The sequence below is a fragment of the Acinetobacter sp. RUH 2624 genome (assembly GCF_000162375.2).
GTDB lineage: Bacteria > Pseudomonadota > Gammaproteobacteria > Pseudomonadales > Moraxellaceae > Acinetobacter > Acinetobacter nosocomialis.
This window is the reverse complement of sequence record NZ_KI391939.1, coordinates 3,210,907-3,268,577: the sequence shown is the minus strand read 5'-3', so window position 1 is coordinate 3,268,577 and position 57,671 is coordinate 3,210,907. Positions and strand designations below refer to the sequence as shown.

Here is a 57,671-nt window from a genome sequence, read left to right as displayed (position 1 = left end):
TGGCAACCTCAAATTCAAATTGCAATTGATCCGGACATTGCGATTAGCGAAGGTGTGAATGCGAAGTGGCAGCGTCTTATCTTCATGTTACTGCTAGCCTTATTTACAGTATTAGCTTTACGTGCAGTTGGTTCACTTTTAATGGGAGCACTACTGGTTATTCCAGCATTGAGCGCCCGATTACTCGCTCACTCACCAAAGCAAATGGTTATTTGGGCTTTTGTTTTAGCTCAACTCGGTGTCAGTGTTGGCCTATGGTCAAGCGCAGCACTTAATATCTCGACTGGCCTCAGTATTGTTTTATGTATGGCTTTAAGTTTTGCTCTTATTTTTATGGTTCAAAAAATCAAAAATCAAACTCAAGCGGCCTAAATCAGGCTGCTTGATGAACCGTACTTAACAATAATGCTGCGCAACTAAACATGACAGCAAAACCACGGTTCAAATATTTTTGCTGTTTAGGCGAACGAAGTAGTCTTAAAACTTTTGACGCCAGCCCTGTATATCCAGCCATTACAATCAAATCAATCGTAACCATAGTGGCTGCCATAATTAGATATTGTATCCATTGAGGTTTGTTTAAATCTAAGAACTGAGGCAAAACTGCCAATAAAAATACAATCGCTTTAGGGTTACTGATATTGACCACAAATCCATTTAATAGCAGAGCAGAAACAGATTTATCCTTTTTTTCATGTTGAATTTCTATGTCTTTTACTGGTGCAGTCCACTGCAAATAGGCTAAATATAATAAATACGCTACCCCAAACCACTTAACAGCCTGAAAAGCTAATGGTGTCGTTGCGAATAGAACACCTACACCCGCCGCCACAATCATGATTTGAATTAACAAGGCGATTTGCAAGCCAATTGCATTCCAGTAGCCATGTCTAAAGCCATAATTTAAGCCGCTCGACATAGAAGCAATCGCCCCTGCTCCCGGAGAAATACTAATGACCCAACAGGCCAACATATAAGCAAACCAAACTTGCAAAGACATAGCGAAATAGATGATAAAAGTGGAATTATACCGTTTTATAAAACTATCGTGGCGATAATTCAAACAATAAAATCAATAAATAGACTACTAACGTCTCTTCGCATCAGGCACAATAATTGAAGCTCATACTAAATTATAATTGAGGAGAGATCTTCTAATGACTGCTCAATCTGTCATTTTGCCATTACCATCTGATCATGCCCGTTTTATTGTTCTTCGTTTAAAAGATTTAACAATTGCTGAATTAAAAGAACAACTCGAAGCTTTATTCGAAACACGTGACCGTCTCATTACTCAACATTCAGACGCACAAATTAAGACAGCAGTCGCTTTTGGTCCAGAACTTTGGAAGCAACTTTACAGTCAATCTCCTGCTGGTTTTAAACAACTTGAACCAGAAAATGGCGCATTCAATATGCCAGTCGTACCAGCTGATGTGCTTATCCACATTGCCAGTATGCGTTCAGATATCTGTTTTGCATTAAGCCAAGCATTTTTTGAAGGTATTAAAGATAAAGTTGAGGTTCTGGATGAGCGTGTTTGCTTCCGTTATTTTGATGGTCGCGATATTACTGGCTTTATAGATGGTACTGAAAACCCTCAATTTCCAGACGACCGCGCAGAAACCGCCCTCCTCCCAGAAAGTGCTGGAGCATTTGCAGATGGTAGTTTCATCTTTGCGCAGCGCTATGCACACGACTTGGAAAAATGGAAAAAACTTAAAGTCGACGCACAAGAAAATGTCATGGGCCGTACCAAGCTTGAATCTATTGAATTAGATGATGACGTTAAACCAGAAAATGCCCATGTCGCTCGTACTGTCGTTGAAGATGAGGAGGGCGAAGAAATGGAAATCCTACGTCATAGCTTACCTTACGGTGACGGTCGAGGTGATCAAGGCTTATTCTTCATTGCCTACACCAAAGACCTGAACATTATTGATGCGATGTTAAAGCGTATGTTTGGTACAAGTGGCGATGGCATTCATGACCGCTTACTGCACTTCGTGACACCACTAGACGGCGCATATTACTTTGCACCAAGTGAAGAATTGCTAGAAGAAATTTTAGAGGATTAAAAGATAAAAAGAGGAGCTTAAGCTCCTCTTTTTATCTTCTCATTCTTAGAAAGGAATACGCTTATATTTACGGTATTCTGGTTTCCAGAACGATTGATCAATCTTCTGCTTAAGCAAATCATCACTAATGGTCACAGCCACACCATCTGCCATTGCAGCTTTTGCCACTTCAAATGCAATCACTTTAGACACTTGTTGAATCTCGCCTAAAGGTGGTAATAAATCCGCTTGTGGATCTTTGAGCAACGGTGAACAGTCTGCTAAAGCACTACTTGATGCCATAAGCATGTTTTCTGTAACGCGTTTAGCGCCTGATGCTACTACACCTAAACCAATACCAGGAAAGATGTATGAGTTATTGCACTGCGAAATATTGTAAAGCTTGCCGTGATGATTTACAGGTGCAAATGGACTACCCGTTGCAATTAATGCCTTTCCTTCAGTCCACTCCACAATATCAGCTGGTACAGCTTCCACACGTGAAGTCGGGTTAGATAACGGCATCACAATTGGTCGTTCACAATTGGCAGCCATGGTCTTAATAATTTCTTCAGTGAATAGGCCCGGCTGACCAGAAACACCGATTAATACTGTAGGCTTGGCATTTTTAACAACATCAAGTAGTGAAATCACTTCTTCAATGTTGCCCCATTGGTCTACTACTTCAGCTTTCTGAGCTAATTTACGCTGGAAGTCTAATAGGTTCGGCTGATTTTCAGTGATCAAACCAAAACGATCTACCATGTAAACACGAGCACGTGCTTCAGCATCGGTTAGACCTTCTGAAACCATTTGTGCAACGATTTGCTCCGCAATACCACAACCCGCTGAACCCGCACCTAAGAAAGCAATTTTCTGATCTTTTAATTGTTTACCTGCTGCACGGCTTGCAGCAATTAGACTACCAACAGAAACCGCTGCTGTTCCTTGAATGTCATCATTGAAACAACAAATTTTATCGCGATATTTTTCTAAAAGTGGCATCGCATTTTTTTGTGCGAAATCTTCAAACTGGATGAGTGCTTTTGGCCAACGACGTTTTACAGCTTCAATCACCATATCTACAAATTCATAATACTCATCACCACTAATACGTGGTTGACGCCATCCCATGTAGATCGGGTCATTTAATAATTGAGGGTTATTCGTCCCTACATCGATTGTGATTGGCAATGTGTACGCAGGGCTAATACCACCACATGCGGTATAAAGCGAAAGTTTCCCAATTGGAATACCCATGCCGCCAATGCCTTGATCACCAAGACCTAAAATACGTTCACCATCCGTAATCACGATGACTTTAACGTTATTTTTATTAACGTTCTGCAAAATATCATCAATCACATCGCGATCTGGATATGAAATAAAAACACCACGATGACGGCGATAGATATCAGAGAAACGTTGACATGCCTCACCTACGGTCGGCGTGTAAATAATTGGCATCATCTCTTCAAGATGATTTTCAATTAAATGGTAGAACAGAGTTTCGTTGGTATCTTGGATATTACGTAAATAGATGTGCTTATTAATATCATCATTGAAAGCGCAATATTGCTGATAAGAGCGTTGGCTTTGCTCTTCAATAGTTTCAATAATATGTGGAAGTAACCCGTGTAAGTTAAAGTTACTTCTTTCTTCTTGAGTGAAAGCGGACCCTTTATTTAAAAGGGGTAACTCTAAAAGTGTATAGCCTGCATAAGGGATATAAAGTGGGTGTTTACTTGGGTGTCCTGATATCATTGCCTATCTCATTTTCCAGCTTAGAACTCCGAAAAGTACAGTTTCAGCACTCTCTAAAGCTCGTTGTATGCGTAAGCTTAAGACTATTTAATACAAAATAGGTATTTTAAACCGTGATATTGAAATTGAATACTATTTAGAAAAAACATACAGCAAAATTAATATTAAAAATTAACTACTTACATTTTTCATCTTTTTTAAAATTATTCTTAATTAACTCTATATCTGACTTAAAATCTTATATTTTCTTACTAGCTTACATTTTCATAAAAAATACCAAGTGTTTTACTACCTTATAATTTAAAAAATATTGCCTACAAAGCCTGTATTTACGTATTTTCAGAATTGAATCACATTCATTTTTTAATATTTACAAAAAAAATAGTTATATGGAGCTTCAAGAAAGAAATTAAATGAAAGCGTTAAATGCACTCCCCTAACTCATAGGAAATTTGCTATATTTGACGTTTTTCTGCGACATCTATTTTCGATTGATATGAATACGGCAATACAAGCAGCTCTCGACCATGCAGTGCAAACCCTTCAGCAAGAAGGTGTGCTTCCTTCGGATTGGAATAATTCAAGCAATTTAACGCGCACCAAAGACCGAAGCCATGGCGACTTTGCTTCTAATATTGCCATGATCGGCTCTAAAGCTGCTGGTATGAAACCACGCGATTTAGCTGAGAAAATTCTAGCAGCATTACCAGAAGTTGCAGACATCAGCAAAGCTGAAATCGCAGGTCCTGGTTTTATCAATTTCTTTTTAAATGCAGACCAACGTTTTGCGATTCTTGACCAAATTCAAGCTCAAAAAGAAAGCTTTGGTCGTAGCCAATCAAATGCAGCTAAAAAGATTCAGGTTGAATTTGTTTCTGCAAACCCGACGTCTAGCCTACACGTAGGTCATGGTCGCGGTGCTGCTTATGGTATGACTGTTGCAAACTTACTTGAAGCAACAGGTGCTAAAGTTGATCGCGAATATTACGTAAATGATGCTGGCCGTCAAATGGATATTTTGGCGACTTCTACCTATTTACGTTATTTAGAATTATTGGGTCAAAATCTTGTATTCCCAAAAAATGCTTATCAAGGCGACTATGTTAAAGAGATCGCCCAAAGCATTATCGACAAAGATAACAATGCATATGTTCGTGATGTAGCAGACGTCTATAAAGATGTACCAGAAGATGTGCAATATGCTGAAGAGCTAGATAGCGAAGGCAACAAAGTCGTGTTATCTGGTGATAAAGAAAAGCATATTGATGGCCTTATTGCCAACTCACAGCAGTTATTAGGTGAAGGCTACCGTGTTTTCCATCAAGCAGCTCTTCATGCCATTTTAGATGACATTAAAGATGACCTTGCTGACTTCGGCGTAACCTTTAACCAATGGTTTAGCGAAGCGTCTCTTAGCGCAAAAATTGACGAAGCGTTGGAAACACTTGATCAACGTGGCTTCTTGTATGAAAAAGATGGCAACATCTGGTTTAAATCGACTGAATTTGGCGATGAAAAAGACCGTGTTGTTAAACGTCGTAATGGTCAAACGACTTACTTCGCATCTGACATTGCATACCACTTAAATAAACTACAACGTGGTTATACCGACCTTGTTGATATTTGGGGTTCTGACCACCACGGTTATATCTCTCGCGTAAAAGCTGCGATTGATGCAATGGGTTATGACTCGAAAAAATTAACTGTTCTTTTAGTTCAGTTCGTAAGTTTATGGCGCGGTGGTGAGATGGTCCAAATGTCATCTCGTTCGGGTCAGTTCGTGACTTTACGCGACTTACGTAAAGAAGTTGGTAACGATGCTGCACGTTTTTATTATGTAATGCGTAAGAGCGAACAACACATTGACTTTGACCTTGACCTTGCTGTGTCACAAAGTAAAGATAATGCGGTGTATTATATTCAATATGCTCATGCACGTATTTGCCGCATGTTAGAAAAAGCAACAAGCACTGGCTTACAATTTGAAGTAAGTGCAGCTCGTTCACATGCTGCGCGCTTGTCACTTGATGCAGAAACTGAAATTCTTGCTAAACTAGCTGCATATCCAGACGTTGTATTACGTGCTGCTAATGCGTATGAACCACATCAAGTAGGTAACTACTTAAAAGAATTAGCTGCGCTATTCCACGGTTGGTACAATGAGCATAAAGTTCTAAGTGATGATGCTGAACTTACACAAGCACGCTTATTACTTTCAATCAACGTACAACAAGTACTGCGCAATGGCTTAGAATTACTCGGTGTTTCTGCACCTGAAGCCATGTAAGTTCATGTTGGGGTATTTGGCAAAGTCATATACCCCTTCGTGTTGCAAGAAATAACGCTTTGTAAGGACTTCACCTATACAAAGCGATGTTTTAAAGTAAACGAGAACTAAACTCGAAATAAAACAATCAAAAGACAGAGGAATAATCCACGTGTTTGGCAAAACGCAACGCGGTGTATCTGAAAGACCTAATAAGCCTAAAAAGCCTTTAATTCCTAAATGGTTAGGGACACTTGTCGCTATTTTAGCGGTCTTATGTATCGCAGTAGTGCTCATGCTTTGGAAACCGTGGCAACCTGTTTCTTCAAAAAACCAGATTACTTCTGACCACTACAAAGAAGAAGAAACCAATAAAGATTACCGTTTTTACGATTTATTACCTCAACAGCAAGTTACCCCTATTCCGGAACAGGCTATTCCAGAAAGTAAAAACCAAGGTACTGCTATGATTGTTGAGGCACCTAGTACTGCTCAACCTGCTGCATCAGAATCTGTTGCTAATACTGATGACAATACTGACTCTACAGCTGCTGTATCTCAACAACCAAATTATATTTTACAAGTCCGTAGCTATGCTGACCCAGATCAAGCAGATGCTCGACGTGCAGAGATCATTTTAAATGGCTTATCAGCTGATGTAATTAAAAGCTCAGAAAATGGTAAGACGTGGTACCGTGTTATTTCTGGTCCATACGATACCCAAGAAGCTGCTCTTGCTGCTCAGCAAACCTTACAGCATAGCGGCATTGACTCTATCGTAATTAAACGCAAATAAAGATTAAGTAATAAAAAAGGAACAAATATTTGTTCCTTTTCTTTTATATATCAGCACAATTTCTTTCGTTTGATCCCAAACCTTTCTGTCTTGCTTTTTGAAATGCTGGTCTTTGCTGAATCCGATGCAAAAATGCTTGAATATGCGGATATTTGCCTTGAAGACGGGACTGTAGAGCCTCTAATGGAAAGCTCATTTGAATATCGGCAAATGAAAAATCCCCTGCAAAATACTCATGCTCAGACAAGTAGTGTTCTAAAAAACTAATATGATCTTTCATACGTGGACGAACAAAATTTGCTTTAACCCCTTCTGTAATTTTCTTTGCTACAGGTTGAATTAACCAAGGTACATGTTTATTCACGTTATTCATCACTAGAGTCATGACCAATAAGGGCATAAGTGAACCTTCGGCATAGTGCATCCAGTAAATATACTGCTGCAAATCCTGAGCTTGCTTAGGTTTAAACTGCTGATTTTGATCATAACGTTGCTGCAAATACTCTAAAATAACAGCTGATTCTGCAATAACTTGCTCATCGTCTGTCAAAATTGGCGCCTTGCCGAGCGGGTGGATACATTTCAAAGTTTCTGGTGCTGAATAGTTGGGAAGACGTTGATAATAATGAATATCATAATCTAAGCCTAACTCTTCTAAAGCCCATAAAATCCGAAACGATCGCGAACATTCCAGGTGGTGTACACTAATCATGATACTGCCTACTTTTATTTTTCTTTTTTACATAAAAAACAGCATGTGAACATGCTGTTTTATTCCATTTGTGGGATGGATATAAAATCATCCACCGCAACAAAATAGCATTTTTATGCTGCAACAAGCACAGTATGAATGTCTAAACTACGTAACAAAGTTTTAGTTACTGGCGTTTTACTACATACCGTTAAGATTTTTTGTTGAAGCTCTTCGTTCGGCAACTCTTTAAAAACAATACGACGCTCGATATGTTCTTCATGCTCACGATTGGTATGAAAATCAATTTCAACCGAAAACTCACCAAAGTCATAATCTTTATGCTTTGCATACATTCTTAAAGTAATGAGTGTACAAGCTGCCAGACTTCCAGTCAGCAAGTCATAAGGTGCTGGACCTTGATCATGACCTTCTAACTTTTCTGGCTCATCACAAAAGTATTGATGGCGGCCACTGGTAATCTCACCCTTCCACTGTTCAGCAAGTGGCTTTGCTTTACTGCTCGCGATTACTGCTGTCATTTTGATGCTCTCATTTGATCTGGAAGAACTGGGGCTTCTAAACGTGCGCCAACATAATCGGGAATTTCGCCAAAACGTACATCATGATTAATCCACTGCTCACGCGCTTCTTTTAAATCATCCATAGTACGTGCAACAAAGTTCCACCATAATAAGATTGGAGTTTCAAAAGGTTCACCACCAATTAATAACACACGGTTCCCTTTCTTTACTTCAATCTCAATTTCACTTAAACCCGTATCTAATACCACCATATTGTCAGCAGTAAGTTCATGCCCATTCACATGAGCAACTCCATCTAATGCCATAAAACCATATTCAAACTCAGGATTTAATGGAATACGTGTTTTAGTATCACGGGTAGCAATTAAATCAACACCTATTAATGGTGTATGCACCACGACTGGAGAAGTCGTCTCTAAATATTTACCCACAAGTACAGTAAATTCTAGACCATCTTTTTCAACAACAGGCAACTCAGGATAATGTTCAAATTTCGGATCCATATTGCGCTTATGATCAGGTAAAGCAATCCAGAGCTGCGCAGCATGCATTTGGGTTTCAGTATCAGGTGCAACTTCTGTATGAGAGATACCATGACCGGCTGTCATTAAATTAACTTGTTTAGGACGAATTAATTGTTTTGAACCTAAGCTATCGGTATGCATCATGGTGCCTTCAATCATCCACGTGAAGGTTTGCAAACCAATATGCGGGTGCGGACCCACATCTAAACCATTACCTGCAGGAAATGTTACTGGGCCTGCATGATCCAGAAAACACCACGCCCCAATCATTCGCTTTTGTCGACTAGGTAAAGCCCGCTTAATCACCGTCCCCTGTCCAATTTCAGCAGAGCGAATTGGAAATTCCTGAATGAATTGATTGGCAAATTTCTCGCAATCCTTTGAATCAGAAATATCGTAATCGTTATTATTGCTCATGATATTACTCTCTTTTACCTATGCTTTTGCAATGAGTTGTTATACTGATCTTAACAATACACTCATTATTCAATATAGTCTTTTAGTAATACACAGGGTCTTATGAATGAGACAATCGATTTTTAATTATAAAACAGAAAATAATTAAAGCTGCTTTAAGCAGCTTAAGATGATTGAGTTTTAACGAGCTGTTTTAGATTTTTCATAAATTGCCCGAACTGGGGAAAGAACTCTTGAAACAGTGGATGGTCCCGATTTTCCAACATGACTTCACTAAAAAGTTTTAGACCAACTCCAAAAGATTTCGTAGTTTGATCATCGAAAAATTCTGCGTTCTTTAACTTTTCAACAATCTCAAAAATGTCATCATGATTACCAGTATAGAACTCGAGCCTTTCCGTATAGTTAGAAACTTCGCCTTTGGCATCTTTTAAATGTTGTACAGTAACGTGATATTGATGCTGTTTCATATATAAATTCTCTATTAAAAATTAATGGTTTTGGATAATTTCAATCTGCTTCAAGTCAACTTGAAATTGAGTAAATACAGATTGCAAACTCGCTAGAAATTGTTCTTGTTTCGCTTGTGTCAACTCTGCACAATAAATTTGTAGAAGTTGATTATTGGCTAACTCTGATAAATTAAATTTCGCTTCACCACGCTGAAATTGAGTATTTGAGATTAGGCCTGCTCCTTCCAAATCACTGACCACCCGATAAACTGTTGCCAAGCTCAACTTCTGTTTTTGGATATAGAGCTTTTGATAAATCTGTTTAACCGTTAAATCTTCCGCTTGCTCCTGAATTAAAGATAAAATAACAAGTCTTGGATGAGTGACTTTTAGGCCCGCTTCTTTGATTTTTTGCTGTAGCTCTAGCATGGCTTATCTCAACTTATAGACGCCCGATTGCAACCGCAGCCTGATCAATTTTTTCGGCAATTTGATAGATCTGCTCTTGCTTCAAGTCAGTAGTATTCAATTTCAAACGTAAGGCTGTTTTCAAATTTTCCATGGCGCGGTGAATTTCAATTAATTGATCATTACTGTGAATTTCACGTCTTAAGCGTAATTTTTCTAACAGTGCATTTAACTTATCTTTTTGTTCAGTTAAATAAGCCTCACCAAACTCCGTAATTTGATATTGTTTACGCTCTATATCTAACAAGTTAATTAGGTTCATTTCTTCCAGACTGGTTAAAGTCGGATAAATTGTTCCCGCACTAGGCGTATAGCCATCTCCTACCAAATCACTGATTTCTTTAATAATTTCATAACCATGCTTAGGACTTTTCTGAATAAGATGAAGGACTAAAAGTTTCATTCGTCCGGCTTCAAAAAGTCTCCCACGACGCCCCGAACGGTGATAGTCGTGGTGATGTTCATTGTGCTCAGTATGATGAAGTTCTGATTGTTGTCTCATCTTTGAAGGTTCTCTAATATGTTTAATTTATAAATATTAAGATATATCTTAATATATCTTTTATCAAGTATAAGTAATATTATACGACCTATTGTATTGATAGTTATTAAGATTAATTTTTATCTTTAAAAGTTAAGCAATAAAAAAGAGTGCTTAAGCACCTTACTAGGTAGTTTCCTGAGAAGAAATTTAAGCTGACGAAAGAAAAGAATATTTATGATGAATTTCTTATAAAATGTAATATGTTAATTTTTCTCTTTAATAATAAATAATATGCACTTGTGTTATGTAAGCGATTTAACATTAGCAGATGCGTCTAATTTAGTTAGACTTTATACAAATGATACGACTAGAAAGTATTTAGGTGGCCCATTGGAAGTATCTCTAGCTCAAACGCGAGCACATGCTGATATTAATACTCCAAGTAAATTACCTATTTGGGCAATTCGATCTTCTACTGATCATAATTTTTTAGGAATTATATCTCTGGATACTCATCATGACGGTTCAGATATCGAAGTATCATATGAATTGCTGCCGGAATATATGGGATATGGATATGCAACTCAAGCACTTGAATTTGTTTTAAATTATTCATTTAATGAGTTAAATCTTAAGAAAGTAATAGCTGAGACTCAAACACAGAACAAAGCATCAATCAAATTACTAAAACGTGTTGGAATGGTTTTTGAGAAATCAGTAGAACGTTTTGGTTCAAATCAAAGTATTTTTTTTATTACTAGTCACCAGTATATCGATAAACATAAATAATGCTTTTATCAATAGACATAAAAAAGGCAGGATTAAATCCTGCCTTTTCATTTGATTATTCCCACTCAATCGTTGCTGGTGGTTTAGATGACACGTCGTATACCACACGTGATACATCTTTAATTTCATTCATAATACGCGTTGAGATTTTATCAACCAATTCGTATGGTAAATGTGCAAAACGAGCTGTCATAAAGTCAACTGTTTCAACTGCACGAAGCGCAATTACCCAAGCATAACGACGGCCATCACCTACTACACCAACTGACTTAACAGGTTGGAACACAGCAAACGCTTGAGCAGTTTTATCATACCAACCACTGTCACGAAGCTCTTGCATGAAGATGTCATCAGCAAGACGAAGAATATCTGCATATTCTTTTTTCACTTCACCCAAAATACGAACACCTAAACCAGGACCCGGAAATGGATGACGGTAGATCATGCTATGCGGTAAACCAAGTGTAGTACCTAATTTACGTACTTCATCTTTAAACAAGTCACGTAAAGGTTCAACCAATTCAAATGCTAAATCGTCTGGTAAACCACCCACATTGTGGTGAGATTTAATAACGTGTGCTTTACCTTGTTTGCTTGCAGCAGATTCAATTACGTCTGGATAAATCGTACCTTGCGCCAAGAATTTCACGCCATCAAGTTTACGTGCTTCTTCAGCAAATACTTCGATAAATTCACGGCCAATGATCTTACGTTTTTTCTCTGGATCAACTTCACCAGCTAATGCATTTAAGAAACGTTGTTCAGCATCTGCACGAATTACACGGATACCCATGTTTTCGGCAAACATTTGCATCACTTGGTCACCTTCGTTTAAACGAAGTAAACCGTTATCAACAAATACACATGTTAACTGATCGCCAATTGCTTTGTGCAAAAGTGCAGCAACAACAGATGAGTCAACACCACCAGAAAGACCCAAAAGAACCTTTTCATTACCGATTTGTTCACGTAATTGTTCTACACGTAAATCGATAATGTGTTCAGGTGTCCAAAGGCCACCACATCCACAAATTTTATGAACGAAGTTTGCAAGTAACTCTTCACCTTTTGCCGTGTGCGTTACTTCTGGGTGGAATTGCACGCCATAGAAACGACGTGCTTCATCACTTACAGCAGCAACTGGACAACTTGGTGTGCTTGCAGTAATTGTAAAGCCTTCTGGAATTTTGCTCACTTTGTCGCCGTGGCTCATCCAAACGTGTAACTGGTTTTCGCGGTCTTGTAAGTTGCCAATAAGTTGGTCACGTTTAACGATATCAACTTCGGCATAACCAAACTCATGTACAGTACCCGGCTCAACTTTACCGCCTAACTGTTCAGACATGGTTTGTAAACCATAGCAAATACCCAATACTGGAACACCTAATTCAAACACCACTTGCGGTGCTCGCGGGCTGCCCTCTTCATGCACACTCTCAGGTCCACCTGATAAAATGATACCGTTTGGCTTAAAAGCACGGATGTCTTCTTCAGACATATCAAAGGCATACATTTCAGAGTAAACACCAGCTTCACGTACACGACGTGCAATGAGCTGACTATATTGAGAGCCGAAATCCAGGATCAGGATACGATCTTCAGTAATTTGAGTATTGGTAGTCATGACAAACCACTAAATGGCAAAAGAATTAAGCGCGCCATTTTAACATTTTTCACGCTTCGGCGCACCGCAAATCATCATATATCTTATTTTTTTCATATCAGAATCATTTCTATATTGGGATTGATCAATATAAATTAAAATTTATTGATATTTATCAATATACTGTATACCCCTTAAAAACTTCATACACATTGATAAATTCATCACATTCTATGCAACATCGTCGTGAATTTGATGTTAAGATGACCCGATAAAACAGGCATTACCATGGAAAGGTAAATACCATTAGCGATATTTGTCTGTCCTTGAACAGTTATCCGTTTTTTATGGCTTGTTGCCCCATATCAAAATCAATAGAAATCTAAGGAACAACAATGCTTCAAACTATGATTGCAGATTTCCAGCAACATTTTTGGTTGTATGTCTCTATTCCTTTCATGAGTGGTTTAATTGGCTATGTCACTAAAGTGATTGCCATTCAAATGATGTTCTCGCCACTTGAATTTAAAGGTATTAAACCGTTTTTTGGCTGGCAAGGTATCGTGCCTCGTAAAGCTGAAAAAATGGCAACCATTGCTGTTGAACTCATGACAGCCAAGCTGATTAAACCCGAAGAAATTTTTGCTCGCCTTGACCCAAAGCGTATTGCCAAAGAAATTGAAAAACCATTAATGGCAGCAGCAGAAGATATTACACGTGAGGTCGCGCAAGAGTATCAGCCCGGTTTATGGGAAGGTATGCCTGAGTTTGCCCGCCAAAGACTGATCCGTAGAGTGCAATCAAAAGCACCGGAAATTGTCGAGCACATCATGAGTGAAGTGCAACGTGACGTAAATCGATATTTTGATATTAAGCATTTGGTGATTAGCAACTTGCTTAAAGATAAACGTCTACTCAACAATATTTTTAAGCGTGTAGGCAAACAAGAATTTAAATTCTTCAGTAACGTTGGTTTTGTATTCGGTTTTGGAATTGGTGTAATCCAAATGTTGTGCTGGATTATTACTCAAGGCAAATACCCTTGGATGCTACCGCTCTTTGGTGGATTTGTAGGATTCTTTAGTGACTGGATTGCTCTACAAATGATGTTTAGACCGCTCTATCCGAAAAAGATATTGGGCTATACATGGCAAGGTCTATTTATTAAACGTCAAAATGAAGTAGCAGCTGACTACGCAGCCTTAATTTCCAAACAGCTTTTAACTTCACGTCATATGATGGAAGAGTTGTTTTCTGGTACTCACTCTGCACGTGTAATTGAGTTGGTTAACCGCCATGTTAAACAGGAAATTGACATGCAAGCAGGTGTAATTCGCCCACTTGTTGTATACGCAATTGGCGGCGAAAAATACCAGAATATGAAAACACAGGTTGCAGAACGTATTATGCAACAGCTTCCAGAAACGATGAAATATGTTGAGTCTTATGCAGAAGATGCGATGAATATTCGCAGTACTTTAATTGAACGTATGCAAAAATTAACACCATCCGAATTTGAAGGGATGTTGCGTCCCGCGTTCAAAGAAGATGAGTGGGCACTCATTGCAGTAGGCGCCGTACTTGGTTTTGTTGTTGGGGAATTACAAATCCAGTTTATGCTCTAATTTTTAAATATAAAAAAACCGGATGAATTGCTCATCCGGTTTTATTTTGTCTTGAATATTATTTTTCAATTGCATGGTCTAAGCTAATACGTCCAGCGCCATGAAGCATCAAGAAGAACAAACCACCTGCCATTGCAAAGTTTTTCATAAAATGGATGCCATTATTATATTGCGCTGCTGCATCAGCACCACCTTGGTGAAACAAGAATGCAGTCAAGATACTAAAGATTCCTAGACCAAAAGCTGCAAAACGCGCTTGGAAACCAAATAACAAAGCTAAACCACCACCGAACTCAACCAAAATGACTAATGGTAGAATTCCACCTGGAACACCCATAGCTTCCATATAACCTACAGTTGCAGCATAACCGGTAATTTTCCCCCAACCAGCAACAAGAAAGATGTAAGCGATAAGAAGACGAGCAACAAGGCTAATGAAACTATCCGCGCCTGGTTGCGTTACGATATTTTTGACCACCACATTTGGATTAAACATACAGCCACCTTTATTTAAATGCTTATTTGTTGATGAACTCATTCTAGGTTTGGGACATTGATAATTAAATACTCAAAATCCATATATATCGTTGCACAAATAGGATGATCAATTTGTATATTTTTGATGTTTTATACTGACTTTCGATAGGCTCACTGCTAGGATTTAAGCACGGTTTACCACTTAATCATCTCATGGAACTTCTTGATTTTATTCTACACGTTGACCAGCATCTCGCCGAATTTATTACAAATTACGGAGTCTGGATTTATGGCATTTTATTTTTAATTATTTTTGTCGAAACCGGTCTAGTGGTCATGCCGTTCTTACCGGGAGATAGTTTATTGTTTGCAGCAGGTGCTTTTGCGGCATCTACGGGTAAGATGGATCCATGGTTACTGGGTACTCTACTTTTTATTGCAGCAGTTTTAGGCGACACTGTGAACTATCATATTGGTCGTTTTATCGGTCCACGTGTGTTTGAAATGAATTCCCGACTCATTAACAAACAGCATTTAACAAAAACTCAAGAATTCTTTGCTCGTCATGGTGGCAAAACAATTATTTTTGCTCGATTCATTCCATTTGCCCGCACCTTCGCCCCTTTTGTTGCCGGTGCTGGTAGTATGAATTATAAGTTTTTCCTGACATACAACCTAATTGGAGCATTCTGTTGGGTGGCTTCTTTTGTAACGTTAGGGTATTTATTTGGAAATATGCCAGTTGTAAAAGATAACTTTACCCATCTTATTTTCGGCATCATTATTATTAGTGTTCTACCAGGTATTATTGGATTTATCCGCGAAAAATTAAAGAACCGTAAAGCTAACGTTTAAGGGTTCCTTTAGAAGAAACGAAATACCACCGGAAGCATACACAAAATGAGTAACATGGCCGATCCTTTATATAAATGATCGGCTTTTATTTTCTGCATTGAACCCGTTAATAAAGCACGTCCAAAAATCATCCAGAAACTCGCAGCAGGAATAAGGGTCAACGTAAAAGCAGCAAAGACCATAAGAAAATTTTCGGGCGAATTCCATGTTTCAGCTGGGAAAATACCAGCTGCAAACAGTAAGGACTTAGGATTTTTTAAAGTTGAGAAGAATAGTTGACGTGGGCGAATATTGCGATGGTTCTGGCTAAACTGTTGTAAATGTGTGGTTTTCCATAAACGGAATGCCATCCAGAATACATATAGCACACTCGTAATATGCAAAATGAGTAGCAGCGCTGGCCAGACTGGAGCTGCTAAATGAATAAATACGGCCCAAAAGCTGATGCCATAGGCATAGCCTAACCATTGCATTGGAATAAGCCAGAATGTTTTAGATAAACCTTGTGAGTGAGCTGCGGTTGCAAGTAATGCATTTGTCGGACCAGGGATAAGCAAAACAGCCAACATTGCTAATACAAAAAACCAGCTTTCAATCATAAAGTTTCCACATTGATAAAGATGCGGCAACCTTAAACGAAATAGGCAAAATATAGCAAGTTTAGTGAGTATATTGACTAGAAAAAATACAGCCACTTTAAAGTTATATTTTAAAAAAGCTTTTGATTTATATTGATTTTATTATGAAACATTTTGCTAAACTTTATTCATCACAATATGCTTTGATTAGCATATTGTGATTCAAAATTGACTATTATTTCGCCTTTTTACGAATAATAATTGGACAATTCTTAAACTGAGCAGCCTGAACAATTGCCTCTTGTTGACCCATTACACGTGAAAGTTCAGTGTTCTTGGTTGAAGAAGATTGCCCCATGTTGACAGAGATGGATGGACCGAATCCCCAACCGCCTCGTCCCCAGCCGCCACCAAGTCCAACGCCAACACCCATACCTGTACTTTTTGGAGTCTGTACACCATTGTCGATATATTGTTGAATACGGTTATATTCACTTTGCAGTTGTTGGCAACTCAAAGATTGATACTGTGTCGGAGACACATAAGTCGGTTTTACCGTCGTGGCACAAGCGCCCAATAGTAAAGTGGCTGCTGCCAAAGGCACAAGATATAAGCCTTTCATCATTTTTCTCTTATCGTTTTGGTTCAATTTCGCTGAACAATGCCTCATAAGATTGAGTCAATTTGTGTTCTGGCGCCAAGTGAGCCAAAGGTAAATTTTTCTGATGTGATTCTTTCATTAAAATTGATGGTGGTAACATGCTATTAAGTACAGGTAAACCTTCATCTTTTAACTGTTGAACCACTTCCCGCGGTAGTTTTGCTTGGGACTGGAACTGATTCACCACAATTCCCTCAATTTCCAAGCGGTCATTATGATCATCTTGCGTTTCGAGAACATTTTCAATCAATGTTTGTAACGCACGCTTTGAAAATACATCACAGTCGAAAGGAATCAGAACTTTATCTGCAGCAATTAAAGCAGACAAGGTGAAAAAGTTAAAAGCTGGTGGTGTATCAATATAAATGCGGTCATATCGTCCAATTAAGCTTTGAATTGAATCACGTAATTTATAAATTTTATGTTTGCTTTCAAGTGCATGTTCAAGAGCACCGAGCGTAGGGCTAGCCGGAAGCACATCTAGTTTTGCAAAAGATGTTGAGTGTACAAAACTGTCGAGATCTTTATTACGAGGGGCTTTTAAAATTGAGCCTATAGCATTACCAATTAGACCTTTTTGTTGATTATTCCCCAGCACATCTTCAAAGAAGTTTTCAATATTTGGTTCTAAAACTGCTTTATCAGCAGCGTATGTTGCCTCTTCACCTAAAAGGTATTGGCTAGAGTTGGCTTGAGGATCAAGGTCGATCACCAAGGTCCTTAAGCCATGTTTGGCACTAATTGCAGCCAAATTTACAGTAATACTTGATTTCCCTACACCGCCTTTTTGGTTAAACACCACACGAGTTAACATGTTTCCCTCTACATATTTTTTTTACTGTATGCAGTTTAACCTAGAGCTTAAGCAAAAAGGCAAAGAATGTAGAACAATTAAGCAAAAACCGGTTTCACGATGACCAAAATAATAATGGCAACAAATGCGATTGCACTAATAACCAAACCCGCACGGCGCTGGGCTAATAAAATAGTGTCATCCTTTTTAAAGGCTTTCATTAATGATGATAAGAGCACTAAAAATAAGATAATTTTAGCGTAAAACCACGGCTGGACCTGAAAGTTCTTCATCACCAGTAAAATTGCGCCAGTAATAAAAACCACAGTAAATGACAAATGCTGTAAAGCAACTAACACTTTACGCCCTGCTGGGTTAGGTTGTTGACCTTGTACACCAATAAACAGTGTAGAAGCGCGTAATACAAAAACCATAAGTGCGGCTGCTACCGCAGTCATATGAATAATTTTAGTGAGTAAATGTGCGTCCATAAACTAAGCCCTTAGCTCTTAGGTGCATGTGCACATTCTGGACTCGCTGGCGCTTGACCTTGCCACTCACTTGGTAAATAAGCGTGAATTGCTAAAGCATGGATTTGTCCCGGATTCATTAAATCAGAAGCCAAGGCATAAACTTTTTGATGACGTTGAACCAAACGCAAGCCGTTAAACTCTTCACTCACTACAATCACTTTAAAATGTGATTCTTTACCTGGAAAATATCCACCGTGGCCAGCAGACTCATTAATGACTTCTAAATGGCTAGGTGCAAGGGTTTGTAACCGTTCAATCAACTGTTGTTCAAGGCTCATAGCTTTTCCTTTTACGATTATTCGTATATTTAGACCTAGTATACCCTGTCTACACACAAACAAAAGTTGCTCTTGTACGCTTTGACTTCAAACAAAATGTCTATTTATTCGGCAACTTATCAATAAAAACGGCTCTAAATACTCATTTCTGTTTTTATTTTATGCAATCAGCATAATTATTTGCATAAAGTTGTTGACCCTTGTTTTGCTTAATGTATTATAAGCGGCACGCGGGAATAGCTCAGTTGGTAGAGCATAACCTTGCCAAGGTTGGGGTCGCGAGTTCGAGTCTCGTTTCCCGCTCCAAATTGGTTTTTTTTGAGAAAGTTTTAGTAAAAACTGCTCATATATGCGGGAATAGCTCAGTTGGTAGAGCATAACCTTGCCAAGGTTGGGGTCGCGAGTTCGAGTCTCGTTTCCCGCTCCAAATTTAAAAAGCCCTAGTCAAAAGACTGGGGCTTTTTTCTTTTTATCGATCCTTATTTTTTACTTTATCAATTCACAGCATAACTTACTGAGAAGAACCCGGTTCAAGTCCAACGAAAGACTTTCTAGCTTCTACCCGATTCACCTTTTTAAATTGTCAGTTATATCCATTTAATTTAGTTATATCTACAAGGTGTCGGCTTCATTGGATGCATAGATATACACGGCAATAATTGGAAACAGTCCATATTAAAGCGTTCTATATGGTGGCTCTGCTGTAAACATATGGAAAAGATAAAATTGCAATCATAAACATAGCTTTGAAAATGATATTGTTCTGTGTTTTGAGTATCCTTAGTTGCATCAAAAAACTTTATATATTCAGAAAAGACATGGAAATTAAGCTTCTTTAAATGGCTACTCATTCCTTGACCAGTACATTTAATATAGGCTTCTTTCAAGGTCCATATTTGAAAAAACCGCTGATATACGCTGAATGGGTCAATCGGTTCATTTTTCTGAATCCACTCCATTTCACTCGCCGCTAAAACGCTATCAACCCGCTTCCATTGGAACTCTCGATTCACTCGTTCAACATCAACACCGATTTCCCCTTCTTCAGTCACAGCAAGGACAATAACGTCCGATGAATGACTAAGATTAAAATAAATCGTCTTACTACCTTGTACAAAAGGTTTGCCGTTCGGTTGTAATTGAATATTGACTTGATGGGCTGAAATACCCAGCTTATCTGCTAGAACAGACTTCGTTAAGACACGAGAAATTAAGAAAAGACGTGCTGCCTGAGGAAGATATTGATCATATCTCAACTTTTCTGCGGCATTGAGAAAGCTGAGATAATGACTCAATATGAGATGGTTATCTGGTACCCGTGAAACTGGGCAAATATAAACCTGCACTTGGGGTATATCAGACATCACTAAGTTGTGCTGTAGTACTGATATACTTTGTCAGAACCGGTGTGAGGTAATCATAAACCGCTTCTACATGGGTAATGTGTGGATTATGACCTGCGCCAGCAATGATATGTACAGGAATATCAGGACTTATTGGGGTAACAATTGGATTTTTCTCTCCAATAATAATCTCGACTTTAGATCGAAGCTCATTGAGCAGAGTAGTTTGAGCGGCTCGTTGCTGTGGCAAATTAACGAGATGCATATACTCGCTAATATGCTTAGATACTGGTACACGGCATAATGAATCCATCGCATAGCCCACTGACGGATTTTTTTGTCCATCTGGATGCAGATCTTTAGCAATGATATCTTTCGGCACAAAACGGAAAATTAAATTAGAGATGGCCTGTATTTGGAATATTTTAGCAGCCCGCGCCTGAACAAAATAAGGTGATATCAGGATAAGGCGAGCAACTTTATCTGGATATTTCTTTGCAAGATTTAATGCGAAAAGACACCCTAACGAGTGAGCAATCACAACACTATTTGGTGCTAAAAGCTTTGAAGCAACATCAATAAATTGATGGTTGTTATCTTCCATTATCTCATAACTACCTGAACGCCCAAGTCCAGGTAGGTCCATCATAGCGACCTGATCATAGGTGATTTTATTAATGATTGGGAGCCAACATGTGCTATCGAATGGAATACCGTGTAAAAATAATGCAGAAGATTTTTCTGAACCAACTGGTTGTTTAGTATAGATTTCTGTCCAATATCGATTCTGATAGCTGAAACAGCTAGGCGTTGGAGCTTGCATACGACCAAAACGTGTAAGTACCAGACGATCAATCCAACGAGAAAAATAAGGACTGGTATTTATTAGGTCTGCGATACCCATCTTAACAGCTATCTTTTCTGTCTCAGCGACATGATAGTTTTCATTAGAAATAAAAGCGAGCTGCTCTTTTGAGCCACCAAGCAATACCTCAGGTAATTTCTCGAGCAGAACTTTAGGTATTTGCAAATGTGGTGCGCTAACCCCTAAGTGCTCGGCAGCTAGGTTAACTAGACGATGACATTTAGGTGTCGCAGGATCAAGTAATACATACTCCTGAGCAATAGTCTCAGGAAAAGATATCGTTCGGATGAGAAAGCTCACGATATATTGCATATTGCACAGTGGCAGGAATGTATCACTCCCACCAGGCAGCGCCAGCAGACGTCCTTGATATAACTTATCAATCATTTCGGCAATACCAATATATTGCATATCACCATAAGTATAAAAACCATCAATGACTGTCGCCGGATTTATTGCGGTCCATGGCACATTTAAACGCTTACATGTCTCAATAAAAGCTTGATGCCCTAAAATTTTCGAAGCTTCGTAACCACCATATTTATAATACAAATCATCAGCAGACTCTTGCGGCGGGGTAGCGACACGATATCCACCAATCCAGATAAATCGCTCAAGCTGTTTCAATGTCGCAGCCCATTCAATCAGAGCAAGTCCTGATTTAACATTCGTACGCTGAGCTTCAACTTTGCTAATGCCCCAATTAAATGATGCTGCAAGATGATAAACAACATGGATCTTTTTTTGAGCATCCGTTAGTAGAGAGTCCAACTTAAAGTCATGACTTAAATCATACTCAACAAAGAGTTTGCCGTGAACCATTGTTTCAGTTAAAGCAATAGTCTGAGTCACGTCACCACCAAAACTTACTACAGCTTTATCACCGAACTGACCTGCCATATAAGTTTTTAACGATTCAAGGATTTCTGTAATGCGATGATTACTACCTGTTTTCATCAGAATCGTAATCTTGGCATAGCGCTGAGTGGTATCAATGTAGGAATCAAAATCCGTCGGCTCACCAGACATTGAATACAACAGTAAATACTGAGCGACAACATCTTTGGTTGCAGGAACCTGAAATGCCTGTGGCTGATCGGCATTCATGGCCTGATTCATCCGTTTGATATAGTCCACAATAGAGATTGTTTTACCGACCTCTGGAATTGAATTCGCGAACTTTTCTGTATTATCAATTGCTTTGAGAATTTCAGGGTTTTCGATACCATCACGAACTTTAGTATCGACCATAATGTATAGGCTATTTGTTCCACCAAGAGACTGATTCAAAAATCTGTCGTCTTGCTGCATTGGTAGGTCACGCGAGAAGAAATTTCGACTATCGTTATCTACTACAATACGGCTGGTACCGATAGCAAGTAAGGCACCTACTACCGCAATCGCAGTCATTAACATCATTCGCGGACGAACTGACAAAATAGCATCACCAATACGGTTTGGAATCCAATCCCATATCGGTAGACCTTTACGTTTGACCTTCGTAGCAGAAGGTGGTGGCAACATCGAGCGCAGTGCCGGAATAAAAGTCATCTCAATCACGAGTGTACTAATGATCCCGATCCCAGTAAAAATACCGAATGAACGAATAGTCGGAATATTGAAAGTTAACAGAGAGAAGAACCCGGCTGCTGCAATTCCGCCAGCCAATATCATAACCGGACCCACACGGACCAGAGATTGAACAACAGCTTCACTATTGGCAGCTTTAGGCTCCATCCCTTGAGCAAGCAAGCGGTCAAAGTCTTCGTAGTACCGCTTTAACAACTGTACGGCATGACCTGCTGCGATGGCCAAAATCAAAATTGGTGTAGGTGAGTTAAAAATATCCATCGGCTGTTTAAATAGGCCCATCATGCCCATACCCCATGCCACAGACAGCAAAGCTGTAACGAGTGGCAAGATCAACCCCTGCTTACTGCGAAATGCTTCAAAGTGCAATAAACCGATCACCAACACAGCAATTGGGAACAAGATATTGATACGCTTAGAATAATCTTCAGCTTTATCGAGATAGACGGGATTGCCACCAACACTGATGGTCATATCTTTGGATTGTTCGCTCTCTACAATTTTGTTGATTGGAGCCATCATCTTCTGGAAGCCTTCCGGGCTTTCCTCAAGCTCAAGCAAAATTGCAGCAGTTCTTTGATCTTTAGATACGACTGAATTCATATAGGTCGGGTTCATTGCCAACATTTTTTTCAAATGATCGATATCGTCCTGAATTACAGAACTGGTTGGCAATAATTTCTTGGCATCAAACCCTTCCGAATTAGCCATGATCCCTTTGGCTTGGCGTGCAGCCAGACTCATCATCGTAGAACGAACTACGCCAGGTGCATTGTCAACTTCTTCGGTAATATGTTTAACTTTTTCTAATACTTGCGGCTGATAAATATCACCTTGTTTCGGTGTAATGCCGATCACGACCATATACTTGGAACCGAATTTCTTTTCGATCAGTTTGGTCGAGGTGATATAAGGATGCCCATTAGGTGCAAGTGCGCCCGGATCAATAATAATTTTTACGCCCGATGCGAGATATGCCAAGACAATCGTTAAGAGCATGACTACGGTCAGCACAATACGGCGATGGCTGAGAATCCAACGCGCATATTTTTCCATCACTGGATGAGTCTTTTGAAGTAGTGTTTCGATCTCGTGTGATTTTTTATCGGCCTCTTGTTCTGGCTCTTCAATCTCTTGTGATGGCTTCTCGATCTCCTGCGATAGTTTTTCGATCTCTTGCGACGGTTCTTCGATCTCCTGTGCTTGCTGACTCACTGCCTCATAGGTTCCACCCTTTTTAGCCAGTGCTTGGAGATTAATAAGATCTTTCTTGAACTGGGCAAGAACCATCTTTTTTAGCAGTGCATCGGGAAAGACACCAAAAAAGCCGCCTGGTTCCGCCACAAAAAGCCACTCAATCCATGTACCTTCTGGATGCGGTTTAAAGTGGTAAGTACCCGTATAGAGAAAAGGTCCTTCTAGCACTTGAAAGGCATATAATTCGTTGGGTACCAGATGGGTAATTTCACCTTTAAAGGCCAACTCACGACCAGCAAAGGTCAAACCGATTTCATACCTACTGCCCACACGCGGAGTATTATCTAGTAGCTCAGAATGCTTACATGACAATTGCCAGCTTGCATCATGACCCGGGTTGGCAAGATATTTAAAGACCTTGTCAATATCGCCTGGCATGAGGAAAGCATGTTCTATGGTCACCATAGTGGTTCTACCTTCTTATATTTTTTATGCAGGAACTGGATACATCTGATCAATTGTCTGGGCCACAGCCGCCACGTTCTCAGCGAACATAATCGATGAATGGTCACCAGGCAGATCCACTTGTGTAAGCGTATCTTTGATCAGTTGATCCCAACCGAGGCTTTCCCCGAAATCTTCCATCTCATCTTTAGCCTTGACCAAGAGGATCGGAAAATCTTCAGGTTCTGGGAAATAGGTCTGGAGTGCGACGCCATTAGCCAAATAAGTGTCAAAGTAAAGTCGGAAATCTGATGGATTAGCATCCAAAGGTATAACATTGATAGCTTTAGCTTCTTTAAGCACATGATCAAACATGTGATCTGAACTTAATTCGCGCAAGTATTGCGCTGGGATCGTCAACTTTTTCCCATAAGGGACAGCTAAATCACGAGCAAACCAAGACAAGAGCATGGCATCATCGGCATCTTCAGGTACATTTTCTGGAATTGGAGCACGAGTATCGATCATGACAATCCCTGTGACCTGCTGCCCCATTTGACGCAACTGACGACTGATCTCGTATGCAATCGCACCACCAAAGCACCATCCACCGAGGAAATAAGGCCCCTGAGGCTGCATCTTTTGCATTTCAGCAATATAGAGTGTCGCCATTTCTTCAATGGCTACTTCAGCGGCATCTGCTTCAATCAATCCTGGAGACTGAATAGCACGTAAAGTACGATTCGGATTGAGATGACGCGAAAGCTCCATATAACAGAAAGTACTACCACCAATCGGATGGAACAGCCACAACGGTTGTTCATAGGTTCCACGACGTAATTCGATTACGATGGAAGGTTTGATTTCTTTATTTTCACGGATGATCTCGCCTAAACTTTCTACAGTGGAGTACTGTGCTAGTAAGGCAACTGATAATTCGGTACCAAATACCTTCTTGAGATGATTGACAAGCTTCACCGCAAGTAATGAATGCCCGCCTAACTCAAAGAAATCATCATATATACCCACCCGCTTAACTGACAAAATCTGCTCAAAGGTAGTACATAGCTCGATTTCGATCGAATCTCGTGGTGCAACATAATCATTGCTCTGCTCAAACACTGGCTCAGGGAACGCCTTACGATCTATTTTGTTACTACCCGTCATTGGAAATTCATCCAATCGGATAAACGTACTTGGCACCATATAAGCTGGGAGATGGAGTTGCAGGGTCTTTTTCAAACCTGCCATGTCAATGTCATGTCCAGTCACATAAGCTACTAATTTCTGATCGTTGTCGGCAGTGGTCTTAACCAATACTACGGCATCTGTAATACCATCGATCTGTTTGAGAACATTCTCAATTTCACCCAGTTCAATACGGAATCCACGGATCTTGACTTGGAAGTCCAGACGTCCGTGATGGGTCAAACGCCCATCCATACGCAAACAGACTTTATCTCCAGTACGATAAAGTCGACCAGCATTTGGTAGAGATGGTAAGGTTCTGAATTGTGCATCTGTCAAATCAGGTCGTTGCCAGTAATCAATTGCTAGACCATCACCTCCAATCCAGAGCTCTCCCATAACACCGCGTGGGACCAACCGCTGTTGTTCATCAAGAACATAGAGCTGGGTGTTCGCCATTGGCTGGCCTAAATCAATCAATTTTGCATCGGTAATGTGGGCTGCACTCGACCATACCGTAGTTTCGGTCGGGCCATAGATATTCCAGAGACAACTTACTTTGCCCAAAAGTTTTTCTGCAAGTATAGGATCGAGTGCCTCGCCGCCACTAATTGCAGTCATACCTGGAATACCGCTCCACTCGCTATCTAAAAGCATTTTCCAAGAGGCTGGTGTTGCCTGCATAATATTGATCGACTTCGCCTGCATATAGTCCACCAGCAAGTTACCATCTAGCGATACCTCACGTGGGCAGACGTGTACCACACCGCCGTACATCAACGGAATCAATAGCTCAACAACAGAAATATCAAAGGCATAAGTTGTAATCGCCAATAACTGCATATCTGGCGTTGCTTGCAGCCTATCATTCACAGACAGCAAGAAATTAGCCATTGAAGGATGCCCAATACGCACGCCTTTAGGCTTCCCTGTCGAACCTGAGGTGTACATCACATAAGCGGTATCACCAAAGGCAAGTGTCTCACGCACTTGCTCAAGAGGTACAACACCAGCTTGATTAATATCTAAACGAGGCACAGAAACATTAACAGCATCCATTAACTCAGCTTGAGTCAAGATGACTTTAGGTTCAGCGTCTTCTACGATGTTATGCAGACGTTCTCTTGGGAAACTAGGATCTAATGGCACATATGCTGCTCCTGCCGCCCAAATTCCGAGGATTGCAGCAGGCAATAGCGTAGTACGGTCTAACATCAGACCTACACGATCACCATTGGTAATATTGTGTGCACGCAAATATTCAGCGATACCAGCGATATGCTGACCTAACTCATGATAGCTGACAGCATGATCTCTGCAGGTCGTAGCATAGTTGTCACCACGCTCGTCAATCTGCTTCAGAATCATTGCCAATAAATCATGCTTAGAATAGTCCGTAACCTGACCATGTAGATAGCCTAGCTGGATGTTATTCGCATAACTAGGAGCAATATCTAACTCAATGAGCTTACGCTCAGGATGGGTCACCATCTCCGATAGTATGATTTGCAGCAGTTGCACCATATTCTCGGCAGACTCTGCAGAGAATATTTCGGAATTGTATTTCAGTACACCAACCAGTTCACCCTGATATTCACCCCCCATTTCCAGCATAATGTCTAATTGACCTTCTTGCTGGCGAACCGGAAAGCTTCCTAAAGTCAGGTCTTGACCAACTAATGTAGCTGGATTCTGGATTGGTAAGAGTAGTTCCTTAAACTCATCCATGCCGCCTAGACGTTCCCAGAACATTCCCACCTGAGCCAATGGGTTAATACTGCCATCACGCTTTGGTGAGACAGCCTCAACTACTCTAGAAAAGGCAACTTTTTGATGTTTTAGGCTTTGTTTTAATTGTTCTTGGACCTGTTGCGTAAATTGGCGTAAGGTTTGATCAGCATCAATGTCCACATGAAGAGCTATTGTATTGACAAATTGCCCAAGCGCATTACGCAAAGAACGCTCAAGTCTACCTGCTACTGCTGTGGCAATAACTAGATTATTTTCATTTGATAGTTTGTTCAGTAGGATATAAAAGCCAGATAGTACAAGACCAAACAAAGTGATCTCATAATCTTTCGCCAAGCTCACAAGCCCAGATGATACTGACTCAGGCACACGGAAAATCACCGAGCTACCTTTATGTTGCTGCACAGCTGGACGTGGGTAATCAAGCGGAATACTATGCACATGTGGTGCGTGCTGTAACGCATTTTTCCAGAAAAGTAGGCTTTCATCAGCATCGTCGGTCGCATTGTTCTTCTGCTTATCCGCATACTGTGCGAACTCGATTCCGTCTACTGCATTTGACTCTGTAATTAGTCCAAAGCGCTTGCAGACATCACGCAGCAACAGACCAATTGACCAGAAATCCATTAAGGCATGATGAATCACAACTGCAACCACATAATGATTCTGACCACGTTCATAACAATGAATACGCCACAATGGTGGTTGAGTCAGATCAAATGGTTGCTTGGTATCTTGTTCAACCAATTGCGTCAAATCAGAAGCTTCAACATGTCGAGCATCAGTGAAAATAATATTAGGATACACGCGATCCCAGATAAGTTGCTCAATCCCCTGTTCATTGGCAGGCATGCTTACACGCAATAGCGGGTAATCATCCATCACCGCTTCCAAAATCTCCATCGGTTTGTTGCCTAATGGTTGATTGACCTTTACATCAAAGGCCACCACCATATTGTAGGCACTGCAAGTTGGCTCAAAACGTTGGATATACCAAATACCAAGCTGCTCTGCAGAAATCGCGTGACGTGACAGAATTTTTGGCTCTAGGTGTGCAATGTTATTCATGAAGCAACTCCCTGTTGCAACTCAGAAACAAGATATTCGGCCAATGTATTAATTGTTGGGTAATCCCATAGTAATGTCGGCTCAAGTTCCAGTTTTGTCAGATCTTCTAAATCCCCAGAGACAGACAAAGCAACGATCGAATCAAGACCATAACTGGTAAATTTTTGCTCTGGATCAATCGTCTCAGGCTCTACACGCATTTCTTTGGCTACTAGTGTACGAATGATCGCGCTCCAGTAAGCTTTATCCTTATTCATGGGGTAATCTCCTCTTTAACTGGTTTGGCATCGCGCGGTGCCAATGCAAAATCGATAACAGATAACATATGGTTAGTTGAAATTCGGTCTAGCAAATCTGCCAATGTGCTTTCACGTACTGATGCCATAGGAGGAGATGTCTCTCCTTCGGCGGTATTTAAGAAAATGATCAGCCATGCACCATCCTGCAAAGCAGGCCTTAAACCATGACGGTTAAAAACCCAGAAACCCAGCACAGCAATGCGGGCAAACAGCTCGGCGTAGCCACGGGCAAGGCTAAAGCGCAGCGTTTCAAATTCGTTGCTTTGCTCAGAGTTTGAAAAGTAATCCTGAATTTTTTGATCCAATGAGCGCTGTTCAACAAGCAACTGGTTTGCTCGCTCACGTAGTGTAGAAAGCGTTTGGGCAGGCAATCCTGCTGTGACATCGGTATTGTTGAGCATTTCGATGATTGTCCCGAGCGACTCCATTACCAAGTCACCATCTCGGTTAAAAATCTCAAGCTCACGAAAATCAATAGCACCTGTCTCTACCTGCAAGTCATACAACTGGCGATAGCGTGCTTTAGCGTCGGCTTGATTGAGATGGTCGGCTTTTTTACTGCGACCTTTATTGGCAGACTTGAGCTGAAAACTCAGGCTGTCTAGACAGACGGTACTGCTACCATCAAATACACTAACAATCAGATGGTCTCTGAATGCTTTTTGGTACATTCCATCAGCATATGCATTTCTTAAGAAAAAACGTGAGCCAAGCACTGAAGAAGTGATCTTGGCAAGCGACTCTACATACTCAGGTACTACGACCTTGACGATTGGTGACCATGTACTGAATTGATTGATACAAACATGTAATCCACGCGCACCAACGAGTGATAACACCTCAACCGCTAAAAGATAAGCATAGGCGGTGGCGAGTTGCTCACGCACTAGCGGAATGTTTATCACTTTTTTGTTATATAACTCGCGCTCAATAGCAAATTCGGTCGCGATACGTAGCATCGTGTCACCCGCTCCGAGCGAGAAACTACTGCAATATGCGCGTGTTACCTGTAGTGTCTTGAGACCAAGCTCCAAGCCCTGACCTTCTTCACCGATTAGAGCGTCTTTGTGAATTTCAGCATCATTGAAACCAATACCGCTAATATCTAGACCACGCATACCCACCGTTGGCAGACGGTTCAAACTATACGTTCCTTTCGAAGCCATTTGACGCTTATCGAGCCAAAATGCACTCAAACTACGCGGTCCACGATCATTCGATGTTTTAGCAATCAGACTTAAAGAGTCACCTAAAGTGGCGCGATTGATCGACCATTTTTCGCCATTTAAGACATACTTGCTTTCACCAGATTGTGCAGTCACTTCACTAGATAACAGATCTGCACCATGTGCTTTTTCACTATAAGCTAGTGCTGGCGCAGCACCACTTAAAATTCGGTTAGCGATGTTTTGACATTGATTCGCATTACCACCGATCCATACGATCACAGACCAAGCATTCGTGCTATAGGTCGAATTGATGGTTAGATCACGTCGTGCTAACACACGATGCAGATATAACAACTCTTCACCAATTTCCATGCGCCCCCCAAGTTCTGAAGGTACATAGAAACGGTTCATGCCCACCGCATTCAGAAAATCAACAGCACGCTGAGGATACTGTTCCTTTTCATCACGCTCGATGGCAGCGGACCAAGAAAAATCATTGTTGGTATCATGTACGGAGCCTAAAATTTGCTCCAGACGAGCAGCAGATTGAAACTGCCGCAAATTGGAAGTAAGTGACATGAATTTTCACTCAAATGATTAAAGGGTAAGGGTTAAAACAAAGCACTTTTCAGACGATTAAAAATCAGCGTGCGCACTTCACGTTCCTTGATCATTGAGTTGAGTAGATTGGAGCTATAACGAATCAACTGCCCCCGCTGCTCACGATCACGGATGACGTCTAAGCCGTTCTTGATATAATTTCGAGCAATCACCGTTCTACGGTTTGGATGGGTCAAACAGACCAGCTGACCTCGCTCGATCTGTTCTTTAATTTTTCTTCTTCTAATTTTGCCGCTAGTCGTTTTATTTATTCGGCCTTGATGCAATAAATAGACCCCTTCTACAGGCAAGCCAATATCAGCTGCCACTTGTTCTTTAACCTGAGTCCTGATGTTTTCAAAATTAAGAGTCTTGTTTAATGACTTCTTCTTGATCTCAAGTACAACCGTAACACCCTCAGAATCAGCAAAGTTCACTGCTGCAACACAGCCTTTACGAACAGCAGGATGTGCCATTTCAACAGAGCATTCGATATCTTGTGGGTAATAGTTTTTGCCACGGATAATAATTACATCCTTAAGACGGCCAGTTACATACAGGTCTCCATCTTTGATAAAGCCCATATCACCCGTTCTTAAGTAATATTCTTTACTTGGCTGACCTGCTTCATCAAGGATCGTTGCTTCAAAGGTTTCCTGATTGATCTCAGGCTTCTGCCAGTAGCCTGCAGTGACACTCTCTCCTGCTAGCCAGATTTCACCAACTTCATGAGCTGCTACTTCTTTATGGGTATGCGGATTAACTATGCGGCAATCAATGTGCGCCGAGATCTTGCCACAGCTCACCACTTGCACCGCGGTCTGATCCTGACTGGTTTGTACCAAGTGAGCATTCAACTTATCACGATCAAGAGAAATTGCATTGAGAGGGCCAGTCACACCACTGACTAAGAGCGTCACTTCCGCCAAGCCATAGCATGGCAAGAAAGTATCTAGTTTCAGTTTGGACTGAGTATTGAACTTCTCCATGAAACGCTGCATGACATGCGCTTTGATTGGTTCTGCACCGTTAAATAGTACACGTACGCGGCTCAGATCAAGCGTTGCTGCGTCTTCATCTGAAATACGATGCAAGCACAACTCATACGCAAAGTTTGGACCACCACTGATCGTGACGCCTTTTTCACTAATAAATTGTAGCCATTTAAGCGGTTTACGTATGAAGTCCAGAGGCGACATTACATAACAAGTTATCCCCACATACACGCTCTGCAAAACCGAGCCGATCAATCCCATATCATGATAAACAGGCAACCATGTAAGGCCGATATCATCAGGTTGTGTACAAAAAGCTTCCGTAATCATGGCTTCATTTGCCATAATATTTTTGTGGGTGACAATTACACCTTTAGGCCAACCGGTCGATCCTGAAGTGTATTGAAGGAAACAAACATCATCTGCATCAATATAAGGAAAATCCTTTTCCGCCAAGTCACGCTGAAATTCCGTATCAACAGCATGTAGTATTAAACTTTCATTTTGAGCTTTTAATGTAATTAGGCCCGATAACTCAAGAATCTTTTTTGTTGTGAGCACGATTTTTGGCTCACAGTCATTCATAATATTCAAAATATTAGAAAAACCATTACGATTAAACGGCAAGCTAACTGGTACTGCGATAATTTTAGCTTTCAGACAAGCAAAGAACGATACGATAAAGTCTAGCCCCGGTTCGAACAGCAAGACTGCACGATCACCACTGTCTACAAGGTTCATTAATATCTGAGCTTGGTGTTGAACTCGCTTATTCAGATCTGCATACGTTAGAGATTGAATCCCACCAGATTGGCGTCCCAAATACTCAAAAGCAGTCTTACCCCCATTTAGGTTCGCGTGGGATTCCAAAGTTGCAATGATATTATCCGTACACATTACAGCCATAACTTACTCCGATTAATTATAATTAACCCTTAAAACCTGCTGATTCAGAAATTAATTTCTAGTTGGAGGTTTTAATAAAAATGAATATACTTTTTCTTTAAAATATAAATTCACATTATATTTTATGCACAAGTGTCCTTTATTACACCTGTAAGGGTTTACAGGTTAGATGTTACTTATTGAAAAATAAGAAGCTAAAATATTTTTAAAAATTATTTTTTATTCAGTTATATAGTTTAAGAACTTTTAAATAATTAAAAAAGCGACCATTCTTTGATCTACTTTTAGATACTCTTAAGTAAAATTTTTTAATCTTCAGATCATTACTCAGTTTTTCTTCTGCTGCGTTTGTTTTAATTTTTTTAGTTTCTATATGAGATATAATTTATAGTTCTTTTAAAGATAAATTATCAAATAATATCAACTCTCGTATAATTTTACTTTTAAGATTAAATTATTAATACCGCCTATTTAATTTTATTTCAGATAATTAAAATTTAATTTATACATTATTATAATAAACTATAAATAATTTTATTTAAAAATAATAAAGTTACTCATTATTTTAAATTCATAGATTAAATTTTTAAAATAAAAACTTAAAATACATATTATAAAATATTTAAATAAATATCATATAATTATTTATTTTATAATACTCTATATTCTTTATATATCTTTTTACAAAAGTCCCAGCATTACTGCTCGAATAGCTGCTGAAATTTTATTATTTACATTTAATTTTTGCATCGAGTTACAAAGATGAAAATTTACAGTTCTTTCAGTAACCCCAATAATCTGAGCAATCTCTGCTGAGGTTTTTCCCTCTGCTGTCCAACGTAAAGCTTCTTTTTCTCGGTTCGTTAAATAAAGGTTGAACTGAGAAAACTCTACATCATTGACAATTTTAGCAATGCTGGAATGCAATGTTTGGGTCAACCAATACATATTTGTATATTGTGCTTTTTGCTCTTTTTCTGATAATTGATCGGTGGATCTTGCTAGTGTTAACATCCCTCTCGTCCCAATAAAATCACGACTTGACTGAGCCCAACCGACATTTAAACCATAAGAACGCGCCTCTTCCCAGAAATCTTTTTCTTCTTGTGTTTTTGCATTTTGACTCGACCAGACAAGAGGTTGAAGTGATACCATACAATGCTGCACAGTAGGGTCTACCTTCACGTAACGTTGTTCTATATAGCGCTTTTGCCATGCCTGAGGATAATTATTCAACATAATTGTTTTTGGTTCAGCAATAGACAGCGGTGACTGCATACCATAAGCACAATAATCAAATCCAAGCTTTGACGCTGTAGATTTGACTACTTCAAACAATTCATCTTCATTTTTTACGACCAAAAATGCTGATAATAAATCCTCTTGCCAACTTTCCATTTGCTCTCATTAGGCTCCATTCAGAAATTATTTTTTGTTCAGTTATCTCTTGTGAATCCAAATAATTAAATTGAAGCGTAGGGCTATTTTTTTACCTTTATTTCAATAGAACTCTACAAAAATCTAAAAGATTACGAGGCTGTTAAAATATTTCCATTACTTCATCTTCTTTTATTACTTTCTCAATTGCAGATTTTGAACTCATCATCCAATTAACAACACTTTTAAGCCCAAATGGTTGTAAATTATTCAGATAAACTAAATTTCTGAAAGCCTTTAAGGTTGTTATATTCAATATACAGATTATGCTTGAAAAAATTAAATTTTACAGGATGCATTTTATTCCAAAAAACATAGTTTTTAAAATAAAAAAACAATGCTCATTATTTAATCTTGAAATTATATTTTATTAATTTAATTAAATAATACATTTCAACAATGATCCAAGAAATATAATTTTACCAATCATTATATATTCAAACTAAAAAAATAAATAATTATTTAGCAAATCAAATAATTACATGGTGGCTTATTTTAGTTAAAACTATTGTTTTAATAACAAGTATAAAAGCCACCTAAAAAAGCTAAAAAAAGTAAGTCAATTGAGCATTGTCAAAAGCATTTTTTATATTATAACTACAAGATAATCATTTTTTACTTTAGCCAACCTTAATACTTGAATAATCTTCCAATAAGAATAGCTTAACGATATAGGGCATCAAATTATATTTAACCTGTTAAACATAACAGTATTTAATTGGCAATAATTTATGGTATTTATCAAAAGATTTCTATTTCAGGGTACTTGAACAGGTAGCATGGCCAACATTACCCCTCATTTTTCAATTTCGACAGATGGTTTTATTCGTATGAATGAGAACCAACTCATGAATTACCCTTTTCAACACGTTGTATCTATCGTTGAATCAACCCAAATTGAAAAATCTCAAATTGTTTATTATGGTTTTACTGAATGGGCGACATTAAAAACGCCTGCTTTAAGTACAGGATGGGACTGGGAATTCGTTGAACAAAACGGTTTTGTTACTTTAAAACGAACTGGTCTGCCTAGAAGCAATATTATGATTGTTGATATATCTGGTACAGATATTGGATTTGATAGCACTGAAACATTAATCAAAAGGAAGATAGATACTTTGTTCTGGGAACAATTCATTTATGCTCAAATCAATACAAGCTTAATCAAGTCTAAAGTAAGTCTGAATTTCTCTTAGAAACCTGTAAATTTTTACAGTTACCGCCTTTCCAGCTGTTCAGTAAAGTCACATCAAAAATAAGTGGAAGCACTTGTAGTGAATATTATTGCTGGATTTCAAAACAATTTTTCAGAAGGCTTATATAGCAAATTTAAAAGTTACCGTTATAAGGTATTTGTTGAGCATTTAGGATGGGAGTTAAACTGCCCACATAATGAAGAACTCGATCAATTTGATAAAGTCGATACAGCTTATGTGGTCGCTCAAGATAGAGACTCTAATATTATTGGCTGTGCCAGATTACTACCTACGACTCAACCGTATTTACTTGGTGAAATATTTCCTCAATTACTTAATGGAATACCTCTCCCGTGTTCCCCAGAAATTTGGGAATTATCAAGATTTTCAGCCGTAGATTTTTCAAATCCGCCTACAACAGCAAGTCAAGCAGTGTCATCGCCAGTTTCTATTGCAATTTTGCAAGAAGCGATTAACTTTGCAAGAGAACAAGGGGCCAAACAACTTATTACGACCTCTCCTCTAGGTGTAGAGCGTTTATTACGTGCTGCTGGTTTTCGCGCCCATCGTACAGGCCCACCAATGACGATTGATGGCTATTCTATGTTTGCCTGTTTAATTGATGTGTAATGGTTTAAAGGTTAACTCTTGTCTCTCGGACATGAGTTAACCTAGTTTTTTTATAATCAAGAAATACGCTTATTGCGAAGAATAAATAACGCGTATCAATCAATCTTGGTTTTTAAATTTAAGTTTGCTTTTTTATAATAAGTCTCATCCGTTTTAGAGTTTCCATCACGCGGCATAAATGATGTCGATATAATTGCAACGACAGCCATACTGCCAATATAAAGCATAATTAAATATGGGTTACCTTGCCCAATACTGAGCAGCTTGGTGGCAATCATAGGGGCTAAACCACCACCCAAAACACCTGCCAACTGTACTGAAATCGAGATACCGCTGTAGCGAATTTCCGCAGGAAATTGACGCGCAAAAAGCTGAGCTTGTGGCGCATACATAATTGGAAACACCACACCAATCGCCAGCACAATTGCTGTCCAGACCAGTACCGGATCTTTGGTATTGAGCATGCTAAAAAATGGATAGCAGTAAAGTGCTAATACGCATAAGCCAAACATAAACATATTGCGTTGACCGACTTTGTCGGACAAATGTCCGCATAACGGCGTCATAAATAAAATCACGGCTGCACCACAAATGGTGGCAAATAAAATATCTTGGCGGGGAATACCAAGTTGTGCAGTGGTATAAGCTAGCGTAAATGTTGACGCAATATAAAACCATGCATTTTCAGCAGCACGCGCCAGAATAATGGTGATAAGTTGTTTTGGATGATTTTTAAAAACCTGAAAGGCAGGAACTTTGACTTCTTCAGACTGCTGTTTTACTTTTTCAAAATCTGGTGACTCAGGCACTTTTACACGAATATACCAGCCCACTGCCAGTAAAATAATGCTGGCAAGAAATGGTAAACGCCAGCCCCAGCTAAACAGTGCTTGCTCAGGTAATAACGACACCAGTCCTAGCGCGATTGAGGCGAGCATTAAGCCACCACCTGTACTCGCCTGTGGCAAACTTCCCCAAAACCCTTTACCACCTTCGGGTGCATGTTCAACGGCCATAAGCACGGCACCGCCCCATTCACCCCCCATGGCCATACCTTGAATAAATCGCAAGATCACCAAACCAATTGCGGCCCAATATCCAATTGATTCATAAGTTGGTAAGAGGCCAATCAGTACGGTTGGAATTCCCATGAGCATCAGCGTTAGCAACAACATTGACTTACGACCAATCTTGTCACCGAAATGACCAAAGACCAAGCCGCCTAAAGGCCGCCCAATAAACCCAACGGCATAGGTTGCAAATGCTGCAAGCACACCTGTAAGTGGGTCCAGATTAGGGAAAAATAACTTGTTAAAAATGAGTGCTGCTGCTGCACCATAAACAAAAAAGTCATACCACTCAATCGTGGTGCCAACCATGCTAGAGATGCCTGCTAATCGATGTGACGACTTTTTAGGATGTGAACCGTTTCCATGTATTGTTTGCATCGTAATATCCTTTTTAGATTTTCTTGTTTTGTCTTTTTATGCTTATGATCTGTCCTGACCATAAGCATGTTCAGGTCTCGCTTGATCTCCTTAAGCTTTTTGTGTGTTTTTAAAATGGGTTAGCTTAGTTTTTCTAAAATTTGCTCTAACTCCGGATTACGTTCTTGCCAACGTGGTTGTTTATCTTTATCGACAATGAGCGCACGAACGCCCTCAATAAAGTCACCATGCTCAAACCAGATATCCTGTAAATCACGCTCAAGCTGCATACACTGCTGTAGTGAAAGGCCGCGCCCTAAATATTGCAGTTTCAAGCTGGTTTGTTTGGCAATAAATGAACGCTGCTGCAAAATACTAAGCATCTTACTCGCCCAAGCCTTTAAGCTTTCATCCTGTTCATTTTCAAGGCTTTGCTCAATCTCATCTAAATGCTGATATCCGAAGTGTTTACGGATGCCTTCGGCAAGTTGTTTAAGCTCACTTTCGACAGGCCGAGTAATAAATCGGGTAGTGATGCGTTCAATTCCCTCTTTGCTTAAACTTGGCGCTTCAACGAGAGCTTCTTGTAAAGCTTGTAACTGATCGCTTGGTACATGGTAGTCAATTAAGTCGAGATAGAGCGCATCGCTACTACTAATCTGCTCACCCGTAATTGCCATATAAACGCCAATATCATCAAGGCGAGACAGGAAATGAGTTGCGCCAACGTCCGGGAAAAAACCAATCGCTGTTTCAGGCATAGCAAATCTGGACTTTTCACTGCTTACCACAATGTGACACGCCTGAGCCAAGCCAAAACCACCGCCTAATACATAGCCATCAAGCACAACGATGATTGGCTTTTCATATTCGCGCAGTGTATTGAGCATTTTATATTCGGCACTAAAGTAGCCTTTGTAATCGGCTGTGCCATTTTTATAACTGTCGTAGAGATAGCGAATATCGCCCCCTGCACAGAAGGCTTTTGGGCTATTTGATTTGATCAAGATCGCCTGAACAGCAGCATCATTTCGCCACAGTTCCAATTGGGCACCAATCCCTTCAATCATATCTAGTGACAATGCATTAAGATGAGTCACACGGTCTAAGGTAATCACGCCGAGTTTACCTTGTCGCTCAATCATTAAGTGATTTTCTGTATTCATTTTATTGATCTCTTACTGATTTTTAAAATTTGCCTGCCGTTTTTCAACAAAGGCCTGCATGCCTTCTTTTTGGTCCGCAGTTGCAAAAATGGAGTGGAACATGCGGCGTTCAAAACGTAAACCTTCGGTAAGATTCACTTCAAAAGCTCGGTTAATGGTTTCTTTGAGCATCATGTTTGCAGTTAAAGACCGTGCTGCGATTTTTTCAGCGGCTTGCAAGGTTTGTTCAAGTAATTCTTCTTTAGCAAACACACGTGCAACCAAACCACTTTGTTCTGCCTCTACTGCGCTCATTTGACGAGCGGTAAGGCACATTTCCATTGCTTTAGCTTTACCAATGGCATGGGTTAAACGCTGTGTCCCCCCAATGCCCGGAATTACCCCTAAAGTGACTTCGGGTAAACCAAACTTGGCGTTGTCAGCACAATAAATAAAGTCACACATAAGCGCCAGCTCACAGCCACCACCCAATGCATAGCCACTCACCGCAGCAATTAAAGGTTTACGGCGCTGTGCAATCCGGTCTGCAAGATGAAAAAAATCATCTAAATAAATATCAGGAAATGCCAAATCAGCCATTTCTTTAATGTCGGCCCCTGCGGCAAAAGCTTTTTCAGAGCCAGCTAATACGATGCAGCCAATTTCGCGGTCTTTTTCGAGTTGATCTAATGCCTGATTAATTTCACTAATTAATTCGCTATTTAAGGCATTCAGCGCTTGAGGGCGATTTAATGTAATCAGTCCAACCCCATTACGCTTTTCTAATAAAATACTTTGCCACTGCATTATTTATTCCTTATTCTGGTTTTATAGACTACGTGCGATGACTAAACGTTGGATATCACTTGTGCCTTCGTAAATTTGACAAATACGCGCATCACGATAAATACGCTCAATTGGGAAGTCTCTGAGATAACCATAGCCGCCAAACACTTGTAGGGCACTTGAGCACACACGCTCAGTCATTTCTGAAGCAAATAACTTGGCCATTGAAGCTTCGTTGAGACACGGTTGGCCTGCTTCTTTGAGACGCGCAGCGTAGTGAACCAGTTGTCTCGCTGCTTCAATTTCAGTTGCCATGCTGGCAAGGCGAAACGCGATAGTTTGATGCTCAAAAATTGGTTTTCCAAAAGTAATACGCTCTTTGGCATAACGAGTTGCTTCTTCGAGTGCCGCACGTGCTAGACCGACTGCTTGTGCAGCAATACCAATACGCCCACCTTCTAAATTGGCAAGTGCGATTTTTAAACCTTCGCCTTCTTTACCTAGCATGAGACTTTTATGGATGCGTACATCTGTCAGCGCAATTTGGCAGGTATCTGAAGCATGCAGACCGAGTTTTTCTTCTACACGAATCACTTCATAACCCGGTGTTTCGCGTGGAACTAAAAAGGCACTAATGCCCTTTTTGCCTGCGCTCGGATCGGTCACGGCAAACACGATAATGACGCCGGCATTATTACCCGAGGTAATAAATTGCTTGGCACCATTTAAAATGTAATCGTCACCATCTTTCACTGCACGGGTTTTGATGGCTCCCGCATCCGATCCTGTATGCGGCTCAGTTAGGGCAAAAGCACCGATCATTTCACCTTGAGCCAAAGGCTTTAAAAAGCGCTCTTTTTGCTCGTCGGTCCCAAATTTTAAAATAGGCACACAACCAACCGAGTTATGTACACTCATGATGGTCGAGGTTGCCCCATCTGCTGCCGCAACTTCCTCGAGTGCCAGTACATAGGCTAAGTTACCCGTATCTGAACCACCCCATTCCTCTGAAACAAGCATTCCCATAAAACCGAGTTGTCCCATTTGAGTCAGAGTGTCTTTTGGGAAAGTCCCGTCTCGATCCCAATCACTGGCATTAGGCTTGATTTGTTCTTGGGCGAAACTTTTCGCCATATCACGAATGAGTAATTGTTCTTCGGTAAATTGCATTATTATTTCCTTTACCCTGCTTTAGCTTGTTGTTTAGCAATTTCTTGATTACGCAATAAAAAGCGCTGAATTTTGCCACTTGGAGTTTTAGGTAATTCACTCACAAATTCAACTAATCGTGGGTAAGCATGTGCAGAAAGTCGTCTTTTCACAAACTGGCTGAGTTCTTCAGCAAGTGCATCTGAAGGTTGTACGCCCGCAGCTAAAATTACAAAAGCCTTAACGACTTCAGTGCGATCTGGATCAGGCACGCCTATTACTGCGGCTTCAATCACAGCATCATGTTCAAGCAGTGCGCTTTCTACATCAAAAGGCCCAATACGATAGCCTGATGTGGTGATTACATCATCGCTACGGCCGACAAAACTCATACTGCCATCAGCATGAAGTTCGGCAGTATCACCCGTTAAGTAGTAATGACCGACGAAAGGCGATTTTCGGCTTTCTTTATAGCCACCAAACCACATCATTGGAGACTGGCTAATGTCGACTGCTAAAATTCCCGGTGTGTCTGGCGGAAGTTCTTCACCTTGTTCATTAACAATCGCAACACGATAGCCCGGACTTGGGAAACCTGCTGAGCCAGCATGAATTTCATGTTTTAATCCATGATGATTACACACCACCATGCCAACTTCGGTTTGTCCGTAATGGTCATAAATTGGAGCGTCTAAGACTTGTTTAAACCAGCGAATGACTTCCGGATTAAGCGGCTCGCCTGCACTGCTCACCACACGGAACTGACCTTTTAACGGCGCCATTTGTACCGGATCTGCTGCCATCATCATGCGGTAAGCTGTTGGTGCACCTGCCAAGTTGTTAACTTTATAATCTTTCACAATTTGGCATAGGCTATCGGTACTAAAACCGCCTTCATAAAACAAAGTGGCATGACCTAAAAATAACGGCCCAGTAATCGCATAGTACAGACCATAAGCCCAACCCGGGTCGGCAATATTCCAAAACGAGTCCTCTTCGGTTAAACCAATGGCATCTTGCATATATCGACCAAAAGCAATCAGTGCTTTTAGTGGCACTTCCAATGGTTTCGCTGGTCCTGTAGTACCTGAAGTAAACATAAGCAAGAAAGGATCTTGGATGCTACGCATCACCAGATCACATTGATCGGACTGCTGCTTCACTTCATTCCAGAAATTAAAATCCCCTGCTTTAAGCGCAGTACCTTGTGCATCGGCCACTGTCATAATTGCAGGGCACTTTTCAATTTCATCGAGCTTGCTACGGTTGCCCATATCGGTCACCACCAACTTGCTTTGTGCAAGTTGAATACGGTGCTCAATCGCTTTTGGGCCAAATGCAGTAAATAAAGGCTGGTACACAGCACCAATTCGCCAAGCCGCCAAAATGGTTACAATCAGTTCAGGTGTTCTTGGCAATAAGCCTGAAATACGGTCGCCTGCTTTTACACCTTGAGCTTTTAAAAAGTTAGCAAACTGACTCGACCATTCTTTTAGTTCACGGAAGGTATATTGCTCTTTTCGTCCGTCTTTTCCTTGCCAGTACAGTGCGATTTTGTCGCCATTTGCATGTCTATCACAGCATTCATAACATGCGTTTAGTGCATCGAGTGAACCTGACAACATCTGTTTAGCAGTGCTTTCCAAATCGAAAGCCTGTACAGCATTTTGATAATCCATCATATCTTTTCCCTCAGTCCGGATTTGTTGTTATTCACGACAGGGTTTGATTTATTGGTTTAAAGCCTTCCTTTGGCTTTACCGTTATGCCTCTTGTGGCAGGTACTGCTGAATAATGCTCGAAAAATCGAGATGAGCATTACCACGCATACACATTTGCTGATAAAGCTGTTGCACCATACCACCTAATACAACAGGCTGTTTGACTTGGCCTGCGGCTTCTACAGCGAGTCCTAAATCTTTTAGCATTAGCTGAGTTGCAAAACCGTCTTGATAGCCTCGAGATGCGGGCGCATTTTCATTAATATGCGGCCATGGGTTGCATACATCCGAGCTCCAACAACGACCACTTGAGGTGTTAATTACCCCTGCCAATGCTTGTGGGTCGATGCCTAGCTTCACACCGAGTGCCATGCCTTCGGCCACCGCAGCCATTGAAATGCCTAAAATCAGGTTATTGCAAATTTTGGCAATTTGGCCTGCACCGACATCACCACAATGAACAATATTTTTGCCCATGTGGCTGAGCACTGGTTTTACTTCGTTAAAGGTTTGATCATCGGCACCGACCATAAAGGTTAAAGTTCCAGCTTGAGCACCAATGGTCCCGCCGGAAACGGGTGCATCACAAATTTTAATATTTTTACTCTGTGCAACAGCAGCAATGTCTTTTATGGTTTGCGGGTCAATGGTGCTGCTATCAATGCATAAGCTACCTGCTTTTAACACTTCCAAGACACCATTTTCACCCAAGTAAACCTCTTTAACATGCTTTGCGGCAGGCAACATGGTAATGACCACATCTGCTTGTTTAGCTGCATTCTGGGGGCTGTCGCAGACTATGCCACCTGCCTCGGCGAAGTGCTGGATCGCGACTTCACTGAGGTCGTAACCATAAACTTTGAGTCCGGCTTTTAATAGATTTTGGGCCATTCTGCCGCCCATATTGCCTAGACCGATAAAGGCGATATTCATCCGTGATCCCCTTAACGTAAACTAATGGTTGTATTTACACCGCCAACTTCATGGCTATCTTCAAACCAACGGCTGGTAATGGTTTTGGTTTGGGTATAGAACTGCACAGCCTGTTTGCCGTATGGTCCCAAATCGCCGAGTTTCGAACCTCTTGAACCGGTAAAACTGAAGAAAGGCACAGGTACAGGAATTGGAATGTTGATACCGACTTGACCAATATCAATAAGGTTTTGGAAAGTACGTGCAATCGCACCGCTTTGGGTAAATAGACCTACACCGTTACCAAATGGATTAGCATTGATCAATGCAATCGCTTCATCGAATGTATCGACACAAATAATTGAAAGTACCGGCCCAAAGATTTCTTCTTTATAGATACGCATGTCGGTATTTACGCCACTAAAAATCGTAGCACCCACAAAGTTACCTGACTCATAACCTTGTACTTGAACATTGCGACCATCGAGTAGAAGTTCTGCCCCTTGCTCAACACCGCTATTAATCAAGTCAATTACACGCGCTTTGGCACGTTTTGAAATGACTGGGCCAATGTCAGTATTTGGTTCATGACCTGCATTTACTTTTAGAGTTTTCGCTTTTTCAACTAACTCTTGAATCCACTGTTTACTGTCGCCAACCATCACTGCAACCGACAATGCCATACAACGTTGCCCAGCAGCACCAAACGCTGCGCCCACCAAGGCATTTAGGGTTTGTTCTTTATTGGCATCTGGCATCACAACCACATGGTTTTTTGCGCCCATCATGGCTTGCACACGTTTACCATGTTGACCTGCAAGGTTATAAACATGTGTTCCAACCGCAGTTGAACCTACAAATGAAATCGCTTTAATGTCTTTATGGGTACACAAACGGTCAACCACTTCTTTGCCGCCATGCACAACGTTTAAGACACCTGCTGGAATACCTGCTTGAATTGCAAGCTCAACCAACATCATGGTCGATAATGGATCTTGTTCTGATGGTTTTAAAACGAAGGTATTGCCGCACACGATTGCCATTGGGAACATCCAAAGTGGAATCATGGCAGGGAAATTAAACGGCGTAATACCCGCACAAACACCCAAAGGTTGTTGCAAGGTATACGTATCTACACCACGTGCTACACCTTCAACATATTCACCCATTTGCAAAGTACCAACTGAACAGGCATGTTCAACCACCTCTAGACCACGTTGAATATCGCCTTCGGCATCTGCCAAGGTTTTACCTTGTTCAGCCGTCAATACTTGTGCTATTTCTTTCATGTTGGCACGAATCAAGTCTTGTAGCTTAAGCATGATGCGCATACGTGCCTGAATTGGGGTTTGGCGCCAAGAAGTAAAAGCATCTTGTGCAGCTTGAATAGCAGCGTCGACTTCTTCAACCGTTGCAAAAGGCACGCGGCCAATCACTTCCTGAGTTGCAGGGTTAATAATGTCTTGCCATTCTTGAGTTTTAGATTCGATAAACTGTCCGTTAATAAGTAATTTAGCGGTGTCCAATTCGATTTTCTGGATTGTGTTCATAACCTCTCCGTAGGTCATATTTTTATTGTGTTCAGTTATTAGAAAATACTTTTCTACGTATTTTCTTTATTCAGGTTTTATTTGAGACTAACAAAGAAATCTTTGACCACCAACGCAAATTCATGCACGATTGTTGTGCAAATATGCACAGGGACAATAACAAAAATGAAAGTGGATTGGGATCATCTACAGTTTTTTCTGGTTTTAGCACGCACTAAAACTCTAACCAATGCTGCACGTATTATTGGTGTTGAACATAGTACGGTAGCTAGACGGATTCAGGCCCTAGAACTTGCTTTGGGTACAACTTTGTTTAAACGTGAAGCAACAGGCTATGAGCTGACACTCGAAGGCATGGCACTTGTTCCTCGAGTTGAGCAAATGGAACAAGCTTTCTTACAAATTGAAAAACCGCATCAACCTTTACAAGGACGTGTGCGAATTGGCACACCTGAGGGCTTTGGAACTGCATTTTTAGCCCGCTTACTGGCTGAGTTCTCTATTCAGTATCCACTACTCACCATCGACCTAATACCCGTACCAAAAATGATTAAGCTTTCGCATCGTGAAGCAGATATTGTGGTATCCATTGAACGCCCAACCTCGGGGCCTTATATCATTACGCGCTTATCAGACTACTGCTTAAAAATTTATGGCAGCCAGAGCTATCTAGCACAAAATCCACCGATTCGTGGTTTAGAAGATTTAACTCAGCATCGCTTTGTAAATTATATTGATGATCTGGTGTATAGCCCGGAGCTGTATTGTCTAGAACGTTTACCTTTAAAACTGAATGCTAACTTTCGCAGTAGCAGTATTTTGGCCCAACAAATTGCAGTGAGTGCTGGTGCAGGGCTTGCAATTTTGCCGAAGTTTTTAGCAGATGACAAACCTGAGCTCGAAGAGGTATTAGAGCAACAAGTTCGTTTTACCCATACCTTCTGGATGCTGACCTTCGTTGATTTACAGCATGAGCCGCGCATTAAACTGGTCTGGGATTACTTGCGTAAACAAGCTGATAAATATCAACATTTGCTGGTCGATTAATCTTTTAATAAAAAAGCCAATCAATGATGATTGGCTTTTTGGTAAATCGAGAAAGGATAATTAAAAGATTTCTCGGCCTAATTTTTTCATGCGCGGCTTATAGAATGCATAGTAAGTCACACCTAAAACCACCACCCATACTGGACTGACGTAGAGCGCTTTTAATGTATCTGGCTCTAACGCCAAAATCACTAAAGTAAACAAGAAAAAGGCTATAACCGCATACGCCATTAACACGCCGCCCGGCATTTTAAAGGTTGATGCAGCATGAAGTTCAGGACGAGTTTTACGATAACGTAAATAGCACGCCATGATCAAAATCCACACGCTAATGAACAAGATTACACAGAGTGAACTTGCCAGAGTAAATGCTTCCATTGTGTTTGGAACAAAGTACTGAAGCACTGCCCCACCCATAATGAAAATACATGAGAAGATTAAACCATTTGAAGGCACAGCACGTTTTGATAAACGTCCTAATATACCCGGCGCTTGACCATCTTTTGATAAGCCGAACAACATACGGCTTGTTGAAAACACGCCACTGTTCATTGAAGACATGACCGACGACAGAACAACCAAGTTCATAATAATTGCAGAAATAGGAATACCTGCATTTAAGAACAACTCAACAAACGGGCTTTTATCGGCACGAATATGATCCCAAGGTGTTACAGACATCACCACAAAAAGTGCTAACACATAAAACAGGATAATACGTACCGGAATCGCGTTAATTGCTTTTGGTAGGTTCTTTTCTGGATCTTTCGTTTCAGCAGCAGTTGTACCAATCAGCTCAACACCAATAAAGGCAAATACGGCGATCTGGAAACCTGCCAAAAACCCGCTTACACCTTTTGGAAATATACCACCATGTGACCAGACGTTACTGATGCTTACCACGTCACCATGAGGAGCTTGGAAGTGGGTTAAAATCATGTAGCCGCCCACACCAATCAAACCGATAATGGCTAAAATCTTAATAAGCGCAAACCAGAACTCAACCTCACCAAACAACTTTACTGTAAGAAGGTTAAGGCTTAAGACGAATAGTACACAGCCCGCACTAATCATCGCTTGTTGCATGGGTGAAAAACTGGCGCCTTCGGGTAACCAGAAACTTAAATAGTTAATAACCGCAGAAAGATCGGCAATACCGACCAGTACCCAGCCTAACCAATAGGTCCAACCTATATAGTAGCCAGCCCACGGACCAATTAGGTCATACGCCATGTCGACAAATGACTTGTAATGTAAATTAGCAAGTAGTAATTCACCCAATGCGCGCATAAGGAAGAAGAACATTCCACCAATTAACATGTAGATTACAAGAATTGAAGGACCTGCGAGAGAGATGGTTTTGCCCGAGCCCATAAATAGACCGGTACCAATTGCGCCGCCAATTGCAATGAGCTGTAAGTGGCGATTACTTAATTTCCGTTGTAAATGATCAGGGGAGCCTGCCTCATCTGAATGATGAACCATTGTCATATTAGAAGTCCTTTTTATATTTTGCTTAATTTAAATCAGCAACCTATAGGGAGAAAACGAACCGTATATCGTGGGTTGCTGAGTCTATACCTCAGGACAAGATGTTCAAGTATATTTTTTCCTTAATTGATCTATCTTTTGTCCCTATTTTTTAAGTTGCATTATTTATGTACTGCCTTCACGGCAATTTTAATTATCCAATCTCGATTCACCAGATTAGCCGGAGTTTAGCATGTGATAATGCTAGATGTCGCTTTACTCCCCCCCTCAAAACTGTGCTATTGATTCAAAAATAAACAATATTATTCCGATAAAAAAACTGATGAAAATAAAAAAAGCCAATCATGATTGATTGGCTTTTTAATAAAACTTAATGATCGTTAACGAGTTCACGTCCTAGCTTTTTCATGCGTGGTTTATACAACACATGATAGGTAACACCTAAAATAACTAACCATACCGGACTGACATATAAAGCTTTCAAAGTATCTGGCTCTAATGCCAAGATGACTAAAGTAAAAAGCATAAATGCCAAAACAACATAACTCATCAAAATGCCACCCGGCATTTTAAATGTCGATTTTTCATGTAATTCAGGACGTAATTTACGATAGCGTAAATAGCACACCATAATGAGACTCCAAACACTAATGAATAGAATCACACAAAGTGAACTTGCCAACGTAAATGCCTCCATCGTGTTTGGAACAAAGTACTGAAGTACTGCTCCGCCCATAATAAAAGTACAAGAGAAAATTAAACCATTTGAAGGAACTGCGCGTTTTGATAAACGACCAAATGCACCCGGTGCCTGACCATCTTTCGATAAACCAAACAACATACGACTGGTTGAAAACACACCGCTGTTCATTGATGACATCACTGAAGACAGCACCACCAAGTTCATGATGATGGCAGAAACCGGAATACCCGCATTTAAGAATAACTCAACAAACGGGCTTTTATCTGCACGAATGTGATCCCACGGGGTTACTGACATCACAATAAATAGCGCCAACACATAGAACAGAATAATACGTACCGGAATCGCATTAATTGCTTTCGGTAGGTTCTTTTCTGGGTCTTTGGTTTCAGCAGCAGTTGTACCTACCAGTTCTACCCCGACAAAAGCAAATACAGCAATCTGGAATCCTGCCAAAAAGCCTTCCGTGCCTTTCGGGAATAAACCACCGTGCGCCCAAACATTACTAATGCTTGCAACAGCACCTTGTGGAGCTTGGAAATGGCTGAAAATCATGTAGCCGCCTACTCCGATCAGGCCAATAATTGCCAGAATCTTAATAAGTGCAAACCAGAATTCAATTTCACCAAATAGTCGTACTGTTAGGAGGTTAAGCCCCATCACAAATAACACACAACCTGCACTAATCATGGCCTGCTGTATTGGGGAAAAACTTGCACCATCGGGCAACCAGAAACTCAAATAGTTAATGACCGCTGAAAGGTCCGCAATACCCACCAGCACCCAACCTAACCAATAGGTCCAGCCCAAATAGTAACCGGCCCAAGGACCAATCAGGTCATGAGCCATATCAACAAAAGATTTGTAATGCAGATTTGCAAGGAGTAACTCACCCATTGCACGCATTAAGAAAAAGAACATGCCTCCAATAATCATATAAATAAAGAGAATTGAAGGGCCTGCGAGGGAGATGGTTTTACCTGAACCCATAAATAGGCCAGTTCCAATTGCACCGCCAATAGCAATCAGTTGTAAATGACGGTTAGACAGTTTTCGTTGCAGATGATCAGGAGAGTTTTCCGTATCTGAATGACGAGCCGTTGTCATATTAAAATTCCTTTTTGAATTCCTTTGTTAAGATCAGCAACCTATGGCGAAAATCGAACCGTATGCCATAGGTCACTGAATCTGTTCACCAAAAAATGACTGGATAAACCGTATCTATCTTCCTTCTGTTAGATACATCATCATTTTTGGAGTAAAAACGAATTACTTTTGTGCTGCCGTCACGGCAATTTCAATTAACCAATTTGGATTGACCAAATCGGCCTGAATTGTGGCACGCGATGGCGCAACACACCCTTTTAACCAATCAACCCAAATTGCATTTACGGTTGAAAAGTCAGAAAGATTTTTTAAATAGAGCTGTGCAGAGAGCAAGCGAGTTTTGTCGGTATTGGCTAATGCCAAAAGTTCATCAATCGTTGCAAGAATTTCACGAGTTTGGCCTGCCACGTCTTGCTCGGTATTTTTAGGTACCTGACCTGACAAATAAACCACTTTGTTAAAAACAGTCACGGCGCTCATGACTTCGTTAGTGTTAATCTTTTGTATATCTGAATTAGACATTCGGATTTCCTTATACCTGATTAATAAATTGAACACGGGCGGTGACAGCACACATCAGTTCATAGCCCACCGTACCGGATGAAACTGCGACATCATCAATAGGTAAAACGACGCCTGTACTTGATTGGCCCCAAAGCACGACTTCACTGCCGACTTTGGCACTTTCAATACCTGTTAAATCGACTGCCAACATATCCATGCTGATGCGACCAATTGTACGAGTGCGGACAGAGTCCACTAAAACTGGCGTACCTGTTGGTGAAATACGTTGATAACCATCGGCATAGCCGCAAGCCACAATCCCAATCGTCATGGGTTGCTCTGTGACAAAGTTTGAGCCATAACCTACGCTTTCATTCGGCTCTAAATGCTGAACGGAAATAATTTCACTGCGTAAGCTCATGGTCGGCTGCAAGCCCCAATCTGCAATACTATGCGTTGGGTAATCTGGCGAGCTGCCATAGAGCATGATGCCACTGCGGGCATAATCTGATTTGAGCTGGTCTTGATAACGCAAAATTGCTGCACTATTGCTTACCGATCTTTCACCCGGTAAATCTTTTACAATTTCTTCAAAGGCAGTAATTTGATAATCAATACCTTGCTGACCGAAACGATCGCCATCTGCATCTGAAAAATGCGTCATGTGCGTAATCTTGGACACATTTGCCAAGTTATTTAAACGTTCCCAAGCCTGCACATAATGCTGTGGTTTAAAACCAAGACGGTTCATACCACTGTTCATTTTCAAGAAAACATCAAATTGAGCCGGATAAGGATGCTTTTCTACCCACTCGATTTGCGCTTCACTATGAACGGTGAAACTAAGCTGATACTGCACACAATCAAATAAATCTTGAGGAGAGAAAACTCCTTCGAGCAATAAAATTGGACCTGTCCAACCTAGAGCACGAATTCGTTTTGCTTCATCAAGATCAAGTAAGGCAAAGCCATCTGCTGCTTTAAATGCCTCATAGACACGTTCAATTCCGTGTCCATAAGCATTGGCTTTTACAACGGCAAAAACCTTACTGTTTGGCATAGCCTTGCGCACCACCACCAAGTTATTTTGTAAAGCTTGATGGTGGATCACTGCGGTAATAGGACGAGGCATGATTACTTTCCTAACGTCCGTTATGCAGCATGCGCGTGTGAATAACGCTGAATTGAAAGACCATCTGTACTGATTTCAGTCTTATGATTCAATACGATGTCACTGATTAATTTTCCTGAACCACATGCCATGGTCCAACCTAAAGTACCGTGACCTGTATTCAAGAACAGATTTTTAAAGCGAGTCGCACCAATAATTGGAGTGCTGTCTGGTGTCATTGGACGTAGACCCGTCCAGAAAGATGCCTGTGCCATATCACCGCCTGGGAACAAGTCCTGAGTGACCATTTGCAAAGTTGCACGGCGGTCTTCGTTCAGACCTAAATTGAAACCGCTTAGCTCTGCCATACCGCCTACGCGAATACGTTGGTCAAAACGAGTAATCGCGATTTTGTAGGTTTCATCAAGCACTGTAGATTGCGGGGCAAAAGCAGGGTCAACAATTGGAATCGTCAACGAATAACCTTTCACAGGATATACAGGTAACTGTAGATCAAGTGGTTTCAGGAAATCACGTGAATAGCTACCAAACGCTAAAACATAACGATCTGCGGTTAAGACCTTACCATTGACCTGAACGCCCTTAATTTGATCGCCTTCAACAATCAATTTTTCTACGTTCTGGTTAAACTGGAAGTTAACGCCTAGCTCTTTAGCAATTTGAGCTAAAGCATTGGTAAATAAATAGCAGTCGCCTGTTTCATCATTTGGTAAGTGTAAACCACCCACGAGTTTATCTTGTGCATTTGCTAAAGCTGGTTCTACACGACCAAGCTCGTTGCCATTTAATAACTCGTAGCTTACGCCGCATTCTTCAAGCACGCTAATGTCGCGTTGAACCGCTTCCATTTGTGCTTCTTTACGGAATAGCTGCAAAGTACCTTTAGCGCGGTTTTCGTAGTGAATACCCGTATCTTTTCTGAGTTCACGTAAACAGTCACGGCTGTATTCAGCCACACGCATCATACGTTCTTTGTTCACAGCATAACTTTGCGGATTACAGTTTTTCAGCATTTGCGCCATCCACTGTAATTGCCACATGCTGCCATCTAAATTAATCGCAAGCGGTGCATGGTGTTGGAACATCCATTTCACAGCTTTAAAAGGAATTCCTGGTGCTGCCCAAGGGGTCGAATACCCAGGCGAAATTTGGCCTGCATTACCAAAGCTAGTTTCTTCAGCAGGACCTGACTGGCGATCGAGAACAGTAACCTCAGCTCCTTGACGAGCTAAATAATAGGCACTTGCCACTCCAATAACGCCGCTACCTAAAACAATTACGCGCATTTCCATTCCCTCACGCACACCAGTTTATTTCACTAGTATATTTCTGCTTCAATAGTTTATTTCACTGTTTTTCAGGGTATAATCTAGGTAAATTTATGTTTTTCTCGCGAGAATTTTAAAAAAAGAGGAAATATCTATGCGCCCCTTAGATCGTATAGATCGCATGATTCTGGATATTTTGCAGCGTGAAGGACGAATTGCGATTAGTGAATTGGCATCGAGAGTTAACCTGTCGACCACCCCTTGTTCAGAGCGTGTAAAACGCCTAGAACGCGATGGCATTATCATGGGTTATTATGCACGGCTAAACCCAGCCTACGTGGACCGCAACCTGCTTGTCTTTTTAGAAATTAAGTTATCTGCCAAATCTGGCGATGTATTCGACCAAGTGGCTAGAGACTTAGTTGAGATTCCTGAAGTGCTTGAATGTCACCTTATTTCAGGCGAATTTGACTACCTTGTAAAAGCGCGCTTAAAAGAAATGAGTGCATACCGCCGCTTATTGGGAGATCTATTAAAGAAACTTCCCGCTTCGGCATCGTCACACAGTTATGTAGTCATGGAAGAAGTAAAAGAAACTTTATATTTAGATGTAAGCAAGTAAAGCGAGCATTATTGAACTCGCTTTACTCACCTTTTGAAAATTAGAAATATTTTAAAATCGAAATATGTTTGTTTTGATGCTTAAACTTCGAGAACCATTTAACCGCTGGATAGAGCGCAAAAGACAGCACAATTGTGATTAACCACAGCATCCATACATGGCTGACCGACAAATAATTCCCGTAGTTGGCTCCCCATACGTTTAGCGCAAACACATAGATCAGTTTCAGCACATATAAATGCAATAAGTAAAAGAACATCGGCACCGAGCCAAATACCACTAGTGGTTTTAAAAACGAGTACTGCTGCATACGTTCAAAAGCAATGAGTACAATCAAACCGATCCCAACATTTAGCAAAATAAACAGTAAAGATGGTGGATACTTGGTGAGGTTAAAAAAGCTCATAAGGCTCAGTTGTAATGACTCAAAATGCTGCCACGGATGGTCACCATAAACATTGATAAAACGCAGTAAAACAAACAACCCAATACTTGCGAAACCTAGACTAAGTAAAGCGCGGCCTCTTTGCTTTGCTGTATATTTTGAACTAAACAACTGGCCTAATACGTAGCCTAATAAAATCACCCCTATCCAAGGTAAAACAGGGTAACTTGTACGAAGCTTAATGCCCGCAAACTCAAGCCAGCCACGTTCGTGTAAAACGAACCATATATTTTGTAGGATGCCTTGTGAGAAGTGCACAGAATCTAATAAGTTGTGCCCAAAAATAATCATCAACCCTACACCAGCAATAACAGGCAAAGGTAAACTTACACAGCAAGCTAATACCACCATGCTAATACCGATCGCCCAAATCACCTGTAAATAAATGACTTCGGGTGGAAAAGTCGCTGTCCATGCAAAATTCACAAGGGTAAGCTCTAACACAATTAAAAATAAGCCGCGTTTTAATAGAAAGGTACGCGTTTGTTGTAAGTCCTGTTTTTTTGATTGAAATAAAAATGCAGAAATACCGGTTAAAAGTACAAAAACCGGAGCGCAAATATGTGCCAATAATCGACTGCCAAATAATGCTGGTTCTGTTACTGTTACGTCCATTGGATCGGTAACCTGTTTATGTAAATAGAAAGTTTCTCTTACATGGTCGAGTAACATAATGATGATCACCAAACCACGCAATGCATCAATCGACTGTAAACGTTCAATATTCTTTTCTAAAGACATAGCGGTAATCAATAAAATAATGTAACGTTATACTATTACATTATAGTTCTTTTGTCTTTCATGGCTGATTATTTATGCAACACAAATTAGGATTGTTGTCTTCGTTGGGTCTATCATTTATATCGACATTCACTTGGGCAGAAGAAACGTCAACGGTACTTGAGACCATACGCGTTCAGGCTGAAAGTACCCAAGAAGGTGTGAGTCAAAATAGCTCGGCGACTAAATTTTCTCACGATGTTTTAGACGTTCCTTTTAACCGTGCTTATGTTTCAAAACAAATGATGGAACAACAAGACGTTCAACGGATTGATGACGCTTTAAGCTTGGTGAGTGGGGTTTTTCATCAAAACAGTTTTGGTGGTGGCTTTTGGGATAACTACTCTTTCCGTGGTTTTAGTACCGATCCCAATTTAGGTGCCTCTATGATCCGTAACGGTTTGAGTGTCAACCGAGGGATTAGTGCTCCCAAAGATGTGGTAAATATTGAATCTTTAGAGTTTTTAAAAGGGCCAATCGCTGCACTATATGGTCGCGGCGAAACAGGTGGTTTGCTGAACCTCAACAGTAAAAAACCACAGTGGGAAAGCGAAAGTGAAGTTAACCTACGTGCCAATACCCAAGAACAATATCGAATTAGTCTGGAACACACGGCGCCTATAAACAATGAACTGGCCTATCGCGTAGCCGTGGCTCACGAAGATAATCAAAGCTTTCGTGATCATGTCAGCAGTGAACGTTGGTTCTTTTCACCGCAACTCACATGGAAAATTTCAGACCAAACGCAACTCGACTTTGACAGTGAATTTACAGAGCATAAAGGAACCTTTGACCGTGGTGTAAGCATAGTCAATCATCAGTTTGTGATGGACCCGAAAACCTTTACAGGTGAACCTGACGATGGCGATTTGAAAATAAAAGATTACTTTTACCAATTACGTCTGAGTCACGAATTTAACCCTGACTGGAAGCTAAATAGTGCAGTCAGTTATAAAGATGCCAAAATGGTGGGTTTTGCAACCGAACCTCGTCGTATGCAAGCCGATGGACGTACTTTAGAGCGTCAACGTCGCTATCGTGATTATACAAGTGAAGATGTGCTGGCTCAGACCGAGTTACTGGGCAAGCTTGATACGTCTTGGGCACGTCATGAAATTTTACTTTCAACCGAGCTTGGTCAACTCGACTATAAACAAAACCAGCTTCGTCGCAACCACAGCACAAGCTCACCAAACACAATTGATATTTACCAACCTGAATATGGCAAATATTTACCAAACCTTGCACCATTTACCAATACAAAAGAACAGCAGCGTTACTTTGCGCTTAATGTACAAGATCAGATCTTTTTTAATGACCAGTGGAGTGTGCTATTTGGCAACCGTTTTGATCAGGTCGAACAAGACTTTAAAAATCACCTGAGTCAGACTGAAAGCAACCAGACGCTTCACCAAAATAGTCCACGTTTCGGAGTAAATTTTAAAGCCTCTGACCAGTGGGCATTTTATACAAACTATGGCCGCTCATTTGCCATGAATAGTGGTATGAACCGCAATGGTCAGACTTTTGTTCCTGAAAAAGGTGAAAGTTATGAGGTCGGCACCAAATATAAAGTGAATGACCAAAGTGTGCTGAGTCTCGCTCTGTTTAAAATGAAAAAGCGAAATGTACTCACAACCGACCCAATCGACAGTAACTTTCAAACCGCAGCAGGCGAAGTGAGCAGTAAAGGAATTGAGTTTGACTTAAATAGCCAAATCACTGACCGCTGGTTCGTCAATGCCAACTATAGCTATACCGATGCTCAAATTGAAAAAGACCAAGACTTGGCAAAAGGTGCACGTCTAAGTAATGTTCCAAAACACCAAGGTGCTGTAAGTACCAATTATGAGTTTCTACAAGAAGGCTCAACAAAAGCAGGTGTAGGTGCCAACCTTACCTATGTAGGCGAGCGTAGCGGACATAACCTTGATAATGGCTTTAATTTACCAAGCTATACCCTCGTGAACTTAAATGCTTATTATGCCCCATCGGACCGCTTACGTTATCAGCTGAATATAAACAATCTGTTTGATAAAACTTACTATGTTTCAAGCTATAGCGATTTGTGGATTCAACCGGGTGAGCCACTAAACGCCTCAATCTCGGCACAGTGGAAGTTTTAATTCATCTATAAAATAAAAAAGCCCGAATTATTTCGGGCTTTTTTATTAGAACATGCCATTTTCATTCACAAGCGGTTCAGGCTGCATTTGCCCGATATCCCAAAGCTCAGCAATTTTTCCATTTTCAAAACGGCAAATATGAACCACAGCCACAATGGTAGGTTTGTCATTCATTTGCATTTCAAGTTTCGAATGTACGGCGATCAAAGTCCCATCTTCAATGACATGTTGGACATCAAAGACTTTATTAGGATTTTCAGCCGCGCTTTCACGCATCCCTTCCTTCAAAGAAGTCGCATCACCCGCATAATAAGGATTGTGATGCTTGAAGTTAGGCGCAGTGTAATTGCTATAGGCTTCATCAACTTCGCCTGCTGCGGCAAGTTCTAAAAACCGTACCGCAATTTGTTTTTGAGATAAGTTCATGATTATCTCCTACTCTTTTTAGACCTTATTGTAAGAGGTCGTCTTCTTCAGTTTCTTCTTCAAAGACATAGGCCATACAGCCCCATCCGTCATATTCACCCTGAAATTTTTCAGCGATGCTGGCAAACCATTGTTCCAAATCAACGATATCTGAATACTCAGGTTCCATGTTTACGAAGATGGTAATTACCCATTCGTTTGGCTCAACAGAGTCATCTTGGAAAAGTGAAACTTTTTGTTCTTGGTAAAGTAAGTAAAGTGCACATTGCTCTGCATTTTTTTGATCTTGAAAAGCAATTGAAAATTCAATTTCATGCAGCTCGGTTAAGTCATCCCCATCTTCAACCATTTGCCAAAGTACATTGCCGTTATCGTCATCTGGAAATTGTTCGTAATCGCGGTTCATTAGATTGTCCTTGTTGTTGCTCTAATTTGTATTATTCGGCATTAAGAATAACCGACTTTTATTGCAGTTTGGATATGTATTCAGTTGCGAATTGCATCAAATTTTAATTTTTTAAAACGGCACTTGCGATTCAATCACTACATCTGTTCCTTTCAATGGATGTTGAAAAGCCAAATACGCAGCGTGTAAAGCCATACGCTTCAAATGAAACCGTTTAGGTTCAGGATGATATAACTTGTCGCCCATAATCGGGTGTCCAATATGCATCATATGTACACGTAACTGGTGCGAACGCCCTGTCACAGGCTCAAGTAACACTCGACTTTGATCTGTTGTTTCATCATAAACCAATGGTTGAAACAAGGTTTTAGCATGTTTGCCTAATTCAAAATGTACAATTTGTCTTGGGCGATTTTCCCAGTCAGTAATGAGTGGAACCTCAACACTGCCCTCTTGCTTTACTTGTCCTTGCACCAAAGCAATATAATGTTTTTTGACTGTTCTGGCCTGAAACATTTTACTTACCGCAACTTCTGCATCGCGATGCTTGGCAAACATAAGTAAACCCGAGGTTGCCATATCTAAACGATGCGTCACTTTAGCCAAAGGGAACTTTTCCAGCACCCTTAAATAAGCACTGTCATGATGCTCAGGTAACCGGCCCATGACCGACAACAAACCCGCGGGTTTATCAACCACAATCAAATCGTCATCTTCAAATAGAATGGAAAGCGGATCTTGTGGTGGAGCGTAAACAAAGTTGTCGTTTAAAGGCATGGTCGTAGAAACAGCAATGGAGCATGGCGGCAAATCATAAAGAAATTTCAGACCTACCGCAAAACAATCTATAAGCTATGCTCATGTTCCACGTGAAACTCGAAAAATCTTTATCGTTTTTTATTCATTTCAGCTAAAAGATCGAGCTGAATTTCTTGAATATGTGCAAGCCTTTCCCACTGATGCGATAAAAGATGATCCATTTTTTCATGCAAATGGCGAATCTCAAGCTCAGCTTTTAAATTAATTTGATAGTCATGTTGAGAGCGCAAACGGTCTTTAGCTTCTTGACGATTTTGACTCATCATAATAATAGGTGCCTGAATTGCGGCTAAACATGACAGCACTAAATTCAGTAAAATAAAAGGATAAGGGTCGACAGGACGTACCACCATCACGACTGTATTTAATACTATCCAACCTGTTAAAAAGATCGCAAAACAAATAAGGAAAGACCAACTTCCGCCAAATGATGCAATCTTATCTGCCAGTTTTTCCCCAAACGTCCACTTTTGATCAAAATCAGATTCGGTATTTCGGCTAATTAATTCATGGCGTTGCATACTGCCAATCACTTCATTTTCTAAATTAGAGAGTTCGCCCTTTTCGGAACGTAATAATGATTGCACGTATTTAATTCGATAATCTGCCAGATCGGCTCGACAAATAAAGCTTGAGTAATTCCTGATCCTAGCCAAAATAATGGACAGTACTTCCCTCTAAAGATAACGTAACGTTAACTTTGGAGATCCAAGAAATGGCCAAACGTTTTAGTGCTGAATTTAAACAGCAAGCAATTGATTATGCACTTTCAA

At 40.5% G+C, this 57,671-nt stretch carries 50 protein-coding genes, 2 tRNA genes and 1 pseudogene (1 of these 53 running past the window's edge); 14 read left to right on the top strand and 39 right to left on the bottom strand.

The window, feature by feature from the left end:
- Positions 1 to 372: the 3' portion of a zinc ABC transporter permease subunit ZnuB gene (gene znuB / locus HMPREF0014_RS21945; protein ID WP_006581277.1), read on the top strand. It extends 438 nt beyond the left edge of the window; the window shows 372 of its 810 coding nt (coding positions 439-810); its start codon lies off the left edge, out of view; the stop codon is at positions 370 to 372.
- Position 373: 1 nt separating this feature from the next.
- Here the strand turns inward: znuB and HMPREF0014_RS21940 are convergent, their stop codons facing one another.
- Positions 374 to 1,000 (bottom strand): LysE family transporter, encoded by a 627-nt coding sequence (locus HMPREF0014_RS21940; RefSeq protein WP_006581276.1) that lies wholly within the window; start codon positions 998 to 1,000, stop codon positions 374 to 376.
- Between the two features lie 157 nt (positions 1,001 to 1,157).
- Here HMPREF0014_RS21940 and HMPREF0014_RS21935 point away from each other — a divergent pair, with 157 nt between their 5' ends.
- Complete coding sequence (locus HMPREF0014_RS21935) at positions 1,158 to 2,078, top strand: Dyp-type peroxidase (RefSeq protein WP_020992357.1); 921 nt, start codon at positions 1,158 to 1,160, stop codon at positions 2,076 to 2,078.
- Positions 2,079 to 2,123: 45 nt separating this feature from the next.
- Here the strand turns inward: HMPREF0014_RS21935 and HMPREF0014_RS21930 are convergent, their stop codons facing one another.
- Positions 2,124 to 3,821, bottom strand: coding sequence for an NAD-dependent malic enzyme (locus HMPREF0014_RS21930; RefSeq protein ID WP_000623106.1), 1,698 nt, complete (start codon positions 3,819 to 3,821; stop codon positions 2,124 to 2,126).
- 496 nt (positions 3,822 to 4,317) lie between these two features.
- Here HMPREF0014_RS21930 and argS point away from each other — a divergent pair, with 496 nt between their 5' ends.
- Positions 4,318 to 6,108: an arginine--tRNA ligase gene (gene argS, locus HMPREF0014_RS21925; protein ID WP_002054250.1), complete on the top strand. Its 1,791-nt coding sequence runs from the start codon at positions 4,318 to 4,320 to the stop codon at positions 6,106 to 6,108.
- Between the two features lie 151 nt (positions 6,109 to 6,259).
- Positions 6,260 to 6,883, top strand: a complete 624-nt coding sequence (locus tag HMPREF0014_RS21920) for an SPOR domain-containing protein (protein WP_006581274.1) — start codon at positions 6,260 to 6,262, stop codon at positions 6,881 to 6,883.
- A 43-nt stretch (positions 6,884 to 6,926) separates the two neighbouring features.
- Here the strand turns inward: HMPREF0014_RS21920 and HMPREF0014_RS21915 are convergent, their stop codons facing one another.
- The 6 genes from HMPREF0014_RS21915 to HMPREF0014_RS21890 form a co-directional block, all read right to left on the bottom strand.
- Positions 6,927 to 7,595, bottom strand: coding sequence for a glutathione S-transferase (locus HMPREF0014_RS21915; protein ID WP_006581273.1), 669 nt, complete (start codon positions 7,593 to 7,595; stop codon positions 6,927 to 6,929).
- 113 nt (positions 7,596 to 7,708) lie between these two features.
- Complete coding sequence (locus HMPREF0014_RS21910) at positions 7,709 to 8,116, bottom strand: OsmC family protein (RefSeq protein ID WP_002054254.1); 408 nt, start codon at positions 8,114 to 8,116, stop codon at positions 7,709 to 7,711.
- On the bottom strand, positions 8,113 to 9,060 hold the full coding sequence (locus HMPREF0014_RS21905) for a pirin family protein (protein ID WP_006581272.1): 948 nt from the start codon (positions 9,058 to 9,060) through the stop codon (positions 8,113 to 8,115). Before HMPREF0014_RS21905 ends, HMPREF0014_RS21910 begins: the two co-directional genes overlap by 4 nt.
- A 164-nt stretch (positions 9,061 to 9,224) precedes the next feature.
- A complete protein-coding gene (locus HMPREF0014_RS21900; protein WP_002054242.1) occupies positions 9,225 to 9,530 on the bottom strand; it encodes a DUF3861 domain-containing protein in 306 nt (101 codons plus the stop codon).
- A gap of 21 nt (positions 9,531 to 9,551) precedes the next feature.
- On the bottom strand, positions 9,552 to 9,941 hold the full coding sequence (locus HMPREF0014_RS21895; RefSeq protein ID WP_020992356.1) for a transcriptional repressor: 390 nt from the start codon (positions 9,939 to 9,941) through the stop codon (positions 9,552 to 9,554).
- Between the two features lie 13 nt (positions 9,942 to 9,954).
- Positions 9,955 to 10,482, bottom strand: a complete 528-nt coding sequence (locus HMPREF0014_RS21890) for a PadR family transcriptional regulator (protein WP_006581270.1) — start codon at positions 10,480 to 10,482, stop codon at positions 9,955 to 9,957.
- A gap of 273 nt (positions 10,483 to 10,755) precedes the next feature.
- On the opposite strand from HMPREF0014_RS21890, the gene HMPREF0014_RS21885 reads away from it, so the two are divergent.
- Positions 10,756 to 11,253 carry a GNAT family N-acetyltransferase gene (locus HMPREF0014_RS21885; RefSeq protein ID WP_006581269.1) on the top strand — a complete coding sequence of 166 codons (498 nt, stop codon included), beginning with the start codon at positions 10,756 to 10,758 and terminating at the stop codon, positions 11,251 to 11,253.
- A 55-nt stretch (positions 11,254 to 11,308) separates the two neighbouring features.
- Here HMPREF0014_RS21885 and guaA read toward each other — a convergent pair whose 3' ends face one another.
- On the bottom strand, positions 11,309 to 12,877 hold the full coding sequence (gene guaA / locus HMPREF0014_RS21880) for a glutamine-hydrolyzing GMP synthase (protein ID WP_002054280.1): 1,569 nt from the start codon (positions 12,875 to 12,877) through the stop codon (positions 11,309 to 11,311).
- A gap of 386 nt (positions 12,878 to 13,263) precedes the next feature.
- Between guaA and HMPREF0014_RS21875 the strand changes: the two genes are divergently transcribed.
- Entirely contained in the window at positions 13,264 to 14,481 is a 1,218-nt protein-coding gene (locus tag HMPREF0014_RS21875; RefSeq protein WP_170318172.1) for a DUF445 family protein, read from the top strand.
- Positions 14,482 to 14,539: 58 nt separating this feature from the next.
- On the opposite strand, the gene HMPREF0014_RS21870 is transcribed toward HMPREF0014_RS21875, so the two are convergent.
- A complete protein-coding gene (locus HMPREF0014_RS21870) occupies positions 14,540 to 14,977 on the bottom strand; it encodes a DoxX family protein (RefSeq protein ID WP_004711072.1) in 438 nt (145 codons plus the stop codon).
- Between the two features lie 194 nt (positions 14,978 to 15,171).
- Between HMPREF0014_RS21870 and HMPREF0014_RS21865 the strand changes: the two genes are divergently transcribed.
- On the top strand, positions 15,172 to 15,813 hold the full coding sequence (locus HMPREF0014_RS21865) for a DedA family protein (protein WP_006581267.1): 642 nt from the start codon (positions 15,172 to 15,174) through the stop codon (positions 15,811 to 15,813).
- Positions 15,814 to 15,821: 8 nt separating this feature from the next.
- On the opposite strand, the gene HMPREF0014_RS21860 is transcribed toward HMPREF0014_RS21865, so the two are convergent.
- From HMPREF0014_RS21860 to HMPREF0014_RS21840, 5 genes are all read right to left on the bottom strand, one after another.
- Entirely contained in the window at positions 15,822 to 16,412 is a 591-nt protein-coding gene (locus HMPREF0014_RS21860) for a LysE family transporter (RefSeq protein ID WP_004883927.1), read from the bottom strand.
- 214 nt (positions 16,413 to 16,626) lie between these two features.
- Complete coding sequence (locus HMPREF0014_RS21855) at positions 16,627 to 17,013, bottom strand: hypothetical protein (RefSeq protein ID WP_002054173.1); 387 nt, start codon at positions 17,011 to 17,013, stop codon at positions 16,627 to 16,629.
- A 10-nt stretch (positions 17,014 to 17,023) separates the two neighbouring features.
- Complete coding sequence (locus HMPREF0014_RS21850) at positions 17,024 to 17,866, bottom strand: ParA family protein (RefSeq protein ID WP_002054248.1); 843 nt, start codon at positions 17,864 to 17,866, stop codon at positions 17,024 to 17,026.
- A gap of 77 nt (positions 17,867 to 17,943) precedes the next feature.
- Positions 17,944 to 18,336, bottom strand: a complete 393-nt coding sequence (locus HMPREF0014_RS21845; RefSeq protein WP_006581265.1) for a SirB2 family protein — start codon at positions 18,334 to 18,336, stop codon at positions 17,944 to 17,946.
- A gap of 11 nt (positions 18,337 to 18,347) precedes the next feature.
- Positions 18,348 to 18,656, bottom strand: a complete 309-nt coding sequence (locus HMPREF0014_RS21840; RefSeq protein WP_000051228.1) for a BolA family protein — start codon at positions 18,654 to 18,656, stop codon at positions 18,348 to 18,350.
- 230 nt (positions 18,657 to 18,886) lie between these two features.
- On the opposite strand from HMPREF0014_RS21840, the gene HMPREF0014_RS21835 reads away from it, so the two are divergent.
- Positions 18,887 to 18,962 (top strand) — tRNA-Gly (locus tag HMPREF0014_RS21835).
- 45 nt (positions 18,963 to 19,007) lie between these two features.
- Positions 19,008 to 19,083, top strand: a tRNA-Gly gene (locus HMPREF0014_RS21830).
- A gap of 175 nt (positions 19,084 to 19,258) precedes the next feature.
- Here the strand turns inward: HMPREF0014_RS21830 and HMPREF0014_RS21825 are convergent.
- From HMPREF0014_RS21825 to abaR, 7 genes are all read right to left on the bottom strand, one after another.
- Positions 19,259 to 20,020 (bottom strand): 4'-phosphopantetheinyl transferase superfamily protein, encoded by a 762-nt coding sequence (locus HMPREF0014_RS21825; protein ID WP_020992355.1) that lies wholly within the window; start codon positions 20,018 to 20,020, stop codon positions 19,259 to 19,261.
- Entirely contained in the window at positions 20,013 to 24,116 is a 4,104-nt protein-coding gene (locus HMPREF0014_RS26365; RefSeq protein WP_006581263.1) for an alpha/beta fold hydrolase, read from the bottom strand. Before HMPREF0014_RS26365 ends, HMPREF0014_RS21825 begins: the two co-directional genes overlap by 8 nt.
- A 24-nt stretch (positions 24,117 to 24,140) precedes the next feature.
- Positions 24,141 to 28,100, bottom strand: a complete 3,960-nt coding sequence (locus HMPREF0014_RS21820; RefSeq protein ID WP_006581262.1) for a non-ribosomal peptide synthetase — start codon at positions 28,098 to 28,100, stop codon at positions 24,141 to 24,143.
- Positions 28,097 to 28,357, bottom strand: coding sequence for an acyl carrier protein (locus HMPREF0014_RS21815; RefSeq protein ID WP_002054205.1), 261 nt, complete (start codon positions 28,355 to 28,357; stop codon positions 28,097 to 28,099). The genes HMPREF0014_RS21820 and HMPREF0014_RS21815 overlap by 4 nt, the downstream gene beginning before the upstream one ends.
- Positions 28,354 to 30,129, bottom strand: a complete 1,776-nt coding sequence (locus tag HMPREF0014_RS21810) for an acyl-CoA dehydrogenase (RefSeq protein WP_082187657.1) — start codon at positions 30,127 to 30,129, stop codon at positions 28,354 to 28,356. Before HMPREF0014_RS21810 ends, HMPREF0014_RS21815 begins: the two co-directional genes overlap by 4 nt.
- Positions 30,130 to 30,179: 50 nt before the next feature.
- On the bottom strand, positions 30,180 to 32,069 hold the full coding sequence (locus HMPREF0014_RS21805; protein ID WP_006581260.1) for a fatty acyl-AMP ligase: 1,890 nt from the start codon (positions 32,067 to 32,069) through the stop codon (positions 30,180 to 30,182).
- A 681-nt stretch (positions 32,070 to 32,750) separates the two neighbouring features.
- On the bottom strand, positions 32,751 to 33,467 hold the full coding sequence (gene abaR / locus HMPREF0014_RS21800) for a LuxR family transcriptional regulator AbaR (RefSeq protein WP_006581259.1): 717 nt from the start codon (positions 33,465 to 33,467) through the stop codon (positions 32,751 to 32,753).
- A gap of 818 nt (positions 33,468 to 34,285) precedes the next feature.
- Here abaR and HMPREF0014_RS21795 point away from each other — a divergent pair.
- Positions 34,286 to 34,702, top strand: a complete 417-nt coding sequence (locus HMPREF0014_RS21795; RefSeq protein ID WP_006581257.1) for a DUF4902 domain-containing protein — start codon at positions 34,286 to 34,288, stop codon at positions 34,700 to 34,702.
- Between the two features lie 63 nt (positions 34,703 to 34,765).
- Positions 34,766 to 35,332 carry an acyl-homoserine-lactone synthase AbaI gene (abaI, locus tag HMPREF0014_RS21790; RefSeq protein WP_006581256.1) on the top strand — a complete coding sequence of 189 codons (567 nt, stop codon included), beginning with the start codon at positions 34,766 to 34,768 and terminating at the stop codon, positions 35,330 to 35,332.
- 95 nt (positions 35,333 to 35,427) lie between these two features.
- Here abaI and HMPREF0014_RS21785 read toward each other — a convergent pair whose 3' ends face one another.
- The 7 genes from HMPREF0014_RS21785 to HMPREF0014_RS21755 all read right to left on the bottom strand — a co-directional run bounded on the left by HMPREF0014_RS21785 (position 35,428) and on the right by HMPREF0014_RS21755 (position 44,022).
- Complete coding sequence (locus HMPREF0014_RS21785) at positions 35,428 to 36,780, bottom strand: MFS transporter (protein WP_002050568.1); 1,353 nt, start codon at positions 36,778 to 36,780, stop codon at positions 35,428 to 35,430.
- A gap of 119 nt (positions 36,781 to 36,899) precedes the next feature.
- Positions 36,900 to 37,925 (bottom strand): enoyl-CoA hydratase/isomerase family protein, encoded by a 1,026-nt coding sequence (locus tag HMPREF0014_RS21780; protein WP_006581255.1) that lies wholly within the window; start codon positions 37,923 to 37,925, stop codon positions 36,900 to 36,902.
- Between the two features lie 12 nt (positions 37,926 to 37,937).
- Positions 37,938 to 38,711 (bottom strand): enoyl-CoA hydratase, encoded by a 774-nt coding sequence (locus HMPREF0014_RS21775; RefSeq protein WP_006581254.1) that lies wholly within the window; start codon positions 38,709 to 38,711, stop codon positions 37,938 to 37,940.
- Positions 38,712 to 38,732: 21 nt separating this feature from the next.
- On the bottom strand, positions 38,733 to 39,860 hold the full coding sequence (locus tag HMPREF0014_RS21770; RefSeq protein WP_006581253.1) for an acyl-CoA dehydrogenase family protein: 1,128 nt from the start codon (positions 39,858 to 39,860) through the stop codon (positions 38,733 to 38,735).
- 11 nt (positions 39,861 to 39,871) lie between these two features.
- Positions 39,872 to 41,521, bottom strand: coding sequence for an AMP-binding protein (locus tag HMPREF0014_RS21765; protein WP_006581252.1), 1,650 nt, complete (start codon positions 41,519 to 41,521; stop codon positions 39,872 to 39,874).
- 81 nt (positions 41,522 to 41,602) lie between these two features.
- A complete protein-coding gene (gene mmsB, locus HMPREF0014_RS21760; RefSeq protein WP_006581251.1) occupies positions 41,603 to 42,493 on the bottom strand; it encodes a 3-hydroxyisobutyrate dehydrogenase in 891 nt (296 codons plus the stop codon).
- A gap of 11 nt (positions 42,494 to 42,504) precedes the next feature.
- Positions 42,505 to 44,022: a CoA-acylating methylmalonate-semialdehyde dehydrogenase gene (locus HMPREF0014_RS21755; protein ID WP_020992353.1), complete on the bottom strand. Its 1,518-nt coding sequence runs from the start codon at positions 44,020 to 44,022 to the stop codon at positions 42,505 to 42,507.
- 165 nt (positions 44,023 to 44,187) lie between these two features.
- On the opposite strand from HMPREF0014_RS21755, the gene HMPREF0014_RS21750 reads away from it, so the two are divergent.
- The gene (locus HMPREF0014_RS21750; protein ID WP_002050510.1) at positions 44,188 to 45,069 is read left to right on the top strand and encodes a LysR family transcriptional regulator; all 882 of its coding nucleotides are present in this window, start codon (positions 44,188 to 44,190) and stop codon (positions 45,067 to 45,069) included.
- Between the two features lie 60 nt (positions 45,070 to 45,129).
- On the opposite strand, the gene HMPREF0014_RS21745 is transcribed toward HMPREF0014_RS21750, so the two are convergent.
- The 5 genes from HMPREF0014_RS21745 to HMPREF0014_RS21725 all read right to left on the bottom strand — a co-directional run bounded on the left by HMPREF0014_RS21745 (position 45,130) and on the right by HMPREF0014_RS21725 (position 51,292).
- The gene (locus HMPREF0014_RS21745; protein ID WP_085946335.1) at positions 45,130 to 46,554 is read right to left on the bottom strand and encodes an amino acid permease; all 1,425 of its coding nucleotides are present in this window, start codon (positions 46,552 to 46,554) and stop codon (positions 45,130 to 45,132) included.
- Positions 46,555 to 46,930: 376 nt separating this feature from the next.
- The gene (locus HMPREF0014_RS21740; protein WP_006581249.1) at positions 46,931 to 48,370 is read right to left on the bottom strand and encodes an amino acid permease; all 1,440 of its coding nucleotides are present in this window, start codon (positions 48,368 to 48,370) and stop codon (positions 46,931 to 46,933) included.
- 162 nt (positions 48,371 to 48,532) lie between these two features.
- Positions 48,533 to 48,892 (bottom strand): RidA family protein, encoded by a 360-nt coding sequence (locus tag HMPREF0014_RS21735; RefSeq protein WP_006581248.1) that lies wholly within the window; start codon positions 48,890 to 48,892, stop codon positions 48,533 to 48,535.
- Positions 48,893 to 48,902: 10 nt separating this feature from the next.
- Positions 48,903 to 50,006 (bottom strand): alanine racemase, encoded by a 1,104-nt coding sequence (gene alr / locus HMPREF0014_RS21730; protein ID WP_006581247.1) that lies wholly within the window; start codon positions 50,004 to 50,006, stop codon positions 48,903 to 48,905.
- Positions 50,007 to 50,026: 20 nt separating this feature from the next.
- Positions 50,027 to 51,292 (bottom strand): D-amino acid dehydrogenase, encoded by a 1,266-nt coding sequence (locus tag HMPREF0014_RS21725; protein ID WP_020992352.1) that lies wholly within the window; start codon positions 51,290 to 51,292, stop codon positions 50,027 to 50,029.
- Between the two features lie 136 nt (positions 51,293 to 51,428).
- Between HMPREF0014_RS21725 and HMPREF0014_RS21720 the strand changes: the two genes are divergently transcribed.
- Positions 51,429 to 51,896 (top strand): Lrp/AsnC ligand binding domain-containing protein, encoded by a 468-nt coding sequence (locus HMPREF0014_RS21720; protein ID WP_001247568.1) that lies wholly within the window; start codon positions 51,429 to 51,431, stop codon positions 51,894 to 51,896.
- A gap of 40 nt (positions 51,897 to 51,936) precedes the next feature.
- Here HMPREF0014_RS21720 and HMPREF0014_RS21715 read toward each other — a convergent pair whose 3' ends face one another.
- Positions 51,937 to 53,082, bottom strand: coding sequence for a heparan-alpha-glucosaminide N-acetyltransferase domain-containing protein (locus tag HMPREF0014_RS21715; RefSeq protein WP_006581245.1), 1,146 nt, complete (start codon positions 53,080 to 53,082; stop codon positions 51,937 to 51,939).
- Between the two features lie 74 nt (positions 53,083 to 53,156).
- Here HMPREF0014_RS21715 and HMPREF0014_RS21710 point away from each other — a divergent pair, with 74 nt between their 5' ends.
- Positions 53,157 to 55,247 (top strand): TonB-dependent siderophore receptor, encoded by a 2,091-nt coding sequence (locus HMPREF0014_RS21710; RefSeq protein WP_006581244.1) that lies wholly within the window; start codon positions 53,157 to 53,159, stop codon positions 55,245 to 55,247.
- Between the two features lie 45 nt (positions 55,248 to 55,292).
- Here HMPREF0014_RS21710 and HMPREF0014_RS21705 read toward each other — a convergent pair whose 3' ends face one another.
- The 4 genes and pseudogenes from HMPREF0014_RS21705 to HMPREF0014_RS21690 all read right to left on the bottom strand — a co-directional run.
- On the bottom strand, positions 55,293 to 55,673 hold the full coding sequence (locus HMPREF0014_RS21705) for a nuclear transport factor 2 family protein (RefSeq protein ID WP_006581243.1): 381 nt from the start codon (positions 55,671 to 55,673) through the stop codon (positions 55,293 to 55,295).
- A 25-nt stretch (positions 55,674 to 55,698) separates the two neighbouring features.
- Positions 55,699 to 56,079: a ribonuclease E inhibitor RraB gene (locus HMPREF0014_RS21700; RefSeq protein ID WP_006581242.1), complete on the bottom strand. Its 381-nt coding sequence runs from the start codon at positions 56,077 to 56,079 to the stop codon at positions 55,699 to 55,701.
- Positions 56,080 to 56,190: 111 nt separating this feature from the next.
- Positions 56,191 to 56,856 carry an RluA family pseudouridine synthase gene (locus tag HMPREF0014_RS21695; RefSeq protein ID WP_020992351.1) on the bottom strand — a complete coding sequence of 222 codons (666 nt, stop codon included), beginning with the start codon at positions 56,854 to 56,856 and terminating at the stop codon, positions 56,191 to 56,193.
- A gap of 110 nt (positions 56,857 to 56,966) precedes the next feature.
- Positions 56,967 to 57,539 (bottom strand): annotated as a pseudogene (locus tag HMPREF0014_RS21690) (DUF1003 domain-containing protein); the annotation flags it as partial.
- Positions 57,540 to 57,671 lie beyond the last annotated feature (132 nt).

Excerpts from the sequence above, each read along its gene's own strand:
- HMPREF0014_RS21940 (WP_006581276.1), bottom strand. The coding sequence starts at position 1,000 with ATGTCTTTGCAAGTTTGGTTTGCTTATATGTTGGCCTGTTGGGTCATT.
- HMPREF0014_RS21935 (WP_020992357.1), top strand. The coding sequence starts at position 1,158 with ATGACTGCTCAATCTGTCATTTTGCCATTACCATCTGATCATGCCCGT.
- HMPREF0014_RS21930 (WP_000623106.1), bottom strand. The coding sequence starts at position 3,821 with ATGATATCAGGACACCCAAGTAAACACCCACTTTATATCCCTTATGCA.
- argS (WP_002054250.1), top strand. The coding sequence starts at position 4,318 with ATGAATACGGCAATACAAGCAGCTCTCGACCATGCAGTGCAAACCCTT.
- HMPREF0014_RS21915 (WP_006581273.1), bottom strand. The coding sequence starts at position 7,595 with ATGATTAGTGTACACCACCTGGAATGTTCGCGATCGTTTCGGATTTTA.
- HMPREF0014_RS21910 (WP_002054254.1), bottom strand. The coding sequence starts at position 8,116 with ATGACAGCAGTAATCGCGAGCAGTAAAGCAAAGCCACTTGCTGAACAG.
- HMPREF0014_RS21905 (WP_006581272.1), bottom strand. The coding sequence starts at position 9,060 with ATGAGCAATAATAACGATTACGATATTTCTGATTCAAAGGATTGCGAG.
- HMPREF0014_RS21900 (WP_002054242.1), bottom strand. The coding sequence starts at position 9,530 with ATGAAACAGCATCAATATCACGTTACTGTACAACATTTAAAAGATGCC.
- HMPREF0014_RS21895 (WP_020992356.1), bottom strand. The coding sequence starts at position 9,941 with ATGCTAGAGCTACAGCAAAAAATCAAAGAAGCGGGCCTAAAAGTCACT.
- HMPREF0014_RS21890 (WP_006581270.1), bottom strand. The coding sequence starts at position 10,482 with ATGAGACAACAATCAGAACTTCATCATACTGAGCACAATGAACATCAC.
- HMPREF0014_RS21885 (WP_006581269.1), top strand. The coding sequence starts at position 10,756 with ATGCACTTGTGTTATGTAAGCGATTTAACATTAGCAGATGCGTCTAAT.
- guaA (WP_002054280.1), bottom strand. The coding sequence starts at position 12,877 with ATGACTACCAATACTCAAATTACTGAAGATCGTATCCTGATCCTGGAT.
- HMPREF0014_RS21875 (WP_170318172.1), top strand. The coding sequence starts at position 13,264 with ATGATTGCAGATTTCCAGCAACATTTTTGGTTGTATGTCTCTATTCCT.
- HMPREF0014_RS21870 (WP_004711072.1), bottom strand. The coding sequence starts at position 14,977 with ATGTTTAATCCAAATGTGGTGGTCAAAAATATCGTAACGCAACCAGGC.
- HMPREF0014_RS21865 (WP_006581267.1), top strand. The coding sequence starts at position 15,172 with ATGGAACTTCTTGATTTTATTCTACACGTTGACCAGCATCTCGCCGAA.
- HMPREF0014_RS21860 (WP_004883927.1), bottom strand. The coding sequence starts at position 16,412 with ATGATTGAAAGCTGGTTTTTTGTATTAGCAATGTTGGCTGTTTTGCTT.
- HMPREF0014_RS21855 (WP_002054173.1), bottom strand. The coding sequence starts at position 17,013 with ATGAAAGGCTTATATCTTGTGCCTTTGGCAGCAGCCACTTTACTATTG.
- HMPREF0014_RS21850 (WP_002054248.1), bottom strand. The coding sequence starts at position 17,866 with ATGTTAACTCGTGTGGTGTTTAACCAAAAAGGCGGTGTAGGGAAATCA.
- HMPREF0014_RS21845 (WP_006581265.1), bottom strand. The coding sequence starts at position 18,336 with ATGGACGCACATTTACTCACTAAAATTATTCATATGACTGCGGTAGCA.
- HMPREF0014_RS21840 (WP_000051228.1), bottom strand. The coding sequence starts at position 18,656 with ATGAGCCTTGAACAACAGTTGATTGAACGGTTACAAACCCTTGCACCT.
- HMPREF0014_RS21825 (WP_020992355.1), bottom strand. The coding sequence starts at position 20,020 with ATGTCTGATATACCCCAAGTGCAGGTTTATATTTGCCCAGTTTCACGG.
- HMPREF0014_RS26365 (WP_006581263.1), bottom strand. The coding sequence starts at position 24,116 with ATGGTGACCATAGAACATGCTTTCCTCATGCCAGGCGATATTGACAAG.
- HMPREF0014_RS21820 (WP_006581262.1), bottom strand. The coding sequence starts at position 28,100 with ATGAATAACATTGCACACCTAGAGCCAAAAATTCTGTCACGTCACGCG.
- HMPREF0014_RS21815 (WP_002054205.1), bottom strand. The coding sequence starts at position 28,357 with ATGAATAAGGATAAAGCTTACTGGAGCGCGATCATTCGTACACTAGTA.
- HMPREF0014_RS21805 (WP_006581260.1), bottom strand. The coding sequence starts at position 32,069 with ATGGCTGTAATGTGTACGGATAATATCATTGCAACTTTGGAATCCCAC.
- abaR (WP_006581259.1), bottom strand. The coding sequence starts at position 33,467 with ATGGAAAGTTGGCAAGAGGATTTATTATCAGCATTTTTGGTCGTAAAA.
- HMPREF0014_RS21795 (WP_006581257.1), top strand. The coding sequence starts at position 34,286 with ATGGCCAACATTACCCCTCATTTTTCAATTTCGACAGATGGTTTTATT.
- HMPREF0014_RS21785 (WP_002050568.1), bottom strand. The coding sequence starts at position 36,780 with ATGCAAACAATACATGGAAACGGTTCACATCCTAAAAAGTCGTCACAT.
- HMPREF0014_RS21780 (WP_006581255.1), bottom strand. The coding sequence starts at position 37,925 with ATGAATACAGAAAATCACTTAATGATTGAGCGACAAGGTAAACTCGGC.
- HMPREF0014_RS21775 (WP_006581254.1), bottom strand. The coding sequence starts at position 38,711 with ATGCAGTGGCAAAGTATTTTATTAGAAAAGCGTAATGGGGTTGGACTG.
- HMPREF0014_RS21770 (WP_006581253.1), bottom strand. The coding sequence starts at position 39,860 with ATGCAATTTACCGAAGAACAATTACTCATTCGTGATATGGCGAAAAGT.
- HMPREF0014_RS21765 (WP_006581252.1), bottom strand. The coding sequence starts at position 41,521 with ATGATGGATTATCAAAATGCTGTACAGGCTTTCGATTTGGAAAGCACT.
- mmsB (WP_006581251.1), bottom strand. The coding sequence starts at position 42,493 with ATGAATATCGCCTTTATCGGTCTAGGCAATATGGGCGGCAGAATGGCC.
- HMPREF0014_RS21755 (WP_020992353.1), bottom strand. The coding sequence starts at position 44,022 with ATGAACACAATCCAGAAAATCGAATTGGACACCGCTAAATTACTTATT.
- HMPREF0014_RS21750 (WP_002050510.1), top strand. The coding sequence starts at position 44,188 with ATGAAAGTGGATTGGGATCATCTACAGTTTTTTCTGGTTTTAGCACGC.
- HMPREF0014_RS21745 (WP_085946335.1), bottom strand. The coding sequence starts at position 46,554 with ATGGTTCATCATTCAGATGAGGCAGGCTCCCCTGATCATTTACAACGG.
- HMPREF0014_RS21740 (WP_006581249.1), bottom strand. The coding sequence starts at position 48,370 with ATGACAACGGCTCGTCATTCAGATACGGAAAACTCTCCTGATCATCTG.
- HMPREF0014_RS21735 (WP_006581248.1), bottom strand. The coding sequence starts at position 48,892 with ATGTCTAATTCAGATATACAAAAGATTAACACTAACGAAGTCATGAGC.
- alr (WP_006581247.1), bottom strand. The coding sequence starts at position 50,006 with ATGCCTCGTCCTATTACCGCAGTGATCCACCATCAAGCTTTACAAAAT.
- HMPREF0014_RS21725 (WP_020992352.1), bottom strand. The coding sequence starts at position 51,292 with ATGCGCGTAATTGTTTTAGGTAGCGGCGTTATTGGAGTGGCAAGTGCC.
- HMPREF0014_RS21720 (WP_001247568.1), top strand. The coding sequence starts at position 51,429 with ATGCGCCCCTTAGATCGTATAGATCGCATGATTCTGGATATTTTGCAG.
- HMPREF0014_RS21715 (WP_006581245.1), bottom strand. The coding sequence starts at position 53,082 with ATGTCTTTAGAAAAGAATATTGAACGTTTACAGTCGATTGATGCATTG.
- HMPREF0014_RS21710 (WP_006581244.1), top strand. The coding sequence starts at position 53,157 with ATGCAACACAAATTAGGATTGTTGTCTTCGTTGGGTCTATCATTTATA.
- HMPREF0014_RS21705 (WP_006581243.1), bottom strand. The coding sequence starts at position 55,673 with ATGAACTTATCTCAAAAACAAATTGCGGTACGGTTTTTAGAACTTGCC.
- HMPREF0014_RS21700 (WP_006581242.1), bottom strand. The coding sequence starts at position 56,079 with ATGAACCGCGATTACGAACAATTTCCAGATGACGATAACGGCAATGTA.
- HMPREF0014_RS21695 (WP_020992351.1), bottom strand. The coding sequence starts at position 56,856 with ATGCCTTTAAACGACAACTTTGTTTACGCTCCACCACAAGATCCGCTT.